This window comes from Pseudomonas sp. LAM2023 (assembly GCF_016620375.1).
Taxonomy (GTDB): Bacteria; Pseudomonadota; Gammaproteobacteria; order Pseudomonadales; family Pseudomonadaceae; genus Aquipseudomonas; species Aquipseudomonas anuradhapurensis.
The window spans coordinates 55,933-112,511 of the sequence record NZ_JAENHV010000014.1; the positions used below are offsets into that span (position 1 = coordinate 55,933).

Genomic DNA, 56,579 nt, shown 5'->3' on the forward strand with positions numbered 1-56,579 from the left:
CTCCTGGCTATTGTGCTTGTTAGGGAGTTGAAAAGCGTAGAGCAAAGGTTGGGCCAGCGTTGCCAGTGCCAGGCAAATCAATGGCTTGGCCTGCTTTCCAGGGCCTGGGCCAGCGCCGTTGTGCCAGCGCCGGTACGCGCCGGGGTGACACTTTGTGCCATTTGCGACACGTCACCCGGGGATGCATTGCAAAGGCCACCCGGGTGGAGGATGCTGGCGGGACGCTCCATCTGCGGAGAACTACAACAATGCAGAGCAATCATTTCAGTCGTCATGCCCAGCAAGTCCACACCGTCGCCCATGGCCGGGCCGGGGCGGGCGCTAGCGACCCGTCCATCGCCCGCTCCTGGCTACGCTGCCTGGAGGACTACCACCTCGACCCGGCGGTGATCGAGGCGCCAGTAGTGCTTGAGCACGGGCGCCTGCTGGAAAGCCGCGAGCGCCTGCGCCAGGTGCTGCAGATTGCCGACCATGAGATGAACAGCCTGCACCAGCAGCTATCCGGGGCCGGCCATGCAGTACTGCTGACCGATGCGCGCGGGGTCATCCTCAACTGTGTCAGCGCCCCGAGCGAGCGGCGCAGCTTCGAGCGCGCCGGCCTGTGGCTGGGTGCCGACTGGAGTGAAGCGCGCGAAGGCACCAACGGCATCGGCACGTGCCTGGTCGAGCGCCAGGCCCTGACCATTCACCAGAACGAGCACTTCCGCGGCCGCCACACCGGCCTGACCTGCTCGGCCAGCCCGGTGTTCGACCCGCATGGCGAGTTGCTGGCGGTGCTGGACGTGTCTTCGGCACGGCCTGATGTTTCCCGGCAGAGCCAGTTCCACACCATGGCCCTGGTCAACCTGTCGGCCAAGATGATCGAGAGCTGTTATTTCCTGCGTCATTTCGAGCAGCAATGGCTGCTGCGTTTTCACCTGCAGGCGGAATCGGTCGGCCTGTTCAGCGAAGGCCTGCTGGCCTTCGACGGTGACGGGCGCATCTGCGCGGCCAACCAGAGCGCACTGAACCTGCTGGGCACGGTGCGTGGCGGTGTGCTGGGCAAACCGCTGGAGCGCTTCTTTGCCTGCAGCCACGACGAACTGTTCAGCCGGGCCACGCCCTCCGGCAGCACAGCCTGGCCGCTGCATACCCTGGACGGGCGCCAGGTGTTCGCCAGCCTGCGTGGCCAGGCCCGCGCGCCGGTATGGTCGGTGCCAGCCGCCCAGCCGCGGCCCGCGCGGGAGGCGGAGCCGCTTATCTGCCTGCTCGACCCGGCTTTGCAAAACGACTTCCGGCGCAGCGTGCGGGTGTTCGAGCGCGATGTGCCGTTGCTGCTGCGCGGTGAGACCGGTTGCGGTAAGGAGGCTTTCGCCCAGGCCGTGCACCAGGCCAGTGAGCGGCGCGGCAAGCCGTTCGTCGCCATCAACTGCGCGTCGATCCCGGAGAGCCTGATCGAGAGCGAGCTGTTCGGCTATCGCGGCGGCAGTTTTACCGGGGCGCGCAAGGAAGGCATGCGTGGCAAGCTGCTGCAAGCCGACGGTGGCACCTTGCTGCTGGACGAGATCGGCGACATGCCGCTGGCCCTGCAAACCCGCTTGCTGCGGGTACTTGAAGAGCGCCAGGTGGTGCCGATCGGTGGCGAGCCGCAGGCGGTCGACGTGCGCATCGTCAGTGCTACCCACCGCGACCTGCTGGAGCGGGTGGAGCAGGGCAGTTTCCGTGAAGACCTGTATTACCGCCTGAATGGCCTGGAAGTGGCGTTGCCGGCGGTGCGCGAGCGCAGTGACAAGGCGCAGTTGCTGGACTTCCTGCTGCGCCAGGAAGCGCAGGGGCAGTTGATAGACATCGAGCCCAGGGCGCGACAAGCGCTACTCGACTTTGCCTGGCCGGGAAACGTGCGGCAGATGCGCAACGTGCTGCGTACCCTGGTGGCGCTGTGTGAAAACGGTTGCATCGGACTCCCGGACCTCCCCGCCATCCTCCGCAGCAGCACCGCCCCTGTAGGAGCGGCCTTGTGTCGCGAAAGGGCCGCAGAGCGGCCCCAGGGGCCCAGCCGCGCCGACCAATCTGCCGGGGCTGCTTCGCAGCCCGATCGCGACACAAGGCCGCTCCTACAGGATGCGGAGCGGCGAGCATTGTTGGTGACGCTAGAGGCAAAACACTGGCACCTCACCCGTGTCGCCGAGCACTTGGGCATCAGCCGCAATACCTTGTATCGAAAACTGCGCAAGCACGGCATCACCAGGGCCGGCTGAGCGAAACAGCGGGTGCGAATTGTCGCGCCCTAGGCTACCCTGCCTCGATGTTTTGCGAGGTCGACCATGCATATTCACATTCTCGGTATTTGCGGCACTTTCATGGGCTCGCTGGCGGTGCTGGCCAAGGAACTTGGCCACCGTGTCACCGGCTCTGACGCCAACGTCTATCCCCCGATGAGCACCCAGCTCGAAGCCCAGGGCATCGAGCTGACCCAAGGCTACGACCCGGCCCAACTGGAGCCGGCGCCGGACCTGGTGGTTGTCGGCAATGCCATGTCGCGTGGCAACCCGGCGGTGGAGTACGTGCTGAACAAAAGCCTGCCGTATGTTTCCGGCCCGCAGTGGCTGGCCGACCACGTGCTGCAGGGCCGCTGGGTACTGGCTGTTGCCGGGACCCATGGCAAGACCACCACCAGCAGCATGCTGGCCTGGGTGCTGGAGCACGCCGGCATGAGCCCGGGCTTCCTGATCGGCGGTGTCCCGCAGAATTTCTCGGTATCGGCGCGCCTGGGCAATACGCCATTCTTCGTGGTCGAGGCCGATGAGTACGACAGCGCCTTCTTCGACAAGCGTTCCAAGTTCGTCCATTACCACCCGCGCACCGCGATCCTCAACAACCTCGAATTCGACCACGCGGACATCTTCCCCGACCTGGCGTCGATCGAGCGACAGTTCCACCACCTGGTACGCACCATCCCCAGCGAAGGCCTGGTGATTCACCCAACCACCGAGCAGGCGCTGGAACGCGTGATCGGCATGGGCTGCTGGACCCCGGTGCAGACCACCGGTGAAGGTGGCCAATGGCAGGCCCGCCTGCTGAGCCCGGACGGTTCGCGCTTCGAAGTGCTGTTCGAAGGCGAAGTGCAGGGCGTGGTGGACTGGGCGCTGACCGGCCAGCACAACGTCGCCAATGCCCTGGCAACCCTGGCAGCGGCCCGCCACGTCGGTGTGGTGCCGGCCATGGGCATCGAAGGCCTGAGCGCGTTCAAGAGCGTCAAGCGGCGCATGGAGAAGGTCGCCGAGGTGCAGGGCGTGACCATCTACGACGATTTCGCCCACCACCCGACCGCCATTGCCACCACCCTCGACGGCCTGCGCAAGCGCGTTGGCGAGGCCCCGGTAATCGCCGTGATCGAGCCGCGTTCCAATTCGATGAAGCTCGGTGCCCACCGTGACGGCCTGCCGGAAAGCGTCAACGATGCCGACCAGGTGATCTGGTACGCCCCGGCCAACCTCGGCTGGGACCTGGCCGCCACGGCCGCGCAGTGCAAAGTGCCGAGCGTGGTGGCCGACAGCCTCGAGGCGATCATCGAGCGAGTCAAGGGCCAGGCGCGCCCCGGCACTCACGTGGTGATCATGAGCAACGGCGGCTTCGGCGGCCTGCACGGCAAGCTGGCCGAGGCATTGCAGTGAGCGGGCCGGAACGCATCACCCTGGCCATGACGGGCGCCTCGGGCGCCCAGTATGGCCTGCGCCTGCTCGATTGCCTGGTGCGTGAAGACCGCGAGGTGCACTTTCTGATCTCCAAGGCCGCGCAGCTGGTGATGGCCACCGAGACCGATGTGTTGCTGCCGGCCAAACCGCAGGCAATGCAGGCGTTTCTTACCGAATACACGGGTGCCGCCGATGGGCAGATCCGGGTGTATGGCAAGGAAGACTGGATGTCGCCGGTAGCCTCGGGCTCCGGCGCGCCGGCGGCGATGGTGGTGGTGCCCTGTTCCACTGGCACCTTGTCGGCGATTGCCACCGGTGCCTGCAACAATCTGATCGAGCGTGCCGCCGACGTTACCCTCAAGGAGCGCCGCCAGCTGATCCTGGTGCCGCGCGAAGCGCCGTTCTCCACCATCCACCTGGAGAACATGCTCAAGCTGTCGCAGATGGGTGCGATCATCCTGCCAGCAGCGCCGGGCTTCTATCACCAGCCGCAGACCATCGACGACCTGGTCGACTTTGTCGTGGCGCGCATTCTCAACCTGCTGAACATTCCCCAGGACATGTTGCCGCGTTGGGGTGAGCACCACTACGGGGTGGATGATTGAGGCGCGCATTGTGCGGCTTGCTGGCGCTGGGGTTGCTGAGTGGTTGCGCCACGGTGCGGACGCTGGATGCCAACAAGCCCGGGGCACCGGTGGTGTATGCCGGTACCCGGTTGGACTTGTATGTCATGAATGGCGGCTGCTGCCCACGGGATCATTACGGGGCTGATGCACCGGCGTATCCGGGGCTGGATTTGCCTGGGAGCATGCTGCTCGACACCCTGTTGCTGCCGTTGTCGTTGCTGACCGCAGCAGGTGTGGGCTTCCAGGCCACCGGCGGCCTCTAGGCGGTACACCGGCCCCTGTAAGAGCGGCCTTGTGTCGCGATGGGCTGCAAAGCAGCCCCGGGGTTTCAGCGCAGATGCACAAATTGCCGGGGCCGCTTCGCGCCCCATCGCGACACAAGGCCGCTCCTACAGCAGCTGCAGGCTATTACTTCTTGCCCAACCTGCGCAATTCATCCGACTCCACAATGCGCACCCCGTCCTCTTCCTCCAGCGCCAGGCGCCACAACGCCCGGGCCAACGTGCAAGCCTCGATGCCCCGGTACTTCCCGGGTATCAGCTTGGAGAACGGCGAAATCAGCTGCTCGCTCAGCCGCGGCTCGATCCGCTCGCCCAGCAGTAATGACGGCCGCACGATGGTCAACTGCGGCCAGTCCTGGGCCTTGAGCGCCTCCTCCATCTCGCCTTTGACCCGGTTGTAGAAGATCGACGATTTCGGGTCGGCCCCCAGCGCACTGACCACCAGCAAGTGCCGCGCCCCCATTTCCCGGGCCCGCTTGCTGAAGGCCACCACCATGTCCAGGTCCACCGCACGGAAGGCCGATTCGGAGCCGGCCTGCTTCAACGTGGTGCCCAGGCAGCAATAGGCGATATCGACCCGCCCGGCCAGCTGCGGAAGAAACACCGCCGGGTCACCCACCGGGTTTTCCAGGTGCGGGTGCTCGGCCAGCGGCCGGCGGGTAGGCGCCAGTACGCGGGTGATGGTGGGCTCGTTGAGCAGGCGGTCGAGCAGGTGTTCACCTGTAAGACCCGTGGCACCGGCAAGCAGGACATGCTGAGGCGTCAAATACATGATGTCTCTCCCTCGTTACTCACAAGCTTAGTGGCTGCCAGGCGTTTTCGCCTGTGTCCCCACGTTGGCCTGTGCGCTGTTACGTAATGCTTCTTCGGCCTGCTGCCGCCGCAGGTGCTGCCAATGCTCGAGCACCGACGGTGGTGCCCACAGCTGCGGTTCGGAGGCCTCGAAACCTTCCCTCTGTTCTCTTTCGGCAACACTGGCGCGCGCCAGTTCGAACGCCTGTTTCAAGTCATCGGTCTGGTTCAGCGCCTCGGCGAACAGGGCATCGCCGAAGTAGGTGAAATCCGCTTCTTCCGAGCAGCCGAAAGACACGCGATCGGCCCGTGCGGCAGTCATGATGACCGTACGTTCATCCTTGAGCGGGGCGATATAGCCCCCTGAATAGCAGGCGGATATGACGATCACCTTGTCGCGGTCTTTCAGCGGTGCCAGGGCGCTGGCCAGTTCGTCGGCGGACAGGTCGGCCAGCTGCAGGCGCGGCTGGTCGAGCACCAGCTGGTGGTCCTGGCTGCCGTGGCTGGTGAGGTAGATGAACACAAGGTCTTCGGGGCCGCTGCGCTCGGCCAGGGTACGGGCGGCGCGGGTGAGGTTCTCGCGGGTGGCCATGGGGCGGCTGGCCATGTGGTCGCGGTGGTTGACCAGGGTTACCTGGCCCCAGGCACCAAAGCGCACCCTGAGCATGTTGCTGACGTAGTCGGCTTCGCGCAGGAACACGCTCTGTTGGCCATCGCCGCCGACCACCAGGCTGTACAACTGGATGGGCGGCGCCGAGCGGGGTACCTCAGCCAGCGCCTGGTCCAGCAGCCGGCCCTGGTTGAGCAGGGCCAGGTCCAGCGGGTCGGGCAGCAGCTTGCCGTTCTGGTCGCGTACGCGCACGCCGTTGGCCCAGGTGCCGCTTTCCACCTTGCCGCTGGGCAGAATCAGCCGGCCCTGACCGTGGTAGGCATCGTCGAGGAAGCCGCCGATGTACTTGCTGCCATCGGCCAGTTGCAGACTCCCCTGGCCCGACATGCGCCAGTCGACGAAGGTGCCCTTGTAGTGGCTGCCGTCGCTGCCCAGCAGCTCGCCGTCACCGACCAGGGCGCCATCCTTGAACTGGCCGATCCACACATCGCCATCGGCGTTTTCATAGCGGCCACGGCCTTCCAGGCGGTTGTCCTTGAACTCGCCGATGTACTGTTCGCCGTCGACGCTGTCGTAGGTGCCGCTGCCTTGCAGCTGGCCATTGACGAAGCGGCCGCTGAACTGGTTGCCGCTGGCATCGCTGCGCACCCCGGCACCATTGGGCTTGCCTTTGGCGAACAGGCCCTGGTAGCGGCTGCCATCGGCCAGTTCCAGTTCGCCGGCGCCTTCGTACAGGTCGTCCTTGAACTGGCCACGGTAGGTCTGGTCGGCCTGCTTGAGGGTACCTTCACCGTCGCGCCGGCCATGGCGGAAGGTGCCGGCATAGTGGCTGCCTGGGGTGGTCAGCTCACCCAGCCCCTGGAACAGCCCGGCGGCAAACTGCCCGCGATACACCTCGCCATTCTGGCCGTGCCATTCGCCCTGGCCGTGCCACTGGCCGTCCTTGAAGCCGCCGGCGTACCAGCTGCCGTTGGGGTAGTCGATACGGCCCTCGCCTTGCAGCAGCCCATCGACCACCTGCCCCCGGTAGCGTCCGCCGTCAGGCAAGCGCGCGTCGGGCGGCAGCAGCGATTCACCATCGCCACAGGCGGCGAGTAGCAGGACCAGGGAGAAGGGGAGCAGTAGACGCATGGCGAGGACCGGGCAATAGGTCTGCCGAGTATGCCGCAGAATGGGATCCCGAAACAGCGAGCGTACGTGCTGGCGCAGCTCTCGAGCCTGCACTGGATTGAAAATGCTGGCACGGAACCTGTGGGAGCGGCTTTAGCCGCGAACACCGGCGAAGCCGGTGCCAGGCACCGCGTCGTCGGCTTCGCGGGCACGCCCGCTCCCACAGGTTCCGTGTTGTCTTTGAGGTGCAATCAGCGCAGGCCCGGCGACACGATGATCTTCACGTTCTCCTCCTTGTTGTTCACCAACTCCTCGAAGCCCAGCTCGACGATCTGCTCCAGCCCGATCCGCCCGGTCACCAGCGGGCGGATGTCCAGCCTGCCATCAGCGATGAAGGCAATCACATCAGCGAATTCGCCGTTGTAGGCCAGCGCCCCCAGCACCTGCTTCTCGGTGGACACCAGCTCGAAGAAGTTGAACTCGCTGGCTTCTTCGAAGATGCCCACCATCACGCATTTGCCGGCCTTGCGGATGGTGTCGATGGCCAGCTTGGCGGTGTGCTTGTTGCCGATGCACTCGAAACTCACATCCGCACCCAGCCCGGCAGTAAGCGCGCGGATCTCCGCCAGGGCGTCGCACTGGCTGGGGTCGAGCACCACGCTGGCGCCGACTTCCTTGGCCTTGGCCTTGCGCGCCGAGGACATTTCCAGGGCGATCACCTGCGCCGCTCCGGCAGCCCTGGCGCACATGATGGTGCACAGGCCGATGGTACCGGCGCCGACCACCACTACAGTCTGGCCCAGCAGGCTGCCGGCCTTTTTCACCGCATGCATGCCCACCGCCAGCGGCTCGATCAGCGCCCCGGCTTCGGCCGGGAAACCCTGCGGTAGCCGGTACAGCAAGTTGGCCGGCACGTTGACCAGCTCGGCAAACGCGCCGTTGTTCATCAGGCCGGTGAAGGCCAGGCGTTCGCAGATGTTGTACATGCCATGGGTGCAGTAGTAGCAGGTACCGCAATGCTGGCAGGCGTCCGCCGCCACCGGGTCACCGACGGCAAAGCCTTGCACGCCTTCGCCCAGCTTGGCGATCTGGCCGCAGAACTCGTGGCCGAGGATGCACTGGCCCTGGATGCCGGTCAGCGGGTGCGGTGCCTCGACCGGGATGAACACCGGGCCGGCGACGTATTCATGCAGGTCGGAGCCGCAGATGCCGCACCAGTCCACTTTGATCTGCACCCAACCGGGTGCGGGGTCGGCTGGCAGGGGTACCTGTTCGACGCGGATGTCGTTGCGGCCATGCCAGACGGCCGCGCGCATGTGGGTGTGGCTCAGGTCGTTCATTGTGTTTGTCTCCAGGCTCACGGAAAGGGCTCAGTGCTTGCGCAGGAAGGCGAGCAGCTGCTGGTTGACCTGTTCGGCCGCTTCCATCTGCACCATGTGGCCGGCCTCCGGCAGCACCAGCACTTCGGCTTCCAGCCCTTCGGCATGGCTGGCCGGGATGATCGCGTCCTTGCCGCCCCACACCACCAGTGCCGGGTGTTGCCCCAGCACCCCGCGCAGGTCGTGGCGCTGCCGGTCACCGTCAGCGAGTGCCGCCGCCAGCTGCTGCAGGGCCTGCTCGACCCCTTCCAGGCGCTTGAACTTGAGCATGTCTTCGAGCATCTGGCGGGTGACCAGCGCCGGGTCGGCAAACAGTTGCACCATCTGGGGCTTGAGCGCGTTGCGGTTGGCCGCCGCGACGAAGCCTTGCAGGTACTGGCCGTTGATCGCTTCGCCCAGGCCGGCACTGGCCACCAGGCTCAGGCTGGCCACCCGCTGCGGCGCCAGGCGCGCGACGTTCAGGCTGACCGCGCCGCCCATGGAATGGCCGGCCAGGTGGGCCTTGGCGATGTCCAGGTGGTCGAGCAGGGCCAGCACGGTTTCGCTCAGCTCATCCAGGTCGCCGCGCTGCAACGCCTTGGCCGACTCGCCATGCCCTGGCAGGTCGAGGGCGATCACCCGGCGCTCGGCCGCCAGTGCCGGGTGGTTGAACAGCCAGTTGTTGAGGTCGCCACCAAAGCCGTGCACCAGCACCAGCGGTGTGCCGCCTTCACCCAGCTCGAACCAGCGCAGCTGCCGGCCAGCCACTTCAGCCTTCTGCGGTGCCGGGCCCTGGGCCTGCTCGGCGCCACCGTCGGCGACGAACTCGGCCTGGAAGCGTTGCACCACCGCATCGATCTCGGCTTCCTCGGCTTCGCCTTCCACCACCACTGCCAGCAGGGCGCCGACCGGCAGGGTTTCATCGGGCTTGGCCACCTGGCGACGCAGCACGCCGCTGAACGGGGCTTCGACGCTGCTGCTGATCTTGTCGGTCTCGACGTCCAGCACCTCGTCACCCTTGTTGATCGCGTCGCCTTCCTGCTTGAGCCAGGTGTCGACCCTGCCTTCGGTCATCGACAGGCCCCACTTGGGCATGGTCAGGGTATGGATCTGGCTCATGCGGCACTCCTTGCAGCTTCGATAACCTTGCGCACGGCGGCCTCGATCTTCGCCGCGTCAGGGATGTACAGGTCTTCCAGGGCGTCGGAGAACGGCACTGGGGTGTGCGGTGCGGTGACCATTTCGATCGGCCCCTTGAGCGCGCCGAAGGCCTTCTGCGCGACCAGGGCGCTGATGTCGGTAGCCATGGAGCAGCGCGGGTTGGCTTCGTCGATCACTACCAGGCGGCCGGTCTTTTCCACGCTCTCCAGAATGCTGTCTTCGTCCAGCGGGCTGGTGGTGCGCAGGTCCAGCACCTCGCAGTCGATGCCCTGGCGGGCCAGGTTGTTGGCGGCTTCCAGCGCCACGTGCACCATGCGGCCATAGGTGACCAGGGTCACGTCGTCGCCATCGCGCAGGAAGTTGGCCTCGCCGAACGGCACGCTGTACACCTCTTCCGGCACCTCGCCCTGCATGCTGTAGAGCAGCTTGTGCTCACAGAAGATCACCGGGTCGTTGTCGCGGATCGCCTGGATCAGCAGGCCCTTGGCATCGTATGGCGAGGACGGGCACACCACTTTCAGGCCAGGGATGTGGGTCCACAGCGAGGTAAGCATCTGCGAATGCTGGGCCGCCGCGCGCAGGCCGGCACCGTACATGGTGCGCATCACCAATGGGGTGACCGCCTTGCCGCCGAACATGTAGCGGAACTTGGCAGCCTGGTTGAGGATCTGGTCCAGGCAGCAGCCGGCGAAGTCGACGAACATCAGTTCGCACACCGGGCGCAGGCCCTGGGTGGCCGCGCCGACGGCAGCACCGACGTAGCCGATTTCGGACAGCGGCGCGTCGAGCACGCGCCCCGGGAACTGGTGGTACAGGCCCTTGGTCACGCCCAGCACGCCACCCCAGGCGTCGTCCTCGCCCGGTGCACCGGCACCACCGGCGACGTCTTCGCCAATGATGAACACGCTGTTGTCGCGGCGCATTTCCTGGGCCAGGGCTTCGTTGATGGCCTGCTGGTAACTGATCTTTCTTGCCATGGTGGTTCTCCTGTTGTTCTTGTAATCCGCAGCTCAGGGGTAGGCGACGTAGACGTCGGTGAGCAGGTCGGCGGGCTGTGGCTTGGGATCGGACTTGGCGCGGCGCACGGCGTCTTCGATCAGGTCCTCGACGCGGGCGTCGATGGCATCCAGCTGGGCGGCCGTGAGCAGGCCGGCGCGGGTGGTCTTGTTGCGGAACTGCAGCAGGCAGTCGCGGGACTCGCGCAGGTTCTTCACCTCATCGGGGGCGCGGTAGGTTTGTGCATCGCCTTCGAAGTGGCCGTAGTAGCGGCTGAGCTTGACCTCGATCAGCGATGGGCCTTGCCCGGCACGGGCACGTTCGATGGCGGCACCGGCAGCCTCGTACACGGCAAAGAAATCGAAGCCGTCGATGGTGACGCCGGGCATGCCGAAGCCGGCAGCGCGGTCGGCGATGTGGTCGCACGCCACCGACCAGGTCGAGGCGGTAGCTTCGGCGTAGCCGTTGTTCTCGGCGACGAAGATGCACGGCAGGTTCATGATCGACGCCAGGTTCATGGCCTCGAACACTGCGCCTTCGTTGGAAGCGCCGTCGCCGAAGAAGGCCACCGACACATCGTCGCGGCCCTTGATCTTGGCTGCCAGCGCCGCCCCGGCCACCAGCGGTGCACCGGCACCGACGATGCCGTTGGCACCGAGCATGCCTTTTTCCAGGTCGGCGATGTGCATCGAGCCGCCCTTGCCGCCGCAGACGCCGGTCTTCTTGCCGTAGATCTCGGCCATCATGCCGTACACGTCCACGCCCTTGGCGATGCAGTGGCCGTGGCCGCGGTGGGTCGAGGCGATGCAATCGCTGTCGCGCAGGTGGGCCATGACCCCGGCGGCGGAAGCCTCTTCGCCGGCATACAGGTGCACGAAGCCAGGAATCTCGCCGGTGGCGAACTCGACGTGCAGGCGTTCTTCGAAGGCACGGATGGTACGCATCACTTCATAGGCATGCAGCAGTTGTTCGGTACTGAGTTGATTGGACATCTTGTTGTTCTCCGGGGTTGTCTCAACACGGGTTTGCAGGGTGCAGCCGGTGGCCACGGGGCACGGCCAGCAGGTGATGGCGGGCGGCATGCGCCAGTACGGCCTCGACGTCCACGCTCAAAGGGCCTTGGTGGTCGAGGGTGATGGTGGGGCTGTCGTGCTCGGCGAATTCGATCTCGCGCTCGCCGTCCAGGGCCAGGGTGCCGCTGGCCAGGCTCAGGCGATGGGCGACACCGGGGCTCAGGGTGCCGCTGGCGGTGATGCCACAGCCTTGCAGCAGGCCGGGCGCCAACGGTGCCAGCAGGGCCTGGTCGGCAGCGGGGTTGAGGCGAACCCAGGCGCCGTGCGGGTCCTGCCGGGAAACCGGGCACCACAGGCCACACAGCGCCGAGAGGCCGATGGCATGTGGCTCGGCGAAACAGGCGAACACTTCGCTCAGGTCTTCGCTGCGGCTGAGCGCGCGGGCACCGATGAAACGCTGGGGCGACACCGCCACCTCCACCAGGGCCCATTCGGCAAGCCGTTGTTCGGGCACTATCACCAGCAGGCGCTTGTTGCGGCGCAGGCCGATGCTGGCGGGCACCCGGCCGCTGGCGAGCAGGCCGCCGGCCAGGCCGGCACTGGTGGCTTCGCGCAATTCGGGGAAGGCATTGTTGGTGCCGGTGGACAAGGTCAGCAGCGGCACGTCGCCGGCTTCGGCGGCGACCGCCTTGTGCGTGCCATCGCCGCCGAGCACGGCGATCATCGCCACGCCGCGTTCGACCATGCGTCGGGTGGCCAGGCGGGTATCGGCAACGGTCTGGGTCAGTGGCAGGTCGAGGATCTCGATGGCCGGCCAGTGCTGGTCGCGGGCGACCGGGCCCTGGCTGGCCTTGAGCACGGCAGCGGCGATGCCGGTCATGTCGCTGGGCAGCAGCACCTGGCCGATACCGGTGGCACCGAAGGCGGCGAGCAGGCGCTGGATCGCCGAGGCCTTGTCGGTGCTCGAATAGAGCCCGGCATTGGCAGTCAGGCGGCGCAGGTCGCGGCCAGAGGCAGGGTTGGCAATGATCCCGACAGTCGGGGCGGGTAGCGGCATGGCGCACCTCGTTTCTTGTTTGCCAGTGCCGGAGCAAGCGCGGTGCCAGTTTTGTTGAAGTTGGCTGGAATGGCCGAGCCAGAGCGGTTTCGTTGCGCAAAGGCGGGCGTGCATGGCCAGGCCGGCGAGACGCCGGGTGCCAGCCGCGCGATGGCCCGGCCGAGACGCTGAGACGCTGCGTCTCAGGCCGGCCGGTAATCACTCAGTGCTTGTCGGGGCATGCCCGGAGGCGCTTAATGGCCGGACAACGATAAAAACAGCAACGAGAACCGGAGGGCCTGAATGCTTGCCGCGAACTCCCGAGCCCATGTCGATTGCGTCAGCCGGGTGCTGAAGAATGCCGATCGCCTGCCGCAGGCGCCGGTGCCACCGCTGATCCTCGATTCCTGGCGCCGTTCCATGGAGCTGTACCGTCTCGACCCCGCTTCCCAGCAGGGGCCGCGTATTCTCTCCCAGAGCCTACTCAACGAATGCCGCGAACGGGCCGAGCTGTTCCTGCGCATCGCCAGCGATGCCGTTGCGCGCCTGCATGAGCGGGTGCGCGGGGCCGATTATTGCGTACTGCTCACCGACGCCCAGGGGCGCACCATCGACTACCGGGTCGAGTCGGCCATCCGCAACGACTGCCGCAAGGCCGGGTTGTACCTGGGCACTTGCTGGTCCGAGGGTGAGGAGGGCACTTGCGGGGTGGCCGCGGTGCTCACCAGCAAGGCGCCGGTCACGGTGCACAAGCGTGACCATTTCCGCGCTGCGTTTATCGGCCTCACCTGCACCGCGGCGCCGGTGTTCGACCCGCTGGGCGAGCTGCTGGGCGTGGTCGACGTGTCGGCCTTGCAGTCACCGGACGACCGCCGCAGCCAGCACCTGATCCGCCAGCTGGTCGAGCAGACCGCGCGCGAGATCGAAAACGCCTTCTTCATGCACAGTGCCCAGGGCCATTGGGTGATGCGCGCCCATGGCACGCCGGGCTATGTGGAAAGCCAGCCCGACTACCTGCTGGCCTGGGATGCCGATGGCCGCCTGCAGGCCATCAACAGCCTGGCGCGGCAGCGCCTGGTGGAGCGCCTGGGGCGGTTGCCCGAGCACATTGGCGAGTTGTTCGACATCGACCAGTTGCGCCGGGTCAATGGCGCATCGGCCCAGCGTTTGCCAGGCCTGGGCGGGCTGTATGGCCGGGTCAGTGCACCACAGCAGCGCCAGCGCGCGCAGCCCTTGCGCCAGGCCCAGGACGCCCGCATCGAGCAGCACCTGCGGCTGGCCACGCGGGTCAAGGACTGTAACCTGGCGGTGCTGGTGCAGGGCGAGACCGGGGCCGGCAAAGAGGTGTTCGCCCGCCAGTTGCACCAGCAGAGCCTGCGCCGTGACGGTCCGTTCGTCACCCTCAACTGCGCAGCCATTCCGGAAAGCCTGATCGAGAGCGAACTGTTCGGTTATGTCGCCGGGGCGTTCACCGGGGCCTCCAGCAAAGGCATGCAGGGCCTGTTGCAGCAGGCTGACGGCGGCACGTTGTTCCTCGACGAGATTGGCGACATGCCAGTCAACCTGCAGACCCGCCTGTTGCGCGTGCTGGCCGAAGGCGAAGTGGCACCGCTGGGCGCTGCGCGGCGGGAGCGGGTGGACATCCAGGTGATCTGCGCGACCCATCGCGACCTGGCGGCGATGGTCAAGGAGGGGCGTTTCCGTGAGGACCTCTACTTCCGCCTGGCCAATGCCCGCTTCGAGTTGCCACCGTTGCGTGAGCGCGAGGACCGGCTGGGGCTGATTCACCAGTTGCTGGCCGAGGAAGCCGCGGCCTGTGGAGTCGAGGTGGTGCTGGCGGATGATGCGCTACAGGCGCTGTTGCTGTACCGCTGGCCGGGTAACCTGCGCCAGCTGCGGCAGGTGCTGCGTTATGCCTGTGCAGTGAGCGAAGGCGGGCAGGTGCAACTGCAGGATTTGCCACAGGAGGTGCGGGGCGATGCGGTCGCCTGCGCTGACAGCGTGGTGTCCTGTCCGGCCCGGCAGCTGTTGCTGGATGCGCTGATCCGCCATCGCTGGAAGCCGGCCGATGCGGCGCGGGCTTTGGGGATTTCGCGGGCGACCTTGTACCGGCGGGTGCATGAACATCACATCGAGATGCCGCGAATGAAAGGCTAAGCCTCGTCGCGGTCCCTGTAGGAGCGGCCTTGTGTCGCGATGGGCCGCGCAGCGGCCCCAGGATTTCAGCTTCGCCGCAGATATTGCCGGGGCCGCTTCGCGCCCCATCGCGACACAAGGCCGCTCCTACAGGGACCCAGACCAAGCCCTTGCAGACAATAAAAAACCCCGGCGCAAGTCCGGGGTTTCAGTACTTCACACTATCCGATCACTCCTGGTTGGCCAGTTTGTGCTCGAGGTAGTGAATGTTGACGCCGCCTTTGCAGAAACCTTCATCACGCACCAGGTCGCGGTGCAGCGGGATGTTGGTCTTGATGCCGTCGACGACGATCTCGTCCAGGGCATTGCGCATGCGCGCCATGGCTTCGTCGCGGTCCTTGCCGTAGGTGATCAGCTTGCCGATCAGCGAGTCGTAGTTCGGTGGAACCGAGTAACCGCTGTACAGGTGCGAGTCGACGCGCACGCCGTTGCCACCCGGGGCGTGGAAGTGCTTCACCTTGCCAGGGCTCGGGATGAACTTCTTCGGGTCTTCGGCGTTGATACGGCATTCCAGCGCGTGGCCACGAATAACCACGTCTTCCTGGCGGAACGACAGCTTGTTGCCAGCGGCGATGCTCAGCATCTCCTTGACGATGTCGATACCGGTCACCATCTCCGACACCGGGTGCTCAACCTGCACACGGGTGTTCATCTCGATGAAGTAGAAGCGGCCGTTCTCGTACAGGAACTCGAAGGTACCCGCACCACGGTAGCCGATCTCGATGCACGCATCGACACAGCGCTTGAACACTTCCTGACGGGCTTTCTCGTCGATGCCCGGGGCTGGCGCTTCTTCCAGTACCTTCTGGTGACGGCGCTGCAGCGAGCAGTCACGGTCGCCCAGGTGCACGGCGTTGCCCTGGCCGTCGGACAGTACCTGCACTTCCACGTGACGTGGGTTGGTCAGGAACTTCTCCAGGTAGACCATCGGGTTGCCGAAGGCAGCACCGGCTTCGGTACGGGTGAGCTTGGCCGAGGCGATCAGGTCCTCTTCCTTGTGCACCACGCGCATGCCGCGACCACCACCGCCACCGGCGGCCTTGATGATCACCGGGTAGCCGACGTCTCGGGCAATGGCCAGGGCGACTTCTTCGTCTTCCGGCAGCGGGCCATCGGAGCCCGGTACGGTCGGTACGCCCGACTTGATCATCGCGTCCTTGGCCGAAACCTTGTCGCCCATCAGGCGAATGGTGTCGGCTTTCGGGCCGATGAAGGCGAAACCGGATTTTTCCACCTGCTCGGCGAAGTCGGCGTTTTCCGCCAGGAAGCCGTAGCCCGGGTGGATCGCGGTGGCGCCGGTGACTTCGGCAGCAGCGATGATCGCCGGGATATGCAGGTAGGAATCCTTGGACGATGCAGGGCCGATGCAGACCGACTCGTCTGCCAGGCCCAGGTGCATCAGTTCACGGTCGGCAGTGGAGTGCACGGCGACGGTCTTGATACCCAGCTCTTTGCAGGCACGCAGGATCCGCAGGGCAATTTCCCCGCGGTTGGCGATCAGGACTTTTTCGAGCTTCCCAGACATCGTTGGCTCTCCGCGATTCAAACGATGGTGAACAGCGGCTGGTCGAACTCAACCGGCTGGCCGTCTTCTACCAGGATGGCGTCGATGACACCGCCAACATCGGCTTCGATGTGGTTCATCATCTTCATGGCTTCGACGATGCACAGGGTGTCGCCTTTCTTCACGCTCTGGCCCACTTCAGCGAAGTTCGGCGAGGTTGGCGAAGGCTTGCGGTAGAAGGTACCGACCATCGGCGAGCGGATCACGGTGCCTTTCAGGGCTGGTGCAGCGGCAGCGGCTTCGGCGGCCGGGGCAGCAGCGGCAACCGGGGCAGCGGCAGGCGCAGCGGCTACCGGGGCCGGTGCGAAGTACTGCTGGGCAGCAGGGGTCTTGCTGTGGCGGCTGATACGGACCGACTCTTCGCCTTCCTTGATCTCCAGCTCGTCGATGCCAGACTCTTCCAGCAGCTCGATCAGTTTCTTGACTTTACGGATATCCATTAATCATCAACTCCCAAAGGTTCGGTCAGGGGGCGAAATTACAAAAAACGTATCTGAAACGTTTCTCTCGAACCCTGGCCCACCGAGGCCAGGGTTTTCATCATTTGGGCTGTGCGTTGGCAGCCAGTTGTTCCAGCGCGGACTCCAGGGCCAGGCGGTAACCGCTGGCGCCCAGGCCGCAGATCACCCCTACGGCAACATCGGAAAAGTAGGAGTGATGGCGGAACGGTTCGCGTTTGTGCACGTTGGACAGGTGCACTTCGATGAATGGGATGCTCACCGCAAGCAACGCGTCACGTAATGCAACGCTTGTGTGCGTGAAAGCAGCCGGATTGATCAGGATGAAGTCCACACCCTCGTTGCGTGCGGCGTGAATACGGTCGATCAGTTCGTACTCGGCGTTGCTCTGCAGGTATTGCAGATGGTGGCCTGCGGCGCGGGCACGTTGCTCCAGGTCCTGGTTGATCTGGGCCAGGGTCACGGCGCCGTAATGGCCAGGCTCGCGGGTACCGAGCAGGTTGAGGTTGGGGCCGTGGAGCACCAGTAGCGTTGCCATCTGCGATTCCTTGGATTTGTAGGGCAATTCGACACAGCGCGGCGAGTGTGCCGCAAAGCGACAGCGAGTGTCCAGTTCCCGGCAATAGGCAGCACGATGTCCGAGATTCGCGCGAGATATGTGACCAGATAACTAGATCCAGTCACTGATTTTCGGTTTTTTCACCGCGCGCGAGAAGTTATAGACCGACTTTGCCGCGTACGCGTGTAAGAATTTGGGCAAATTCACTGGCGTTTAGCTCGCCAATGACCCGATCAGCGTTGATTTCGCTGCCGTTCGCGGCGAAGAACAACAGGGCAGGGGGGCCGAACAGTTGATAGCGGTCGAGCAGCGCGCGTTGTTCGGCATTGCTGGCGGTTATGTCAAAACGCAGCAACTTGAAGCCGGCCAGTTGGGCTTGTACCTGCGGCGCGGTCAGCACTTCGCGCTCGATCACCTTGCAACTGATGCACCAGTCGGCATACCAGTCCAGCAGTACCGGTTGGCCGGCGGTCTTGGCCTCGGCCAGGGCGGCGTCCAGTGCAGCCGGGGTGGTCACGGTGTGCCAGCTATCCGCGGCAGCCGCCGGTTTGCCGCCAGCACTGGCAAGGGCCGGCGGTGGCAGCGGGCGCAGCGGGTCGCCCTGGCCACTGAGCGCGCCGTACCAGCAGGCCACGGCATACACCAGCAAAGCCAGGCCGAGCAGTTGCGCCAGGCGCTGGCGCGGGGACTTGACCACGAACTCCAGGGCGCCCAGGAACAGCGCCACCCCGGCGGCCAGGAAACCGACCAGCAGCAAGGTCAGCGGGCCCGGCAGCACTCGGCTGAGCAGGCCGATGGCCAGGCCCAGCAGCAGCACGCCGATGGCATTTTTCACCGTGTTCAGCCAGGGGCCGCTTTTCGGCAGCCAGGCCGCGCCGCCGGTGGCCACCAGCAGCAGCGGTGCGCCCATGCCCAGGCCCAGGGCAAACAGCTTGAGGGCGCCGCCCAGGGCATCACCACTGGCGCTGATGTACAGCAACGCACCGGCCAGCGGCGCTGAAACACACGGCGAAACCAGCAGGCTGGAAAGCACGCCCAGTATCGCCGCGCCCAGCAGCGAGCCACCCCGGGTGTGATTGGCGACATTATTCAGGCGCTGATTGAGGGCCTGCGGCAGCTTCAGTTCGAACAGGCCGAACATGGCCAGGGCGAACACCACGAAGAACAGTGCGAAGGGCACCAGCACCCAGGCCGATTGCAGGCGTGCCTGCAGGTTCAGGCCGGCGCCGAACAGGCCCATCAGGGCGCCGAGGACGGCAAAGCTGGCCGCCATCGGCAGCACGTAGGCCAGTGACAGGGCCAGGCCGCGCAGGCCGCCGGCCTGGCCGCGCAGCACCACGCCGGAGAGGATCGGCAGCATTGGCAACACGCAGGGGGTGAAGGTGAGGCCGACCCCGGCAAGGAAGAACAGCAGCAGCGACTTCCAGCTCCAGCCGTGCTCGGTGCTGGCCGGTGTGTTCGCACCGGCTTCGCCATCGATGCTCAGGCGTGCGGTTTCCGGTGGGTAGCACAGGCCTTTGTCGGCACAACCCTGGTAGCCCACCAGCAAGGTGAAGGCGCGCGGGTCGTTGCGCGGTAGTTCGATGTCGAGCACGCCATGGTATACCTCGACATCGCCGAAGAATTCATCGTGCTTGGCCTCGCCCTTGGGGATATTCGGCGTACCCAGGGCAGCGTCGGCCGGTTCCGTACGGAACTGGAAGCGGTGGCGGTAGAGGTAATAGCCATCGGTGGCGACGAAGCGCAGCTTGATGGTTTGCGCATCGGCCTGGATCAGGTTGAGCCTGAACGCTTCGTGTACCGGCAGGAAGTCGGCGTTGTTGGACAACGAAGCGGCGCCGAGGGTGGCGCTGGGGCGGTTGTCGAGCAGGCCCGTGGCGAAGGCGGGGCTGGCCAGCAGCAGGAACAGCAGGAAAAACAGGCGGCGCATGGCGGACTCGCGAGGTCGAACGTGCCGGGCATGATAGCGGAGTTGGTGCAGGTTGGGGCCATGCTGATGGCGGGGGCGACACATGGCCGCTGGCTGATTTGCTACCTGTGTCGGCCTCTTCGCGGGTAAACCCGCTCCCACCTCGACCGCATAGACCTCAAGCCATACGCTATCCCTGTGGGAGCGGGTTTACCCGCGAAGAGGCCAGTACAGGCCAACCTAGACTCTGAAGGCCCGCACCGCCCGGTTCAGCTCACCGCCCAGGCTCAGCAATTGCTCGCCTTGCTCACGCCCCTCGCCAATGCGTTGCAGGTTGTCCTCGCCCAGCGCATGGATGCGTTGGCTGTGGTCGCGAATTTCACTTACCGCGCCACTCTGCTGCGCCGTGACGTCGGCAATCCGCACCGCAGTGTCCGCGATGGTGCGGATGGCACTGACGATCTGGTCCAGCGCCCCGTCTGCGGCCTGGGCCTGGCTGGCGGTGGCCTCGGCATGTTCGAGCTGCGCACGCATACCGGCCACCGAGCTTCTGGCGGCCTGCTGCAGGCGGTCGATCAGTGCCTGGATTTCGCCGGTTGCCCCGGTGGTGCGCTGCGCCAGCGAACGCACCTCATCAGCCACCACGGCAAAACCACGGCCCATCTCGCCAGCACGCGCGGCTTCGATCGCGGCATTCAATGCCAGCAGGTTGGTCTGTTCGGCAATCGAGCGGATCACTGTCAGTACGCCACCAATGGTGGCCGACTCTTCCGCCAGTTGCTCGATCATGCGGGCGTTGCCTTGCACTTCATCGACCAGTGCGCGCAAGCCCGACAGGCTCTGGCCAATCACCGTCTGGCCCTGTTCCACTGCGCGGCCGGCATCGCGGCTGGCGTCGGCGGCGGCGCTGGCGTCACCGGCCACCTGCTGGATGGTCGCTTCCAGTTCACCCAGGGCATCGCGAATCTGCCCGGTGTCACCCGCCTGGCGTTCGGCACCGTCATGCAACGCGGCACTCATGCCGGCAAGGGCATGGCTGCTGCCGGCCACCTGTTCGGCGTTGTGGCGGATGGTGCCGACCAGCTCCACCAGGTACTGGCGCAGGCGGTTGAGCGAATCCTGGATGTCGTGCAGTTCGCGGTTGGTCTTGCCCAGCGTGATGGGCTTGGCGAAGTCGCCTTCGGCCCAGCGCGACAGGGCCGGGGCCAGGCCGGTCAGGGTGCGTGCCAGGCGCCGTTGCAAGGTGTCGACCAGCAGGGCGATGAGCAGGATCAGGGCAATCATCAGGCCCTGGATGATGCGTACTTCGGCGGCGATCTTCGCGTGCTGGCTGCGTACTTCTGGCTCCAGCGCGGCGATGGCCTGCTGCACCGCTTGCAGACGCTGGCCGGTGCTGGCGGCCAGGGCTGCTCGGCGCTCGATCTGGTCGCGGGTGCGCTGCAGCTCGGCCGGGTAGCGGCTGAGCAGGCTTTGCAGCTCACGTTTCAGGCCAATTGCGATGTCTTCCTGCTGGGCGCTGGCCTGGGTCTCCAGGCCCATCATGGCCGCAAAGTCGTCGGCGCCGGATTCGGCAGCACGGGTTACCCCAAGCAGTGGCAGGCTGTCGATGATCTGGGCCTGGGCGCGAATCCGCTGCAGCTCGCGCTCGACTTCGTCGGCCAGTTCCGGGCGACTGCTGCTGACCAGCTTGTCCCGTGCCAGCGAAAGGCGACCGAGGTGCACGGTGGCCTCCAGCAGGGGCTGCAGGTAGCGGTTGGCGTCGGCGCTGGCGCTGTCACGCACGTAATCAGCCAGCTGTTCGAAGTTGGCCCCCAGTTCCCGCTCGGCCTGCAGCAACAGCGCCTGCGGGTCGCCGGCCAGCTTGCCGGCAGCCAGCAGTTCCTCGGCGGTGAAGGCCTGCAGGCTGTCCAGGCTGGGGCGTAGCTGGTCAGCCAGTTCGGCGGGCCATTCGGCCAACGCCGCTTGCAGTTGCTGGTTGGCCTCCATGGCCGCTGCGTGGCGCAGGGCATCGCCGCTGGCCAGGTAGGCCTGGATGTTGCCTGCAGCCTGGTGCTGGAACTGCTGGGACAGGCCCAGGTAGTGCTCCATCAATTGATAGGGGCGCTCCAGGGCCCGCTGCGACCACCACAGGGTGGCGCCCAGGGCGATACACACGGTTACCAGCAACAGGGTGTTGAAATTGGTCAGCCACTTCAGGCGCATAGCCGCGAGCTTCCTGCGGGAGGAGAGAGTCGGTGGCTGAAGTTATGGCGGTTGTGTGACGGAGTGATGACGAAAGGGGCTGGTGTCAGATAAAAAAGTGGCACTGTGCCTGTATCTGTATTGCCTGTACTGGCCTCTTCGCGGGCTCGCCCGCTCCCACAGGATATCTACCAGTCCTGAATGCAGCGTAATCCTTGTGGGAGCGGGCAAGCCCGCGAAGAGGCCGGTACAGGCGATGAGCAACTCAGGGCTCTACCCGCACCACGCAATTACGCCCGGCATGCTTGGCCCGGTACAGCGCCTCGTCTGCCGCACTGGCCATGGTCAGTGCATCCAGCCCGTCGTCCAGCTGCACCACCCCGGCACTGAAGGTGCAGCGTAGATCCTGCGGCTGGGCCGGGTAGAGAATTTCGGCAAAGCGCCGGCGGATTTCGTCCAGCACCTTGTGCGCCGCGTGCAGCGCGGTATTGGGCATGACGATGGCGAACTCTTCGCCACCATAGCGGCCAATGAAGTCGGTCTTGCGCAAGCGCTGCTTGAGAAACAGCGCCAGGCTCTTGATCACGCGGTCGCCCATCGGGTGGCCGTGGCGATCGTTGATCTTCTTGAAGTGGTCGATGTCGAGCATGGCGAAGCTCAACGGTTGCTGCTCGCGCCGGGCGCGGAAGCTGCAGTCTTCAAGCAGTTGCAGGATATGCGTGTGGTTGTACAGCCCGGTCAGGCTGTCGCGCACCATGCGCGCCTTCAGGTGCCTGGCACGGGCGGCCCGGTTGCGCACCGTGGTGATCAGCTGGCGTGAGCGAAACGGCTTGGTCAGGAAATCGTCACCGCCTTCACTCATGGCATCCAGCTGCTTGTCCAGGTCATCCTCGGCAGACAGGTAGATGATCGGCACGCTCACGTAGCGGTCGCTGTGGCGGATGACCTTGGCCAGCTCGGGGCCGGTGCAGGCGGGCATGTACAGGTCGAGGATGATCAGGTCGGGCTGGAAGTCGGCCAGTTCGGCCATGGTGCGGATGGGGTCGGTCAGGCTGCGGGTGAGCATGCCGGCACTGCTCAGCACCTTCTCGGTGTGCAATGCCTGGGTGCGCGAATCGTCGATGATCAGCACGCGCAACGGGTCGTGCGGGGTAGCGTTGGTCAGCCGCTCGACCTTTTCCAGCAGGCTGGAGGCTTCCAGGGTACCGGTGAGAAAGTCCTGGGCCCCGGCGCGCACCGCGGCCAGGCGCGTCGGGGTATCGGTTTCGTGGTGGCTGAAGAACAGCAGCGGAATGTGGCGGGCCAGCCCCTGCTGGACCTGGGCCGCCAGCAGCAGGCCTTGGCCGGCGCCGTTGAAATCGACATCCATGATGATGGCCGAGGGAGGGTATTCGGCGATCGAGGCGTGGAATGCCGACGTGCTGGCCAGCGCCTGCACCACCAGGCCAAAGAATTCCAGTTGCTGGGCCAGGCGCTGGGCACGTTCGTGGTCCTGCAGCAGGATGTACACCGGCTTGCGGATGGGCGATGGCAGCAACTGGCCGAGCGGGTCGTCCTTGCGCAGGCCGCTACGCGTCAGCTGTTGGGCGGGGCACTGCGGGCTCGGCTCGACTGCTTGGCTCATGTCCTGGCTACTTTGTAGGGGTGGGAGGTGCAGAGGCGATGATGGCTCTATGCTAGCAGTTCTTTGCCGGTGCGGGAGTGCTCTGTATCAACAAAGCGGGCAGAACGAATATTCAGTTGCCGACCGATTGGTCGCTTATGCGTAAGGCGGTGTCTGCTTTATAGTGCAGCCATGCGGGCTTGCCGTGGCACCCTGGCACAGGCCTGTGGTCCAAGCCCCTGAACCGTCGTGACTGATTAAGGACAAAGCCATGCTGGACTGGAAAAACCGCGAGGCCCAAGCCGAGCCCCGCGAGCGCGTCGACGGCCGTGGCGCCGCCGCCCGTAGCTACCTTGGCGGCCTCTGGAGCCGTGCATTGGGCACCCTCATCGGGTTGTACCTGCTGGTGTGTATCGGCCTGGGCTGGTACTGGAGCCAGGAGCCGGCCCTGTTCCCGGTGCAGCAGAACGCCCAGGCTGCAGCCGAGCGCGCTGGCCAGCAGATGGTGGTGGGCTACACCACCGTCGAAACCCTCAAGACCGTGGCTGGCACCTTGTTGAACAAGCCGGGTGGCTACATTTCCAACGACCGCTTCCCGCCAGGGTTGTGGATGGACAACATGTCCAGCTGGGAGTATGGCGTGCTGGTCCAGGTGCGCGATCTGTCCCGTGCCCTGCGCAAGGACTTCGCCCGCTCGCAATCGCAGTCCACCGAAGACGCCGACCTGGCCAAGGCCGAGCCGCGCTTCAACTTCGACAACAAGAGCTGGATCCTGCCCTCGAGCGAATCGGAGTTCGAAGAGGGCATCAAGTCGCTGAGCCGCTACCAGACCCGTCTGGCGGCTGGCGACAAGGGCGCGATCTTCTATACCCGTGCCGACAACCTGAACAACTGGCTGGGTGACGTGGCCACCCGCCTGGGCTCGCTGTCGCAGCGCCTGTCGGCCAGCGTTGGCCGGGTCAAGCTCAACACCACGCTGAAGACCGAGTCGGTGGTTGCCGGCCAGGCGCCGCAGGTGGATGAAGAACTGGTGGAAACCCCGTGGTTGCAGATCGACAACGTGTTCTACGAAGCCCGTGGCCAGGCCTGGGCGCTGTCGCACCTGCTGCGCGCGATCGAGGTGGACTTCGCCGACGTGCTGGCGAAGAAGAACGCCACGGTCAGCGTGCGGCAGATCATCCGTGAGCTGGAAGCCTCGCAGGAAGCCTTGTGGAGCCCGATGGTGCTCAATGGCAGTGGCTTTGGCATGTGGGCCAACCACTCGCTGGTCATGGCCAACTACATTTCCCGGGCCAACGCCGCAGTGATCGACCTGCGTCAGCTGCTGTCGCAGGGTTGAAGATGGCTATCAGCCCTGACGAGGCCGCCCACCGGGCGGCTTCCGACCGCGAGCTGGTCACCTGGGTGGACGAAGCCGACCAGGTCCTGGGGGCCTTGCCACGCGCCGAGCTGCGCCAGCGCGGCCTGATTGGGCGGTGCACGTTCATTCTGCTGTTCAACAGCGCCGGTGAGCTGTGCGTGCACCGGCGCACCCTGAGCAAGGCGCTGTACCCGGGTTACTGGGATGTGGCGGCAGGCGGCATGGTCACCGCCGGGGAGGCCTATGCCGATTCGGCGGCGCGCGAGCTGGCCGAGGAGTTGGGCATCGACGGTGTCGAGTTGCGCTTCCACGAGCGCTTCTACTTCGATCAGCCGGATAACCGCTTGTGGTGTGCGGTGTATTCGGCGGTGTCGGATGCGCCGTTGCGGCTGCAGCCGGAGGAAGTCATCGAGGCGCGCTTCATTGGCCTGGAGCAGGTCGAGCAGGAGCGCCTGGCAAAGCCGTATTGCCCGGACTCGTTGGCGGCATTGCAGCGCTATAAAGCCAGCCTCGAATAGGGCTGGAGCCATGCCGGCCCCTTCGTGGGTAACCTGCACCCACAGGTACCGCGAAGGCCTCCTGGCCTGTGAAATCCCGCTGGCAGCGGGTTTACCCGCGCGGGGTCGCAAAACTTTCGCAAAATGCCGCAATCCGGTACTTAGCAACAGCCGCATTTATCGTTAAACTGCGCGCCCTTTTCGGGCTGCCGCAGTTCTTGTGGCAGTAGCGCCGCCCCTGCCAGAGTGGGGCTTCGCGGTCGGCTCCCGCCGACCAGTTTTTGTCCTCAGCCCAGAGGAACAAAAGTGGCCAAGAAAGCTTCGTCCTTCGCCGCCCTTGGCGGTCTTGTTTACTCCACCGACGCTGGTCGGCACTGTCCCGACTGCAGCCAGCCGGTGGATGCCTGTACCTGCAAGCAGCAAACCATTCCCGAAGGTGATGGCATTGCCCGTGTGCGCCGCGAAAGCAAGGGCCGCGGCGGCAAGACCGTGACCACCGTCAGCGGTGTGCCGCTGCCGCTCGAACAGCTCAAGGAGCTGGCCTCCACCCTCAAGCGCCGCTGCGGTACCGGTGGCGCCCTGAAGGATGGGGTCATTGAAATCCAGGGCGACCATGTCGAGCTGTTGATCGGCGAGCTGATCAAGCAGGGTTTCAAGGCGAAAAAGTCCGGCGGCTGATGCGGCCACGCGCTTTTTTGCCCAGTGCTTTCTAAACTCGTTGCCGTGACCAGGGTCTACCTTGGGCACGGACGAATCGTCATTTTTGGCTTTTACACTGCGCCCGCCTCCTTGCGGGGCAGTGTCTTCGACTTATCTATAGGGGACTTGAATGTCCGTACGACGCACACGCAAAGACGATGGTAGCCAATGGACCGTGGCCGACAGCCGCAGTGTTTATGGCATCCGTCATTGGGGCGCTGGTTATTTCGCCATCAATGAAGCCGGGCGCGTCGAAGTGCGCCCCAACGGCCCGCAAAGCGCACCGATCGACCTGTTCGAACAGGTCGACGAACTGCGCCAGAGCGGCCTGTCGCTGCCATTGCTGGTGCGCTTCCCAGACATTCTGCAGGACCGCGTGCGCCAGCTGACCGGCGCCTTCGATGCCAACATCGCGCGCCTGGAATACCAGAGCCAGTACACCGCGCTGTACCCGATCAAGGTCAACCAGCAGGAAGCGGTGGTGGAAAACATCATCGCCACGCAAAACGTTTCCATCGGCCTGGAAGCCGGCTCCAAGCCCGAGCTGCTGGCGGTGCTGGCGCTGGCGCCGAAGGGCGGCACCATCGTCTGCAACGGCTACAAGGACCGCGAGTTCATCCGCCTGGCGCTGATGGGCCAGAAGCTCGGCCACAATGTGTTCATCGTCATCGAGAAAGAGTCGGAAGTGGCGCTGGTGATCGATGAAGCCGCCGAGCTCAAGGTCAAGCCGCAGGTAGGCCTGCGCGTGCGCCTGTCGTCGCTGGCCTCGAGCAAGTGGGCCGACACCGGTGGCGAGAAGTCCAAGTTCGGTTTGTCAGCTGCCCAGCTGATTTCGGTGGTGCAGCGCTTCCGCGATGCCGGCCTGGACCAGGGCATTCGCCTGCTGCATTTCCACATGGGTTCGCAGATCGCCAACCTGGCCGACTACCAGCATGGTTTCAAGGAAGCCATCCGGTACTACGGCGAGCTGCGCGCGCTGGGCCTGCCGGTGGACCATATCGACGTCGGTGGTGGCCTGGGCGTGGACTACGACGGTACCCACTCGCGCAATGCCAGCTCGATCAACTACGACATGGACGACTATGCCGGCGTGGTCGTCGGCATGCTCAAGGAGTTCTGCGATGCGCAGGGCCTGCCGCACCCGCACATCTTCTCGGAGAGTGGCCGCTCGCTGACCGCGCATCACGCCATGCTGGTCATCCAGGTAACGGATGTCGAGAAACACAACGACGACGTGCCGACCATCGAAAACAAGGAATCCCTGCCCGAGACCGTGCAGTGGCTGGTCGACCTGCTCGGCCCGACCGACATCGAGATGGTGACCGAGACTTACTGGCGCGCCACCCATTACATGGGTGACGTGGCCGCGCAGTACGCCGACGGCAAGATCAGCCTGGCCGAAAAGGCCCTGGCCGAGCAGTGCTATTTCGCCGTGTGCCGGCGCCTGCACAACTCGCTGAAAGCCCGCCAGCGCTCGCACCGCCAGGTGCTGGACGAGCTCAACGACAAGCTGGCCGACAAGTACATCTGCAACTTCTCGGTGTTCCAGAGCCTGCCGGACACCTGGGCCATCGGCCAGGTGCTGCCGATCATCCCGCTGCACCGCCTGGACGAGGAGCCAATGCGCCGGGCCGTGCTGCAGGACCTGACCTGCGACTCGGACGGCAAGATCAACCAGTACGTCGACGAGCAGAGCATCGAGACCAGCATGCCAGTGCATGCGGTGAAGGAAGGTGAGGACTACCTGCTGGGCGTGTTCCTGGTGGGTGCCTACCAGGAAATCCTCGGTGACATGCACAACCTGTTCGGTGACACCGACTCGGTGAACATCTACCAGAACGCCGACGGCAGCGTGTACCACGCCGGTATCGAGACCCACGACACCATCGAGGACATGCTGCGCTACGTGCACCTGTCGCCGGAGGAGTTGATGACTCATTACCGTGACAAGGTGGCCAGTGCCAGGATCAGCGCGCGTGAGCGGACCCAGTATCTGGATGCCTTGCGCCTGGGGTTGACCCGGTCTTCGTACCTGTCGTCCTGAGTCCAGGGGGCCGCTTTGCGGCCCATCGCGACACAAGGCCGCTCCATGAGATAGCGGTTACAAATGGAGACAGGGTGATGGGGCCTGTCGTAGGAGCGGCCTTGTGTCGCGATCTGAGGGCGTAGCCCTCACCGCGTCATACCCGGTAATGGTTCGCTGGCGATGGCCTTCATCGCCACGGCTACCTTTGAATGCAATGTTCAAGGGAGTTCGACATGGATCGTCACGGTAACCATCGATTACGCCAAGGGCGCTTCTCAGAGCCAGGCCGGCTCTATCTGCTGACCACGATTACTCGCCAGCGGCTACCTCTGTTCAGAAACCTCTGGTTCGCACGTGCGGCCATCCAGCAATTACGTCTGAGTCACCATGAAGGTAGTTGCCGCTCATTAGTATGGGTTCTGATGCCAGACCATCTGCACTGGCTGGTCGAGCTTGGGCCGAGCAGCCTGGGCAAACTCATGTGCGGCTTCAAGTCGCGTAGCAGTTGTGCGCTTTACCCCAGAGGCGCTGAGCGACGGCATATCTGGCAGCCTGGCTTTCATGACCGGGCTCTGCGCAGGGAGGAAGATGTGAAAGCCGCTGCTCGATACATCATTGCTAATCCCATTCGGGCTGGGTTGGTGCGGCGGGCTGGCGATTATCCACATTGGGATTGTGTGTGGCTGTGAGCCTGCAGGTGAAGGCTTCGCCCTCATTTCGCGACACAAGGCCGCTCCTACAGATGACCGCGATACCACGCCGCCCCGCGAACCTTTGTAGGAGCGGCCTTGTGTCGCGATGGGCCGCAAAGCGGCCCCGGCGTCACTGAACCCAAAGGCCCTTTTCCTGCAACTGCCACCCCACCCACCCCAGGGTGATCGCCCGCAACCCCATGAACCCGAGGAACGCCAACCACAATCCATGGTTGCCGAACCCTCCCATGAGAACACCCAGGGGCAAAGCAATCAGCACCGAAAGCAACATCGCATTGCGCATCTCCCGCGCCCGGGTTGCACCAATGAACAACCCGTCCAGCAGATAACTCCACACCGCAATCAACGGCAGCAATGCCAGGTATGGCAGGTACGGATAAGCCGCCGCCCGCACGCTATCAATATTGGTCTGCAGGTCGATGAACAGGTGCCCGCCCAGCAGGAACACACCGGCAAACCCCAGGCTGATGATCAACGACCAACCACAGGCCACGACCAGCGAGCGGCGCAAGGTATCCCGGTCCCGTGCACCGATGGCATGCCCGCACAGCGCCTCCACGGCGTGCGCCAGGCCATCGAGGGCGTAAGCGGTGAGCAGCAGCCCGTTGAGCAGCAGGGCATTGGCCGCCACCGTGGCTTCACCCAGGCGCGCACCCTGCACGGTGATCAGCAGAAACACCATCTGCAGCGCCAGGCTGCGCAGAAAGATGTCGCGGTTCACCGCCAGCAGCGGGCGCCAGGCCTGCCAGCGTTTGAGCGTTGACCACACGATCTGCCCCGGGTAGGCGCGCAGGGCCGGGCGGGTCAGGGCAAGGCCGAGCAACGCGGCGCTCCATTCGGCGATCACCGAGGCCCGTGCCGAGCCCAGCACGCCCCAGTTCAGGCCCAGCACGAACCACAGGTTGAGAGCGATGTTCAGCAGGTTGGTGGTCAGCAGAATCGCTAGCGGCGCCCGCGCGTTCTGGGTGCCGAGGAACCAGCCGACCAGCGCATAACTGGCCAGCGCTGCCGGCAGGCCGAGCAAGCGGGTGTGGAAGAAGTCTTCGGTGGATTGCTGCAACGCCTCGCTTGGCTGCATGGCGTGCAGCGCCAGCTGGCTGAAGGGCAGGGCGAGCAGGCCGATCAGCAGGGCAAAGGCCACCGCCAGTAGCAGGCCCTGCACCAGCACCTGGCGCAGCGCCGCGCCGTCGGCACGCCCGGCGGCCTGGGCGGCGAAGCCGGTGGAACCCATGCGCAGGAACCCCATCAGGCCGACCATGAAGGTGAACAGCGTGGCGCCCACGGCCACGGCGCCAAGCTGGTGGGCATGGGGCAGGTGGCCGATGACGGTGCTGTCGACCAGGGCGACCAGCGGCACGGAAATATTCGAGAGGATCATCGGCGCAGCCAGCGCCCAGACCTTGCTGTGGGTGGGACGATGCTGCCAGTCGGTGGCCAGTTGCGACATTGGAATCCTTGCCTGATCAGGGTCCGCTTCAACGATGGCCACAGTGTAACGGCCGGGCCACCTATTCGCGCGACTCTGGTCACACCTCGCACGCAACATCGGGTACTGCGCCTGCGTTTGCGCTATAGTTGCTGCCCTCACGTACACCCTGCCAAAGAGTTTCTACTCCATGTTCAACAAAGGATTGTTGCTGGCCTGTGCGCTGGCTTTGCTCAGTGCCTGTGACTCTTCGACACCGGACAAACCTGTACCGGCCGAAAAACCGGCGGCCAGCGCGCCTGCCGCTGCCCCGGCAGCCCAGCGCGAAGACCCGGCCAAGCTCGCCAAGCGCTACGAGGGCCGCGAGCTCACGGTGCTGGATGTTTCCGAAGTGCAGCTCGATGGCGCTGCCACATTGTCGATCAGTTTCTCCGCGCCGCTGGATGCCAAGCAGGACTTGGCCACCAAGGTGCATCTGGTCGATACCGTCAAAGGTAAGCTCGATGGCGCCTGGGAACTCTCCGACAACCAGATGGAGCTGCGCCTGCGTCACCTCGAGCCACAGCGCAAGCTGGTGCTGACCGTCGACAAAGGCCTGCTGGCCGTCAACGGCAAGCAACTGGAAGAAGAGTCGATCACCCGCCTGGAAACCCGCGACATGCAGCCGACCATCGGCTTCGCCAGCCGCGGTTCGCTGCTGCCGACCCGCCTGGCCGAAGGCCTGCCGGTGATCGCCCTGAATGTCGACAAGGTCGATGTCGAGTTCTTCCGGGTAAAACCGGAAATGCTCTCGACCTTCCTCGCCAACTGGGGACGCAACAGCAGCCTGTACTACTACCAGTCCAAGGAAACCCTGGACATGGCCGAACTGGTCTACAGCGGCCGCTTCGACCTCAACCCCGCGCGTAACACCCGCGAGACCGTGCTGCTGCCGATCGCCGGCATCAAGCCGCTGCAGGAGCCAGGCGTGTACCTGGCGGTGATGCGTGCCTCGGGGACCTACGACTACTCGCAACCGGCGACGTTGTTCACCCTCAGCGATATCGGCGTATCCGCGCACCGTTACCGCGACCGCCTCGATGTATTCGCCCAGGCCCTGGAAGGCGGCAAGGCGATGAGCGGGGTCAACCTGGAAATCCACGACGACAAGGGCAAGCTGCTGGCCCAGGCCAGCACCGATGGCGATGGCCATGCCCAACTGCCGATCACGCCCAAGGCTGACACCCTGATCGCCACCCAGGGCGTGCACACCACCCTGCTGCGCCTGAACAGCGCAGCGCTGGACCTGGCCGAGTTCGATATCACCGGGCCCCAGGCCAACCCGCTGCAGTTCTTCATCTTCGGCCCGCGCGACCTGTACCGCCCAGGCGAAACCGTGCTGCTCAACGGCCTGCTGCGCGACCAGGACGGCAAGCCGGTCAAAGCCCAGCCAGTCAGCGTGGAAGTGCGCCGACCCGATGAACAGGTCAGCCGCAAGTTCGTCTGGGAGGCCGACAGCAATGGCCTTTACCAGTACCAGCTGCAACTGGCTACCGAGGCCCCGACCGGCCGCTGGCAACTGCTGCTGGACCTCGGCGGCGGGCGCAAGCAGGTGTATGAATTCCTTGTCGAAGACTTCCTGCCCGAGCGCCTGGCGCTGGAGCTCAAGGGCAGCAGCACCCCGCTGTCGCCTGACGAGAATGCGCGCATCCGGGTCAATGGCCGTTACCTCTACGGCGCCCCGGCAGCCGGCAATCGCCTGAGCGGCCAGGCTTATGTGCGCCCGCTGCGCGAGGCGGTCCCCGCGCTGCCCGGCTACCAGTTCGGTTCGGTCACCGAAACCGAGCTGAACCAGGACCTGGAGCTGGACGAAGTGACCCTCGACCAGGCCGGCAAGGCCGTGGTCGAAATCGAGAGCCGTTGGGCTGAAGCCCGTTCGCCGCTGCAACTGACCGTGCAGGCCAGCCTGCAGGAGTCGGGTGGTCGGCCGATTACCCGGCGCCTGGAACAACCCATCTGGCCGGCTGAGCGTCTGCCAGGCCTGCGTGGCCTGTTTGACGGTGAGGAAACCGACAGCGACGCGCCGGTGGAATTCGAGTTCCTGGTAGCCGACCGCGACGGCAACAAGTTGGCCGCCGAAGACCTCAAGGTGCGCTTGATCCGCGAGCGCCGCGACTATTACTGGAACTACTCGCAGAGCGATGGCTGGAGCTACGCCTACAACGAGAAGTTCCTCACCCAGAGCGAGGAGACCATCAGCGTCAAGGCCGGCTCCACCGCCAAGCTGAGCTTCCCGGTTGAATGGGGCCCGTACCGCGTCGAGGTGGAAGACCCGCAGACCGGCCTGGTGTCCAGCGAGCGTTTCTGGGCTGGCTACCGTGCCCAGGACAACGCCGAAGGCGGCGCGGTGCGCCCGGACCAGGTCAAGCTGGCGCTGGACAAGCCATCCTATGCCGACGGCGCTACCGCCAAGGTCACCGTTACCCCACCGGCGGCCGGCAGCGGCTACCTGATGATCGAATCCAGCGACGGCCCGCTGTGGTGGCAGGAGATCGACGTGCCCGCCGAAGGCAAGACCTTCGATGTGGAGCTGGACGAGAAGTGGGCCCGCCATGACCTGTACATCAGCGCACTGGTGATCCGCCCCGGTGAGCGCAAGGCCAATGCCACGCCGAAACGCGCGGTGGGCGTGCTGCACCTGCCGCTGGACCGTGCCGAGCGCAAACTGGCGGTGAGCCTGCAGGCACCGGAAAAGATGCGCCCGAAACAGCCGCTGACGGTCAAGGTCAAGGCCGCCAATGCCGATGGCAGTATCCCCAAGCAGGTGCATGTGCTGTTGTCGGCGGTGGACGTGGGTATCCTCAACATCACCGACTTCAAAACCCCCGACCCGTTCGCCAGCCTGTTCGGGCGCAAGGCCTATGGTGCCGACCAGCTGGATATCTACGGCCAGCTGATCGAAGCCGGCCAGGGCCGCCTGGCCAGCCTGGCATTCGGCGGTGACGCGGCGATGGCCAAGGGTGGCAAGCGCCCCAACACCACCGTGACCATCGTTGCCCAGCAGAGCCTGCCGGTGACCCTGGACGCCAAGGGCGAGGGCCAGGCCACGGTCGATATCCCCGATTTCAACGGCGAACTGCGGCTGATGGCCCAGGCCTGGACCGATGAGCACTTCGGCATGGCCGAAGGCAAGACGGTAGTCGCCGCGCCACTGATTGCCGAGCTGTCGGCGCCGCGCTTCCTCGCCGGTGGCGACCGCACCAGCCTGGCGCTGGACCTGGCCAACCTGTCCGGCCGCGCCCAGCAGCTGAACGTTGAAATCAGCACCGAAGGCCAGCTGAGCCTGGCGGCCAGCGCCCAGCAGAACGTCAACCTGGCTGAGGGCCAGCGTTCGACGCTGATGATCCCGGTACAGGCCCAGGGTGGCCTGGGCCAGGGCAAGGTGCGTGTGCGGGTCACCGGCCTGCAGCTACCGAACGAGCCGAGCAGGGCGTTCGAACGTGACTGGACCCTGGGCGTGCGCCCGGCCTACCCGGCCATGCTCAAGCATTACCGCGTGGCCTTGAAGGATCAGCCGTGGACCCTGCCTGAAGCAGACCTGGCCGCCTTCGAGCCTGCCGGCCTGGAAGCCACCCTGGCCTTGTCGAGCCGGCCGCCGCTGAACCTGGGCGAGCAGATCCGCGCCCTCGAGGCCTACCCTTACGGGTGCCTGGAGCAGACCACCAGTGGCCTGTACCCGTCGCTGTACGCGGATGCCGACAGCCTCAAGCGCCTGGGCATCAAGGGCGAACCGGCGGATGTGCGCAAGCGCAAGATCGAAATGGGCATCGAGCACCTGCTGGGCATGCAGCGCTACAACGGCAGCTTCGGCCTGTGGAGCTCGGACAGCGAAGAAGAGTACTGGCTGACCGCCTATGTCACCGACTTCTTGCTGCGTGCCCGTGACCAGGGCTACGGCGTGCCGGCCGAAGCACTGAAGAAGGCCAGCGAGCGCTTGCTGCGTTATGTGCAGGAGCGCAACCTGATCGAAGTCGACTACAGCGACAACGCCGAGCACACCCGCTTTGCCGTACAGGCCTACGCCGCATTGGTGTTGGCGCGCAGCCAGCAGGCACCGTTGGGCGCCCTGCGTGGCCTGTTCGAACGCCGCGCCGACGCCCGTTCCGGCCTGCCGCTGGTGCAGCTGGCGGTAGCACTGGACAAGATGGGCGACAAGCCACGCGCCAACCAAGCCTTGCAGGCTGGCCTGGCCATCAGCCGCAGCAAAGGCTGGATGGCTGATTACGGCAGTTCGCTGCGAGACCAGGCGCTGATCCTGGCACTGCTGCAGGAGAACGACATGGCCAGCAGCAAGGTCGACCAGCGCCTGTTCGCCTTGTCGGACGAGCTGGCAGCCAACCGCTGGTTGTCGACCCAGGAACGCAATGCGCTGTTCCTGGCTGGCCGTGGCCTGCTGGGCAAGCCGGAAGGCCAGTGGCAGGCACGCCTGGACAGCGCCGGTGAGGTGCGTGAGTTCAACAATGCCGAGTCCGGCATGAAGCTGGAAGGCCCACTGCTGGCCTCGCCGCTGAGTGTGCAGAACCAGGGCAGCGAGACGCTGTACCAGCAGCTGACCTTGTCGGGTTACCCACGCCAGGCACAGCCAGCGGGTGGCAACGGCATGCAGATCCGCCGTGAGTACCTGGGCATGAATGGCCAGCCGCTGGACCTGCACAGCCTGCGCAGTGGCGACCTGGTGCTGGTGCACCTGGCGCTCAAGGCGGAAAACCCGGTGCCGGACGCGTTGGTAGTGGATCTGCTGCCGGCGGGCCTGGAGCTGGAAAACCAGAACCTGGCACAAAGTGCCGCCAGCCTGGACAACGCCAGCAGCGCGGTGAAGGAATGGCGCGATTCCATGCAGAACGCCAGCCTGGTGCACCAGGAGTACCGTGACGACCGTTACGTCGCCGCGCTCAAGCTCGACGGCTACGGCACCACCCACCTGCTGTACCTGGCGCGGGCGGTAACCCCGGGCACCTACCGTGTGCCAGCGCCGCAGGTCGAGTCGATGTACCGGCCCAACCTGCAGGCCGTGGGCGATGGGCAAGGGGAAATGACCGTCAGAGCCCGCTAGGGCGATGCGGTCTGGTGTAGGAGCGGCCTTGTGTCGCGAAAGGGCCGCAACGCGGCCCCATTGCCTGGGTACGCGGAACGGCGGGTAGACCGCGTCGCCAGGTTTTGCGGCCGCTGCGCGCCCGATCGCGACGCAAGGCCGCTCCTACACGATCGCCGCATCAGTCAGTGAATCACCCAGCTCATCACCCACAACCCCAGCATCAGCCAGATGATCCCGAGGATGATCGAGGCGCGCATGAACGCACGGATGGCCGAATACAGCAGCATCAGCCCGATGATCAGGGCCAGGATGCTGAGCAATGAGGTGTCCATGCCCAAGGTGCGTGCCAGGCCATCGATGAAATTGCCACCGGCGTTGGCCAGCAGATTGAACAACCCGCTGAATATGTCGACGATGAAGCGGATCAACGAGCCCAATGCCTGGCCCAGCCACTCGAAAAAACCTTCTACATGCATAGTTGCTTCCTGATGAACGAATCGGCGAGGTTACCGTTCCCCAGCCTTTGGCCATCACCTGGCCAGGTCGGTTCCCGATGCCAAGCTTAACGCGGCTGCGTAGCCGTGCGCGCCGGCTGTTGCGCATTGCCGTGCCTGGCATGCTGGTGGTGCTCGGTCTGTTGTGGCTGGCCGACCGCCTGTGGCCGCTGCCCATGCCTGGCGATGACCTGGCGCGGGTGGTGCTGGCCGAGGACGGCACGCCGTTGTGGCGCTTTGCCGATGCCGATGGCGTGTGGCGGTACCCGGTCAGCCCCGACGAGGTGTCGCCGTTGTACCTGCAGGCGCTGCTGACCTACGAGGACCGCTGGTTCTACCGCCACCCTGGGGTCAACCCACTGGCCCTGGCCCGCGCCGCCTGGCTCAACCTGCGCGGCGGGCGGGTGGTGTCGGGCGGCAGTACGCTGTCGATGCAGGTGGCACGCCTGCTCGACCCGCATGACCGCACCCTGGCCGGCAAGCTGCGGCAGTTGTGGCGTACCGCGCAGCTGGAGTGGCATCTGTCGAAACGCGAGATCCTGCAGATCTACCTGGACCGTGCGCCTTTCGGTGGCACCCTGCAGGGTGTTGCCGCTGCCAGCTGGGCCTACCTGGGCAAGTCGCCCATGCACCTGACCCCGGCCGAAGCGGCGCTGCTGGCGGTGCTGCCGCAGGCACCCAGCCGGCTGCGCCCGGATCGCCACCCCGAACGCGCCCAGCGCGCCCGTGACAAGGTGCTGCAACGCCTGGCCGAATACCAGGTATGGCCGGAGCGGCAAATCCGCGAGGCAACTGAAGAGCCGCTGGTGCTGGCGCCACGCCAGGAACCTGCCCTGGCGCCGCTGCTGGCGCGGCGCCTGAACAGCGCCGACAGCCCGCCGCTGATCCGCACCACGCTCGACGCCGCCTTGCAGCGGCGCCTCGAAGACCTGCTGCTGGGCTGGCGAGCACGGCTGCCGGAGCGGACCTCCGCCGCCATCCTGGTGGTCGAGGCGCAGACCATGGCGGTGCGCGCCTACCTGGGGTCGATCGACCTCGCCGACGAGCGCCGCTTCGGGCATGTCGACATGGTGCGCTCGCTGCGCTCGCCAGGTTCCACGCTCAAGCCGTTTCTCTACGGCATGGCCTTGGACGACGGCCTGATCCATTCCGAGTCGTTGCTGCAGGACGTACCGCGGCGCTATGGCGACTACCGCCCCGGCAACTTCTCCATGGGCTTCAGCGGGCCGGTGTCGGCCAGTTCGGCTTTGGCGCTTTCGCTCAACCTGCCGGCAGTGCAGTTGCTGGAAGCCTACGGCCCGAAACGCTTTGCCGCGCAGTTGCGCATGGCTGGCATGCCGCTGACCTTGCCGCCCCTGGCCGAGCCCAACCTGTCGTTGATCCTGGGCGGCGCGGGCAGCCGCCTGGAAGACCTGGTGGGTGGCTATGCGGCGCTGGCGCGGGGTGGCAACAGTGCACGGGTGCGCCTGCAACCGCAGGACCCGTTGCTGGAACGCCGCCTGCTGTCTCCCGGGGCAGCCTGGATCATCCGGCGTATCCTCAGCGGGCAGGCGCGCCCCGACCGCGACCCGCATGCCGAGTTGGTGCAACGCCCGCAACTGGCCTGGAAGACTGGCACCAGTTACGGCTTTCGTGACGCCTGGTCGATTGGCGTGGGGCCACGCTACCTGATCGGTGTGTGGATCGGCCGCCCCGACGGTACGCCGGTGCCCGGGCAGTTCGGCCTGGCTTCGGCGGCGCCGCTGATGCTGCAGGTGCACGACCTGTTGAGCAACCGCGACAGCCAACGTGGCATCAGTGTGCCGGTCGAACGGGTACCGGCGAATGTTGGCGTGGCAGCGATCTGTTGGCCGCTGGGCCAGCCATTGCACAAGCAGGACCCGAATTGCCGGCGTCAGCGTTTCGCCTGGACGTTGGACGGCACTACACCGCCCACCCTGCAGGCGGCCGACCAGCCGCTCGGCCTGGGCCTGCGTGAAAGCGTGTGGGTCAACGACCAAGGGCTCCGCGTCGATGGCAGCTGCCCCGGCGCCAAAGCCCGCGACATCGCGTTGTGGCCGGCCCCGCTGGAGCCTTGGCTACCTCGTGTCGAGCGGCGGGCGGCGCGCCTGCCGGCCATCGACCCGGCGTGCCCGCCGCAGGTGCCGGCCAGTGCGCCGCCGCTATCGATCGTGGGCGTGCGCCCGGGCGACAACCTGCGTCGTCCGGCGACCAGCAGCGAGCCGTTGCAGCTGCATGTGTCAGCGCTGGGTGGCGGCGGCCGGCGTTGGTGGTTCCTCAACGGCCAGCCGTTGGGCGAGACCCAGGGGCAGGACAGCTTGCTGGTCCGCTTCCAGCAGGTCGGTCAGGCCGAAATCAGCGCGCTGGATGAAAGCGGCGAGACGGCGCGGGTGACGTTCCAGGTCAGCGAGTAGCGGTTGCTTCAATGGCGGGTGAAGCGCTGCTGTATCGGCGATGAACTGGGCGTCAGCGCCAAGGCCAGTTGGGTGCGGTTGTGCATGTGGGTCAGGCGCAATACCTGTGACACATACAGCTTCACGGTATTTTCGGTAATGCCCAGCTCGCAGGCGATCTGGTAATTGGTCTTGCCGGTGCTCACCAGCCGCGCCACTTCCAGCTGGCGCGGTGATAGCTTCTCGAACGCCGCAGGCAGCTCGCTTTCAGCGTCTTCGGCATCGTTGGCACGCCGATGCACACCTTGGCCGCGGGCTTTTTCCAGGTCCCGATACAGCTCGTCCACGGATTCGGCCAACTCCTGCAAACGTTGGTTCAGCCCGCCCAGGTCGCGGATATTGCGTTGGCGCTCCAGTACCACCTGTTCCTGCCGACGCACCCCTTCCAGCAGTTCATCGAGGTCCATGGGCTTCTGGTAGTAATCGGCAAAGCCTTCACGCAGTGCGCGAATAACGTCCTGCTTCTCGGCACGCCCGGTCAGCAGGATGGCCTCGAAAATACGCTGGTCACCCAGTGCCTTCAACGCGCGGACCAGCTCGATACCATCTCGCCCGGGCATGCTCAGGTCACAGATGACCAGGCCGATGGCCTCGTCGGCCTGGTAACGGTCGATGGCTTCGTCAGTGCAATGGGCTGGCAGGCATTGATAACCCTGGGCCCCGAGGAACTCACAGAGTTGCTCGACGATTACGGCTTGGTCATCCACCACCAGGATTTTCACTTGGCTGAATGCTTTGGACACGATCGACTCCCTGTTCTTATGCAGTCCTGCTCCCGAGCCAGATGCTGTGGCAAGTAAAAATAGTCGCGGGGAGCGGCTTTGTACAAGTTATGTACAGGTATCGGACCAAGGGATCGTTCATTGGATCCATACAGCGGTCAAAAGAAAACCGCTGAGCACATAGGGGACGAATGCCTGCTTGTCGCCCATTTCCTCGGTAAGGGCCTGCAAACGCTTTTTCACCTTGGGGTTGAGCAAGGTCCACAGGCGTCGGCGGGTGAGTAGCCACACCAGCACGCTGACGCCGGCGCCGATGAAGGTGCCGAGCACATAGTGCGGGCTGGTGGCCAGGGCCAGGGCGCCCATCAGCTTGACATCATCGGCGCCGAAACGGCCGAGCATGTAGCCGGGCAGGGTCAGCAACATGACGATGGCCAGTGCCCAGCCGGCATCGCTGGCATCGGCGCCGATCCAGCTGCGCCCGGTGGCGAACAGCCAGACCAGGGCGCAGGTCGCCACGCCCAGTGTCAGCAGGTTGGAGATCTGGCGTTGACGCACGTCCTGTTCGGAGCACAAGGCAAGCCACAGCAGGAGAACAATGCTTTGCATGGGCGGGGCGCCTTCCAAAGGTTGAACACATCTACCCGGTCAGTCAGGTTTCCTTAAGTGAAGATAGACCTGCAGGAACAGGCTTGCCCGCTCCTGCAGGACATCACTTCCGGCTGCCAGGCGGATAATTGCCCAGCACCTTGGCCACGGTGTTCTGGATTGCGCTGTTGCGTTCTTCCGGGCTTGGCGGGTAGTTGTTCATGATCTGCTCGGCACTGCCGCGCCATACCAGCTTGCCATCACGCCCGTCGAACAGGTCGATCTGAATGGTGGCGACCTTGTAGTCGACACTGCGGGTTTCGTTGTACATCGGGCCGCCCCAGTAGCCACCCCAGTATCCGCCCCAGCCACCGCCGTAGTTGGTGGTGATCTGTTGCTGGCGCTGCTCGACGATCAGGTAGGTGCGCACGGTCAGGTCCGGCCGTGCGCCGCCCTGGGCCGGGCGCAGGCCGCGTTGGTCGAGCTGGTCGGCGACCGCCTGGCGAATGCGTTGTTCGGTCAGGTCGCTCTTGATCCGTGGGTCGTCCGGGCGGTATTGCAGGCCCGGTTCCTGCCAGGCCCAGCTGCGGTAGGCGGCAAAATCGCGGCTGGCGTCGAAATCCTGCTGGACGTTATTGCTGGCGCAGGCGGCCAGCAACAACGCGAATGACAGTAGAACGAGGCGGCGCAACATGATGGTTCTCCGTTAGGCACTAACTGGGAGGATAGCCGCTGAGCGCCTTGTATACCGAGTCGCGCACGGCACTTTCGCGTTCTCGCGGCGAGTCCCTGTCACTGCCGCTTTCGGCGCTGGCGCTCCACACCGGCTGGCCGCTGCGGGCGTCGTACAGGTCGATGCGGACCACCATCACCTGCACTTCGTAGGTACGTACGACAGGCACATTGGCATAGCCCCCATAACCATTGCGGTAGCCGCCATAGCCGATACCGCCGTAGGGGTAGGGGCCGTAATAGGGGTCGTAGGTGTCGTAGTCACGCACTTGGCGCAAGCGCTTTTCCAGGCGTATGTCGGCGCTCACCAGCAGGTCGCCGGGGCCACTGTGGGCCGGGCGCAGACCATGCTGGTCGAGGGCACCGCTGACGGCATCGGCCAGTTGCGCCGGGTCGGTATTTGCCGAGCCGCTGGGCAACTGGCCGTTGCGCCAGCTCCAGCTGCGGTAATGCCCGTAGTCTCGCGTGGGCGCCGGGTAGGCACTCGCATCGAAGGTGGTCGCCGCCTGGGCAGGGGCGGGGGGCAACGGGCGGCTGCTGGCCACGTACGGGTTGCTGCCCTGGCAGCCAGCCAGGGCAAGCGGCAGCAGCGCCAGGCACAACAGACGGTACGGCATGTAGTCCTCCGACGGATGAGTCAGCGGGGGCGGCAGACCCAGTGCAGGTAGCGGCCGAGCCCGGCGAAACTGGGGTGGCGACGGTAGGCCAGTTCCATTTCCAGCAGGTCGAGCAGCTCGGCCTTGCCTTGGAATTCCTTGGGCATGTAGTCATGGAACACGCGCACGCCACTTTCGCTTTCAACCTGCCACATAGGCTCAAGTTGCGCCCTGAGTTGGCGCGGATCAAGTGGTTTTTGTGGCGTGAGGCTCTGCTTTTCGCCTTCCAGCCGGTTGCTGCGCAACTTGCGGAAATGGCCCTTGAGCAGGTTGCGATAGACCAGTGCGTCACGGTTGTAGAAAGCCAGCGACAGCCACCCGGAAGGGGCGGTGAGCTGATGCAGCACAGGCAGGATGCTTTCCGGTTCGGCCAGCCATTCGAGCACAGCGTGGCACAGCACCAGGTCATAGCGTTCGGTGAGCTGGCCAAGCAGGTCTTGCCACGGGGCCTGGATGAAGGTGGCCGGCTGGCCTGCTTCGGCGAAGCGTGCCCGGGCGCCATCGAGCATCGGCGCGGCGGGCTCGGCCAGGGTCAGCTGGTGGCCACGTTGTGCCAGCCACAAGGCCATGTGGCCCAACCCGGCACCAATATCGAGGATGCGCAGGGGGCGGTCGGGCAAGGCTTCGGCCAGGTCGGCCTGGAGCACGGCCAGGCGGATCGCGCCCTTGGCGCCGCCATAGATCTTCTCGGCAAAGCGGGTGGCCAGCTCATCGAAATGACGGTCGTTCATCGGGCGAAGCGCCTCTCGCTGTCGGCCAGCTTGGCCCGCACCACCTGGTCCATGTCCAGGCCAAGTTCGCTGCACAACAGCAGCAGGTAGAGCACTACGTCACCGATTTCCTGGCCGGCATGGGCCAGCTTGTCGGCGGGCAGCTGGCGCGATTGGTCTTCGCTCAGCCACTGAAAGATTTCCACCAGCTCGGCCATTTCGACGCTGGCGGCCATGGCCAGGTTCTTCGGGCTATGGAAGCCGCGCCAGTCGTTGTTGTCGCGGATTTGGTGCAGGCGTTGGGTGAGTTCTTGCAGGTTCATCGGGGTCTCCTAATGCTGCATAGCTTCAGCGCAGGCCCGATGCAAAGCAAGCGTGTTCCGCCACGGCAGGCGGGGTTCATGTAGGCGCGACACAAGGCCGCGCCTACAAGGGCTCCCAACGCCCGACCATATGCAGCACGCCGCCATGCCCGTCCAGCCGCAGCGTTCCCTGCGGCCCTGCCTCACTGGCACTGAGCAGCACCTCCGACGGCAACCGCACCGGCTTGCGGAAACCCACCTCGAAGGCATAACCACTGTGCGGCAGGCGGCCACGCAACGCTGCCAGGGCCATGGCCTTGCTCCACATGCCATGGGCGATGGCGGTGGGGAAGCCGAACAGCCGGGCACTGGCGGCGCTGAGGTGGATCGGGTTGTAATCCCCGCAGACCTTGGCATAACGCCGGCCAATATCGCTGTCGGCGTACCAGCGGGTCGCCTCCGGCAATGCCGCCGGTTGCTCTTCGGCCGGCTCGTCCGCCGCGCCATCCAGCTTCAGCCCGCGCACCAGCATGCGGCTGGTCTCGCGCCAGAGCAGGCCGATGCCGTCTTCGGCTTCGCTGACCAGGTCGAAGGTGCCGCCCTTGGCGTGCGCTTGCAGGTTGTCCGTATACACCGCAAAGCGCAGCCCTTCGACAGCGCCGAGCGGGCGTAGCACTTCGATGCGGTTGTGCAGGTGCACCAGGCCCAGCAGGGGGAAGGGGAAATCGTCGGCGGTCATCAATTGCAACTGCAAGGTGAACGCCATCACGTGCGGGTAAGTAGCCGGCAGGCGGCCATCGTCGGTGAAATGGCACAGCCGCCGATAGGCTGCCAGGTTGCCCGGCTGGACGCCGATGAGGCAACGCAGGCCATCGCCCGGCAGGCGGTCACCGCTGATCTTGCGCTTGCTGGCTGCGCGCAGGTACAGGCTGGCGCGCGAAGCCGGGCTGTGCAGGTCGTGCCAGTGTCGGCTCATGTTCACGCTCCCATCAAGGCCTGGCCGCAAACGCGCAGCACCTGGCCGTTGATCGCCCCGGAGCCGGGCTGGCTGAGCCAGGCGATGGCTTCGGCGACGTCCTGCGGGCGCCCGCCCTGGCCCAGCGAACTCAAGCGTCGCCCGGCCTCGCGCAGGCCCATGGGCATGACGGCGGTCATGTGGGTTTCGATGAACCCGGGGGCCACGGCATTGATGCTGCCGCCACGCTCGGCAAGGCGTGGCGCCCAGGCCTGGGCCAGGCCGATCAAACCAGCCTTGCTGGCGGCATAGTTGGCCTGCCCGCGGTTGCCGGCGATGCCGCTGACCGAGGCCAGCAAGGTGATCCGCGCATTGTCACCGAGGGCGCCGTGGTCAAGCAGCGCCTGGGTCAGTACCTGCGGCGCCTTGAGGTTTACCGCCAGCACCGCATCCCAGTATTCCGGGGTCATGTTGGCCAGGGTCTTGTCGCGGGTGATACCGGCATTGTGCACCACGATGTCGATGCCCTCCGGCAGCGCTGCGAGCAAGCGGCTGGCCGCGTCGCCCGCGCAGATATCCAGCGCCAGCGCCTTGCCACCCAGGCGCGCGGCCAGGGCGTCGAGGTCCTGGCTGGCCTGCGGCACGTCCAGCAACAACACGTCGGCGCCATCCCGCGCCAGGGTTTCGGCAATCGCAGCGCCGATGCCGCGTGCGGCGCCGGTCACCAGGGCGCGGCGGCCCGCCAGTGGCCGGGTCCAGTCCTCGACCTGGCTGGCGCAGGCTTCCAGGCGCAGCACCTGGCCGGAAACGAAGGCGCTTTTCGGCGACAGGAAGAAACGCAATGCGCCCTCCAGCTGGCTGTCTGCGCCGGGGGCGACATACAGCAGCTGCGCGGTCGCGCCATTGCGCAGTTCCTTGGCCAGCGAGCGGCTGAAGCCCTCCAGGGCCCGTTGCGCAATGCTCGCCAGCGGGTCAGCGAGGCTTTCCGGGGCGCGCCCCAGCAGCACCACGTGGGCGCACGGTGCCAGGCTGCGCAGCAACGGCTGGAAGAATTCGCGCAACTGCTTCAACGCGTCGCTGTCGGACAAATGCGTGGCATCGAACACCACGGCCTTGATTTTCGGCCCCAGGCCGGCCACCCACGGCTCGGCCTGGAGGTTGTCGGTATTGAAGCGGTAAAGCGTGTCGGTAAGGCGCGGGGCGAGGGCTTCGACCTGGCTTGCCAGCGGCCCGCCACCCAGCACCAGGGCGCCCTCCACCGGGCGCAGGCGGCCGGCCTGCCAGCGCTCCAGCGGAGCCGGGTGTGGCAGGCCAAGGGCATCCACAAGCCGGCGGCCGAGGGTGGAGTTGGCAAAGCCGAGGTAGCGATCGCTCATGAGTGGTCTCCCGGAAGGCAAGCTTGAAAGTGTGGACCAAGTTTGTAGCAAGGTCGTTCGAATGCGCTAAAAACACCTAGGCTGTACGGATCAAATTGTTTCAGGAGGAACCAACGCATGCGTTCACCTCGCCGGGTCGCGATCCTGGGCGGCAACCGAATTCCCTTCGCCCGCTCCAATGGTGCCTATGCCACCGCCAGCAACCAGGCGATGCTCACTGCCACGCTCGAGGGGCTGATCGAACGTTATCGCCTGCATGGCTTGCGCATGGGCGAAGTGGTCGCCGGTACGGTGCTCAAGCACTCGCGTGACATGAACCTGACCCGTGAATGCGTGCTGGGTTCGCGCCTGTCGCCGCAAACCCCGGCCTATGACATTCAGCAAGCCTGTGGCACCGGGCTGGAGGCGGCGCTGCTGGTGGCCAACAAGATTGCCCTGGGGCAGATCGACTGCGGCATTGCCGGTGGCGTGGACACCACCTCCGATGCACCGATTGCGGTAAATGAAGGCTTGCGCCACATCCTGCTGCAGGCCAACCGTGGCAAAAGCCTGGTCGAACGGCTCAAGCCGCTGCTGAAGCTGCGCCCCCACCACCTGAAACCCGAGTTGCCGCGCAATGGCGAGCCGCGTACCGGCTTGTCGATGGGCGAGCACTGCGAACGCATGGCCCAGGCCTGGCACATCGAGCGTGCCGAGCAGGACCAGCTGGCACTGCTAAGCCACCAGCGGCTGGCCGCTGCCTACGCCGAAGGCTGGCAGGATGACCTGCTGACGCCGTTCCTGGCGCTGACCCGCGACAACAACCTGCGCCCTGACCTGACCCTGGAGCAACTGGCCCGGCTCAAGCCAGCCTTCGACCGCAGCGGCCAGGGCACGCTGACGGCCGGTAACTCCACACCGCTCACCGACGGTGCTTCGCTGGTGCTGTTGGGCACTGAGGAGTGGGCGGCGCAGCAAGGGCTGTCGGTGCTGGCGTATCTGGTCGATGGTGAAACGGCGGCGGTGGATTTCGTCACTGGCCGCGAAGGGCTGTTGATGGCGCCGGTGTATGCGGTACCGCGGCTGCTGGCGCGTAATGGGTTGAGCTTGCAGGATTTTGACTACTACGAGATTCACGAAGCCTTTGCCGCCCAGGTGCTGTGTACGCTCAAGGCCTGGGAGGATGCCGACTACTGCCGCCAGCGGCTGGGGCTGGAGGCGCCGCTTGGGGCAATCGACCGCAGCAAGCTCAACGTCAAGGGCAGTTCGCTGGCGGCCGGACACCCGTTCGCGGCGACCGGCGGGCGGATCCTGGCCAACCTGGCGAAGCTGTTGGCTCAGGCCGGGCAGGGGCGTGGGTTGATTTCGATCTGCGCGGCGGGTGGGCAGGGGGTGACTGTCATCGTCGAGCGCTGAAACCAAGCCCTGTAGGAGCGGCCTTGTGTCGCGATAGGGCTGCAAAGCAGCCCCAGCAATTTGTGCGTCTGCGCTGAAACCCTGGGGCTGCCTTGCAGCCCTATCGCGACACAAGGCCGCTCCTACACGTTGACCGATCAGCTGTCCCGGCTGTTAGGCTTGTCTGCTCAGAACTACAAGAAACCGCCATGCCGACCATCGGACAACCCCGCGCCATCCCGGCGCTGGCCCGCCTGCCCAGGCCTTTGTATGCCCGCGCCGAAAGCCTTGGCGCCGGCTCCTGGACCACTCGCCACCAGCACGACTGGGTGCAATTTTCCTACGCCATCAGCGGTGTACTGGGCGTCTATACCCAAGAAGGCAGCTACTTCGCCCCGCCGCAGTGGGGGGTGTGGATACCTGCCGATGCCGAACACGAAGTGGTTACCTCGATGCAGGCCGAAATGCGCAGCCTGTACGTGCGCCGTGACGCCTGCGCGTGGGCGCCGGCGCGATGCCGGGTGCTGGAGGTGACACCGTTGGCGCGCGAACTGATCAAGCAGTTCTGCCTGTTCCCGGCAGATTACCCGGAAGGCGACAGCGCCGAAGCGCGGCTGGTGGCGGTGCTGCTCGACCAGTTGCGCACGCTACCCGAGGTCGGCTTCTCGCTGCCGTTACCGCGCCATCCGGGGTTGCTGGCGTTGTGCAACGGCCTGATCGCTGCCCCGGAACAGCCGCAGACCTTGCAGCAATGGGCGCGCCAGCTGGGCTGTTCGGAAAAGACCTTGATGCGGCTGTTCCAGCGGGAAACCGGCTTGAGCTTTCGTAACTGGCGCCAGCGCATGCGGCTGCTGTCGTCGCTGGCCTTGCTGGAGGCGGGGGAGAATGTGACCGCAGCGGCGTTGGGCTGTGGCTATGACTCTACGTCGGCCTATATTGCGGCGTTCAAGCAGCTGTTCGGGGCGACGCCGGGTGAGTTGAAACTCTGATCGTAGGTCCCCGGTACTGGCTGCTTCGCCGCTGATCCCGCGAAGCAGCCAGTACCGATATTGCATCAGGTACGGAACCTGCGTACCAGCGCATCCAGTTCGTTGGACAGCCCGGCCAGGCTCTCCGAATCCACCCGGGCTGCCTGGGCCAGTTCGGCAACCAGCTGCGCATCCCCGTGAATCTGGCTGATGTGCCGGTTGATGTCCTCGGCCACCTGATGCTGTTCCTCGGCCGCCGTGGCGATCTGGGTGTTCATGTCGCGGATCACGTCCACCGACTCGCGAATCTGCCCGAAGCTGTCACGGGCCATGCCGATGCGGCTTACCGATTGCTGGGAAACTTCCAGGCTGGCATGCATCTGAGCGGCCACTTCGGCGGTGCGGCTGGCCAGGTTGCCGAGCAGGCCATCGATCTCGGCGGTGGAGTCGGCGGTGCGCTTGGCCAGCGCCCGCACTTCGTCGGCGACCACGGCAAAGCCGCGGCCCTGCTCACCGGCGCGGGCCGCCTCGATGGCGGCGTTGAGGGCCAGCAGGTTGGTCTGTTCGGCAATCGAGCGGATGGTGCCCAGGATCGACTGGATAGCGTTGCTGTCGCGCTCCAGCTGCTGGATCGACTGCGCCGATTGCTCGATCTCCTGGCTCAGGCGGTCGACACTGTGCACCGCTGCGTCGATCTGCTGCTGGCCTTCCCGGGCCTGCTGCTGGCCGCTGTCGGCCGATTGCGCCGCCTGGCTGCAGGAACGCGCTACTTCGTTGGCAGTGGCGACCATCTCGTGGAAAGCGGTCGAGACCATGTCCACGGCTTCGCGCTGGCGGCCCGCCGCTTCGGCCATGTCGCTGGACACGCGGGTGGAGCTGGTCGAGGTGCTGAGAATCTTGCCGGCTGCAGCCCCGATGTGCTGGATGAGGCTGCGAATGGCACCGAGGAACTGGTTGAACCAGTTGGCCAGTTGTGCGGTTTCGTCGCGGCCGCGAATTTCCAGGTTGCGGGTCAGGTCGCCTTCGCCCTGGGCGATGTCTTCCAGGCCGCTGGTGACGCTGTTGATCGGCCGCACGATCAGCTTGGCGAAGGTTGCACCGACCACGGCGAACAGTGCCGCCAGCACCACGGCCACGATACCGATCAGCCAGGTCAGGCGGGTGGTGGTCTGCATCACTTCGCTTTGCTCGATCAGGCCGATCAAGGTCCAGCCCAGCTGTTCATCCGGGTAGATGTTGGCCATGTAGCGCACGCCACCAAGCTCCACTTCAGCCAACCCTTTGCCATGCTTGGCCAGTTCGGCGTAGCCGTCGCCAAAACTCGCCAGTGGCTTGAAGTTGTGCTTGGCGTCACGCGGGTCGACCAGCACGTTGCCGTTGTTTTCCACCAGCAGCACGTAGCCGCTCTCGCCCAGCTTGATCTGCTGCACGATCTCGGTCAGGCCTTTGAGCGAGACGTCGACGTTGACCACGCCGCCGGGGTTGCCCAGCTGGTTGGCGACGGTACGCACGGTGCTGACCAGCACGGCATCGTCGGGCGCCCAGTAGTAGGCTTCGGTGCGCAGGGTCTTGCCAGGGTTGGCCATGGCCAACTGGTACCAGGGGCGGGTGCGGGGGTCGTAGTTGACGAACTTCTGCCCGGCCGGCCAGCCGACGTAACCACCGTCACTCACCCCGTAGGACAGGTAGGCATAGGCGGGGTGCGAGGTGGCCAGGCGGGTCATGAACTCCAGCACTTTGCTGGCCTGCTCGCCCAGTTCGTAGGACGGCGTCGCGCTCATGTACTTGTTCAGTTCGCTGCCGGTGGCGGCGACCAGGGGCTGCGCCGCCATGTACTCGACGTTCTGGTTGATGCCCTGGAAGAAGATGTTCATCGCGTTGCTGACCTGGCGGATTTCCCGGCTGCTGCCGTCCAGGAAGCCGTCGCGTGCTTCGCCACGCAGATTGAGGACCACCAAGGTGGCCACCAGGACGATGGGCAAGCCGGCAATGACCGCGAATGCCCAGGTCAGTTTTTGTTTGATGCTCATCGATGCCCCCGGATTGTTATTGTCGCTACTCGAAGCAGGTAACAATTACATCGGCAGCATCTGGGTTTAATGTAGGAAAAGTCCCCGTATTTATTGGATCAAGTCGCGGGCGAGTGACTAGCGGTCGTGTTTGAACCGATGGGGCCTGCTGCAAGCACGGGGCGCCTCAGTGACAGCAGCCGCCCGCAGCGCCATTTGCCAGGTCCTTGAGGATCGGGCAATCCGGGCGGTCGTCCCCCTGGCAGTGGGAAACCAGCTCCCCGAGGGTGTCGCGCAGGCTCACCAGTTCCTCGATGCGGCGGTTCAGCTCATCGATGTGCTGCAGGGCCAGCGCCTTGACATCGGCGCTGGCACGCTGGCGGTCTTGCCACAAGGTCAGCAGCTTGCCAACTTCCTCAAGGGAGAAGCCCAGGTCGCGGGAGCGCTTGATGAATGCCAGGCTGTGCAGGTCTTCGGCCTGGTACAGGCGGTAGCCGCTGTCGCTGCGTGTGGCGGGCTTGAGCAGGCCGATGGACTCGTAGTACCGGATCATCTTGGTGCTGAGCCCGCTGCGGCGGGCGGCCTGGCCGATGTTCATGGAGCCTCCTGGGTATCGCTGGTGGGTTTCCAGGCCTTGAGCCACAACGCGTTGCTCACCACGCTGACGCTGGACAGGGCCATGGCGGCGCCCGCCAGTACCGGGTTGAGGTAACCCAGCGCGGCCAGCGGGATGCCGATGAGGTTATAGATGAACGCCCAGAACAGGTTCTGGCGGATCTTCGCGTAGGTCTTGCGGCTGATCTCCAACGCAGCCGGCACCAGGCGCGGGTCACCGCGCATCAAGGTGATGCCGGCGGCCTGCATGGCCACGTCGGTGCCGCCGCCCATGGCAATGCCGATATCGGCGGCGGCCAGCGCCGGCGCATCGTTGATGCCGTCGCCGACCATGGCGACCACGCCATCGCGCTTCAATGCGGCCACGGTTGCCGCCTTGTCGGCCGGCAGCACTTCGGCATGCACATCGTCGATGCCCAGCGCGTCAGCCACCACCTTGGCGCTGCCGCGGTTGTCGCCGGTCAGCAGGTGGCTGCTGATGGCTTGTGCATGCAGGGCCTCGATCGCCTGCGCGGCGCCGGGCTTGAGGCTGTCACCAAAGGCGAACAGGCCCAGCACACGGGGCTGCGTGCCGCGTTCGACCAACCACGACAGGGTGCGCCCTTCGGCTTCCCAGGCTTGGGCCAGGGCAGCCAGGTCTCCGGCTGGCAGGGCGCTTTCGTCGAGCAGGCGGCGGTTGCCAAGGGCCAGCTCGCGGCCTTCCACCCAGCCGGCGATGCCGCGCCCGGCCAGCGCCTGGCTGCCGGTGACGGCGGGGACATCCAGCCCTTGTTCGGCACAGGCAGCCAGCACCGCCTTGGCCAGCGGGTGTTCGCTGCCGCGCTGCAGGGCGCCAGCCAGGCGGTGCAGGTCGGCGCTGCTGCCTACCTGCGCCTGGCTGTGCACTACCCGCGGGCTGCCGGAGGTGAGGGTGCCGGTCTTGTCGAACACCACGCGGTTGACCGCATGCGCACGTTCCAGGGCTTCAGCGTCCTTGATCAGGATGCCGTGGCGGGCGGCGACCCCGGTGCCGGCCATGATCGCGGCGGGGGTGGCCAGGCCGAGTGCACAGGGGCAGGCGATGACCAGCACGGCAACGGCGTTGATCAACGCGATTTCCAGCGGCGCGCCGGCCAGCCACCAGCCGCCCAGGGTAACCAGCGCCAGCACCAGCACGGCCGGGACGAACACCTGGCTGACCCGGTCGACCAGCTTCTGGATCGGGGCCTTGGCGGCCTGGGCGTCTTCGACCAGGCGGATGATGCGTGCCAGCACGGTTTCGGTGCCCAGCGCCTGGGTGCGTATCAGCAGCCGGCCTTCGCCATTGATGGCGCCGCCGGTGACGTTGTCGCCAGGTTGCTTGGGCACCGGCAGGCTTTCGCCACTGATGAGCGCTTCATCGGCATGGCTGTTGCCGTCCTCGACCTTGCCATCGACCGGAAAGCGCTCGCCAGGCTTGACCAGCACCAGGTCGCCGAGGCGCAGCTGGGCGATGGCAACGTCTTCTTCGCGGCCATCGACGACGCGCACGGCCCGTTCCGGGCGCAGGGCTTCGAGGGCGCGGATGGCGCTGGCGGTCTGGCGTTTGGCGCGGCTTTCCAGGTACTTGCCCAGCAGCACCAGGGCAATCACCACGGCCGAGGCTTCGAAATACAAGTGTGGCGCCATGCCCGCCGAAGCCTGCGCCCATTGGTACAGGCTCAGGCCGTAACCGGCGCTGGTACCCAGGGCCACCAGCAGGTCCATGTTGCCGGCGCCGGCGCGCACGGCCTTCCAGGCCGCCACGTAGAAGCGGGCCCCGAGCACGAACTGCACTGGCGTGGCGAGCACGAACTGCACCCAGGCGGGCAACATCCAGTGCACACCAAACGGTTGTAGCAGCATGGGCAACACCAGCGGCAAGGCCAGCACCAGGGCCGCGCCGACGGCCAGGCGTTCGTGGCGCAGGCGCCGCTGGGCGGCAGCTTGGTCGTCCCGGGCCGTTTGCGGCAGGCTGGCGCTGTAGCCGGCCTTTTGCACCGCGTCGATCAGCAGGTTGTCGTCGACGGTCGGCAGCACTGCGAGGTGTGCCCGTTCGCTTGCCAGGTTGACACTCACCTGCTCCACACCGGGCAGCTTGGCAAGGGCACGCTCCACGCGCCCGACGCAGCTGGCGCAGGTCATGCCGCCGATCTGCAGCTCGACGGTGCGGGTGGGCACGCTGTAGCCGGCTTCGCGTACGGCATCGACCAGCGCAGGCAGGCTGTTGGCCGGGGCCTGGATCCGGGCCTGTTCGGTGGCGAGGTTGACACTGACCTGCTCGGCGCCGGTGACCTTGCGCAGGGCGCGTTCGACCCGGCCGGCACAGCTGGCGCAGGTCATGCCGGCGATCGGCAGGTCATAAGTGGTAGATGCGGGCATGGGCTCTCCTCCTTGGGCATGCCGCCAGCATCAACCTTGCCACGCGGGTAAGGTCAATAGCCCAGGCCGGCTCGTTGCAACTCCAGCCCATGTTGCCCCATGGCGATGCGGTATTTGTTGATCTGGCCCGCCTGCAGGTTCAATCGTGTGCTGCGTTGGTCCTCGATGCCTGGCGCGCAGCCCGGCATTTGCCCGGGCAACATGCGCAGGCGCACATCCACGGGGCCTGCTGGCAGGTTGAACGAGGTGGACTGCTCCTGGAATACGCGCCCGGAGAGCTGGTCGTTGAGGTAGATGCCGATTTCACAACTGGTGGCCACTTCCAGGCGCTCGCGGGAAATGATCAGTACGCTGTAGTCCGAGTTGCCCTCGGCGCTGGCCGGTGGCACCGCAGCCAGCGTGCTCAATAGCCCGACGGCGCCCAATACTGCCCTGAACATGAAGAATCTCCTGCTTGCCTGATCGTCAAAGGCGCAGCTTGGCCGACGCGCGCGCGGATTTCCACCCCGGCAGTTGTTGGCAAGACTTGACCTTGACCCGGTGGCAAGCTTGAGACTGGCCAAAACTGAAGGAGGTAAACCCCATGCAAGTGTTCAATGTACAAGGCATGACCTGTGGCCACTGTGTGAAGGCCGTGACCCAGGCGGTGCAGGCGCAGGATGCTGCGGCCAAGGTGGAATTCGACCTGGCGGCCAGGCAGGTACGGGTGCACAGCGAGCTGGCGCAGGAGCAGATCCTCAACGCCATCCGGGAAGAAGGCTATCAAGCCGAAGTGGCATGACCGGCCAAGGCCGCTCCTCCACGGGCCGCGGCGAACAGGCAAGATTGTTGCAAATGTTTTCGTACTGATGGGGTGCATAGCAGGTAGAATCAAATACTTGCTTAGCCTGCTATGGATTCCTGATGAACCTGCGAATGGTGCTCATCCTGGGCGCACTCAGTGCGTTCGGGCCCTTGGCGATCGACTTCTACCTGCCAGCCTTCCCGGCCATGGCGCAGGCGTTCGCCACCGATGAAAAACACGTCCAGATCACCTTGGCGGCCTATTTCCTCGGTTTGTCCATCGGCCAACTGGCCTATGGCCCGGTGGCTGACCGCTTTGGTCGACGCAAACCGCTGATGTTCGGCGTGACCCTGTTCACCCTGGCGTCGCTGGCCTGTGCCTATGCTCCCAACCTCGACACCCTGGTGCTGGCGCGGTTTGTCCAGGCATTGGGCGGTTGCGCCGGTATGGTGCTGTCGCGCGCCATCGTCAGCGACAAGTGCGACCCGGTGGCCTCGGCCAAGGTGTTTTCGCAATTGATGCTGGTCATGGGCCTGGCGCCGATCCTGGCGCCGATGCTCGGTGGGGTACTGGTGAACCTGGCCGGCTGGCAATCGATCTTCCTCGCCCTGAGCCTGTTCAGTGCCGGTTGCCTGCTGGCAATCAGCCTCGGCCTGCCGGAAAGCCTGCCTGCGCACATGCCGCGCCAGCCGTTGTCTGGCGCCTTGCGCCAATACCTGCGGCTGTTCGCTGACCGGGTGTTCCTCGGCCATGCCTTGACCGGCAGCATCGCGATTGCCGGGATGTTCGCCTACATTGCCGGCTCACCGTTCGTCTTCATCAAGCTCTACGGTGTGCCGGCCGAGCATTACGGCTGGTTGTTCGGCACCAATGCTGCCGGTTTCATCCTCGTGGCGCAGGTGAATGCCCGTTTGCTGGCCAAGCGTGGCCCGGCATTCCTGCTGGCCCGGGCGGTTTGGCTATACCTGGCTGCCGGGCTGGTGCTGCTGGGCGTGGCGGCGCTGCGGCCGGCGCAGTTGTGGCCATTGTTGGTGCCATTGTTCGTGTGCATCGCCAGCCTCGGCTGCATCATCCCCAATGCTTCGGCTTGTGCCATGAGCGGGCAGGGTGCCCGGGCTGGCAGTGCCTCGGCGCTGATGGGCTGCCTGCAGTTCAGTGTCGCTGCCGGCGCGGCGGCGCTGGTCGGGCTGCTGCATGACGGCAGTGCGATACCGATGGCGCTGGTAATCAGTTTGTGCGGCGCGCTGGTCGTCAGTGTCGCGCTGCTGACCCGGCGCTTGCAGGCCAGGGCTCGCGCATAAGCGGGTGAGGTGCCTGCAGGCGGGTTTCCAGCGTGGCGACGAAGGCACGCGCTTCGGCCTCGCTGCGGAAACTGACCACGTGTTGATCGAGTTGCACCTGCCACGGGCAGGCAGGGTTTCGGCTAGACGTGCTGACGACAATCTTCATCGCGGCATACCTCCACAGGGAAACAGCCGCTGTAGTGTAGCGCCGCCCCTCCTGCCTGCCATGGCCTGCAACAGCGTCCTGACTGACGGTCGAGCAGGCTGGTTCGCCAGTCCTTCTGCACCCCAGGGCGCAACGCCCATGAGCGCGTGGAACCTTCGCTTTGGTCTGCGTTATTTGTGGAAGGCAACTGTCGGGCACATCCGAAGTTGTGCCTGGTGTTTCTACCGTGCTACGTCGCGGCCCAGCAGGCTGTGCGCCCCGGCTGCTTCAGCGCGCGGCTTGGGGTGGGTTTGCAGGTTTGTTCCCGGTTCACCATGGGTACACCTACCCAGTTGTTTCCGCGCGGAGGTGCCGCCGCGCTAGGGCTGCCTGAGTGGCGTTTTTTGCGGCTTATACTGGCGAGCCAGGCCAGTGCCAGCGAGAGGTGCTTCCCTGCCAGGGTTGGCCATCGCATCCACACAGTGAACTTGCAGGGAGTTACAGGGACATGAACGCAGCCAGCAGTATCAGCCAGATCGCCAGCCTGATGGCCGACCCCAAGCGCAGTGCCATGTTGTGGGCATTGATCGATGGCACACCACGCTTGGCCAAAGAGCTTGCGGTGATGACCGGCCTGACCTCGTCATCGGCCTGCGCTCACCTTTCCTTGTTGTCGTCTGCCGGCTTGCTCCGGCATGAAGCGCGCGGGCGCAAGCGCTATTTCTGCCTGGCGACTCCGCAGGTCGGGGCCGCAGTGGAGGCGCTGGCCAGTGTCCAGCTGGAAAGCGCCAAGGGGACGCAGGCCAAGGCATCGGTGGCACCCTTGCCCATGTCGGTACGCCGGGCGCGCCGCTGTGGTGATCATCTGGGCGGGGAGCTGGCCAGTGAGCTGTATCACCGCCTGGTGGTCGCCGGCTGGCTGGAGGGCAGTGGTCGGCAGCTGATGGTCAGTGATGAAGGGCGGGCGCAGTTGGCGCTGGTCGGGGTCTACATAGATGCGCTGGCGCCTCACCAGCAACGTGGCTGTGTGATCTGCCACTGCACCGAGCGCAACGACCAGGGGCCGCATCTGGGCGGCGTGCTGGGGCAGGCCTTGTTCAGGCTGTTCCTTCAATCTGGCTGGATGCGCGAGGCCGAAGATACGCGGGCCTTGCATATCTCGGCGTTGGGCATCCAGCAGATCAATCGCATTGCCCGCGTGGCGACGTTGCAGGTCGGCTGACCGCAACGCCGTCATTCATTCAGACCAACCGCGCATCCAGGCTGTTCTGGGCCAGGCGACGGGCCTGGGCTTCGGTCATGCCCAGGTGGGTGTACAGGGCGTGGAAGTTTTCGGTGACGTAGCCACCGAAGTAGGCCGGGTCGTCCGAGTTGACCGTCACCTTCACGCCGCGCTCGAGCATGTCGAGGATGTTGTGCTGGCTCATGTGGTCGAACACACAGAGCTTGGTGTTCGACAGCGGGCACACCGTGAGCGGGATCTGCTCGTCGATGATGCGCTGCATCAGGCGCTCGTCCTCGATAGCGCGCACACCGTGGTCGATGCGCTTGACCTTCAGCAGGTCCAGGGCCTCCCAGATGTACTCGGGTGGGCCTTCTTCACCGGCATGGGCAACGGCGGCGAAGCCTTCGCTACGAGCGCGATCGAACACACGCTGGAACTTGCTGGGCGGGTGGCCCATTTCCGAGCTGTCCAGGCCAACGGCAATGAACGCATCGCGGAACGGCAGCGCCTGGTCGAGGGTTTTCTGCGCTTCTTCTTCGCTGAGGTGGCGCAGGAAGCTGAGGATCAGGCCACTGCTGATGCCCAGTTGTTTGCGGCCATCCTTGAGCGCGTGGTCGATGCCATTGAGCACCACTTCGAAGGGGATGCCACGGTCGGTGTGGGTTTGCGGGTCGAAAAACGGTTCGGTGTGGATGACATTCTGTGCCTTGCAGCGTTGCAGGTAGGCCCAGGTCAGGTCGTAGAAGTCCTGCTCGGTGCACAGCACGTCGGCGCCCTGGTAATACAAGTCGAGGAATTCCTGCAGGTTGTTGAAGGCATAGGCACCACGCAAGGTTTCCACGTCGGCCCACGGCAAGGCGATCTTGTTGCGCTCGGCAAGGGCGAACAGCAACTCGGGCTCCAGCGAGCCTTCCAGGTGCAGGTGCAGTTCGGCCTTGGGCAGGGCGTTCAACCAGTCATACATAGTGGGTCATCTCGATCAGGTACGGTTGCTGCCATTCTACAGGGCCTGGCTGGGCAATGCGCCCGGCCAGGCTGCAACCCGCTGAATCACCAGACCAGGGGTTCGCCCTTGTAGTTGATGAAACGCAGGCCGCCGTGGCCGCTTTGCGCCTTGATCTGTTCGAGCATGCCGCGGGTACTGGTCAGCACGTCAATCTCGGCGTTCTCGCCGCCCATGTCGGTCTTTACCCAGCCTGGGTGCATGGCCAGCACACACAGGTCGGGACGTTGCTGCTCGACGACGAAGCTGTTGATCATCGAGTTGAGTGCTGCCTTGCTGGCCTTGTACAGGCAGATCTCGCCACCGTCGGGGATGGTCACGCTGCCCAGGATCGAGCTCATGAAGGCCAGCACACCGCTACCTTCACGGACCTGGCCGACCAGGCGGCGGGCCACGCGGATCGGTGCCACGGCGTTGGTCATGAACAGCTCACCGATGTCCCTGTTCTGCACGGCTTCCAGGTCTTGGGGCAGGGGCCCCATGATGCCGGCGTTGACGAAGACCAGGTCGAACACCTGGCCTTGCAGGCGCTGCTTGAGGCCATCCAGCTGGGCCGTGTCGTTCATTTCCAGCTGCTCGATACGCACGCCGGGCACATCGGCCAGCGCCCCGGGCTGCTGCGGGTTGCGCACGGTGGCGGTAATGTTCCAGCCGTCCTCATGCAGGCGTTGCACCAGGCCAAGGCCCAATCCGCGCGAGGCGCCGATGATGAGGGCCGATCTTGAAGAAGCCATAGGATCATTCCTTTATCGGTGTATGAAAAGGTAATGAGCATACGTCACTGTGGGCACCGGTGCCCGTCCTCTGAGTGCATAAAAATTGATCAGTGACCCACGGTCCTGCGTGGCCGGGCGCCTGGCCTGTTGGCGCACGGGTTATCCACA

The 56,579-nt window shown here is 65.3% G+C and carries 47 protein-coding genes and 1 pseudogene; 17 read left to right on the forward strand and 31 right to left on the reverse strand.

Features of this window, described 5'->3' with window-relative positions; genetic code table 11:
- Window positions 1-248: 248 nt before the first annotated feature.
- The 4 genes from JKP78_RS05415 (at window position 249) to JKP78_RS05430 (ending at window position 4,563) form a co-directional block, all read left to right on the forward strand.
- The gene (locus tag JKP78_RS05415) at window positions 249-2,237 is read left to right on the forward strand and encodes a sigma-54-dependent Fis family transcriptional regulator (protein WP_200626195.1); all 1,989 of its coding nucleotides are present in this window, start codon (window positions 249-251) and stop codon (window positions 2,235-2,237) included.
- 66 nt (window positions 2,238-2,303) lie between these two features.
- A complete protein-coding gene (gene mpl, locus JKP78_RS05420; RefSeq protein WP_200626196.1) occupies window positions 2,304-3,653 on the forward strand; it encodes a UDP-N-acetylmuramate:L-alanyl-gamma-D-glutamyl-meso-diaminopimelate ligase in 1,350 nt (449 codons plus the stop codon).
- Complete coding sequence (gene ubiX / locus JKP78_RS05425; RefSeq protein WP_186689689.1) at window positions 3,650-4,279, forward strand: flavin prenyltransferase UbiX; 630 nt, start codon at window positions 3,650-3,652, stop codon at window positions 4,277-4,279. The genes mpl and ubiX overlap by 4 nt, the downstream gene beginning before the upstream one ends.
- Entirely contained in the window at window positions 4,276-4,563 is a 288-nt protein-coding gene (locus JKP78_RS05430; RefSeq protein WP_170028086.1) for a YceK/YidQ family lipoprotein, read from the forward strand. The genes ubiX and JKP78_RS05430 overlap by 4 nt, the downstream gene beginning before the upstream one ends.
- 145 nt (window positions 4,564-4,708) lie before the next feature.
- Here the strand turns inward: JKP78_RS05430 and JKP78_RS05435 are convergent, their stop codons facing one another.
- The 7 genes from JKP78_RS05435 to JKP78_RS05465 form a co-directional block, all read right to left on the reverse strand.
- Complete coding sequence (locus tag JKP78_RS05435) at window positions 4,709-5,353, reverse strand: oxidoreductase (RefSeq protein WP_186689687.1); 645 nt, start codon at window positions 5,351-5,353, stop codon at window positions 4,709-4,711.
- A gap of 27 nt (window positions 5,354-5,380) precedes the next feature.
- Entirely contained in the window at window positions 5,381-7,114 is a 1,734-nt protein-coding gene (locus tag JKP78_RS05440; protein ID WP_200626197.1) for a C13 family peptidase, read from the reverse strand.
- A 230-nt stretch (window positions 7,115-7,344) separates the two neighbouring features.
- Window positions 7,345-8,409, reverse strand: coding sequence for a 2,3-butanediol dehydrogenase (locus JKP78_RS05445; protein ID WP_234454554.1), 1,065 nt, complete (start codon window positions 8,407-8,409; stop codon window positions 7,345-7,347).
- 54 nt (window positions 8,410-8,463) lie between these two features.
- The gene (locus JKP78_RS05450; RefSeq protein WP_186689683.1) at window positions 8,464-9,570 is read right to left on the reverse strand and encodes an acetoin dehydrogenase dihydrolipoyllysine-residue acetyltransferase subunit; all 1,107 of its coding nucleotides are present in this window, start codon (window positions 9,568-9,570) and stop codon (window positions 8,464-8,466) included.
- Complete coding sequence (locus JKP78_RS05455; protein ID WP_186689681.1) at window positions 9,567-10,589, reverse strand: alpha-ketoacid dehydrogenase subunit beta; 1,023 nt, start codon at window positions 10,587-10,589, stop codon at window positions 9,567-9,569. The genes JKP78_RS05450 and JKP78_RS05455 overlap by 4 nt, the downstream gene beginning before the upstream one ends.
- Window positions 10,590-10,622: 33 nt before the next feature.
- Window positions 10,623-11,600 (reverse strand): thiamine pyrophosphate-dependent dehydrogenase E1 component subunit alpha, encoded by a 978-nt coding sequence (locus JKP78_RS05460; RefSeq protein WP_170028092.1) that lies wholly within the window; start codon window positions 11,598-11,600, stop codon window positions 10,623-10,625.
- A 22-nt stretch (window positions 11,601-11,622) separates the two neighbouring features.
- Window positions 11,623-12,678, reverse strand: coding sequence for an ATP-NAD kinase family protein (locus JKP78_RS05465; RefSeq protein ID WP_186689679.1), 1,056 nt, complete (start codon window positions 12,676-12,678; stop codon window positions 11,623-11,625).
- Window positions 12,679-12,960: 282 nt separating this feature from the next.
- On the opposite strand from JKP78_RS05465, the gene JKP78_RS05470 reads away from it, so the two are divergent.
- Window positions 12,961-14,814 carry a sigma-54-dependent Fis family transcriptional regulator gene (locus JKP78_RS05470; RefSeq protein ID WP_186689677.1) on the forward strand — a complete coding sequence of 618 codons (1,854 nt, stop codon included), beginning with the start codon at window positions 12,961-12,963 and terminating at the stop codon, window positions 14,812-14,814.
- A 208-nt stretch (window positions 14,815-15,022) separates the two neighbouring features.
- On the opposite strand, the gene accC is transcribed toward JKP78_RS05470, so the two are convergent.
- The 6 genes from accC to JKP78_RS05500 form a co-directional block, all read right to left on the reverse strand.
- A complete protein-coding gene (gene accC, locus JKP78_RS05475) occupies window positions 15,023-16,378 on the reverse strand; it encodes an acetyl-CoA carboxylase biotin carboxylase subunit (RefSeq protein ID WP_170028095.1) in 1,356 nt (451 codons plus the stop codon).
- Between the two features lie 17 nt (window positions 16,379-16,395).
- A complete protein-coding gene (accB, locus tag JKP78_RS05480) occupies window positions 16,396-16,857 on the reverse strand; it encodes an acetyl-CoA carboxylase biotin carboxyl carrier protein (RefSeq protein WP_200626199.1) in 462 nt (153 codons plus the stop codon).
- Between the two features lie 100 nt (window positions 16,858-16,957).
- A complete protein-coding gene (gene aroQ / locus JKP78_RS05485; protein ID WP_003255330.1) occupies window positions 16,958-17,413 on the reverse strand; it encodes a type II 3-dehydroquinate dehydratase in 456 nt (151 codons plus the stop codon).
- Between the two features lie 178 nt (window positions 17,414-17,591).
- Window positions 17,592-19,364 carry a protein-disulfide reductase DsbD gene (locus JKP78_RS05490; protein ID WP_200626200.1) on the reverse strand — a complete coding sequence of 591 codons (1,773 nt, stop codon included), beginning with the start codon at window positions 19,362-19,364 and terminating at the stop codon, window positions 17,592-17,594.
- A gap of 219 nt (window positions 19,365-19,583) precedes the next feature.
- Window positions 19,584-21,545, reverse strand: coding sequence for a methyl-accepting chemotaxis protein (locus tag JKP78_RS05495; protein ID WP_200626201.1), 1,962 nt, complete (start codon window positions 21,543-21,545; stop codon window positions 19,584-19,586).
- A gap of 244 nt (window positions 21,546-21,789) precedes the next feature.
- Window positions 21,790-23,148 (reverse strand): diguanylate cyclase, encoded by a 1,359-nt coding sequence (locus JKP78_RS05500; protein ID WP_186689669.1) that lies wholly within the window; start codon window positions 23,146-23,148, stop codon window positions 21,790-21,792.
- Between the two features lie 250 nt (window positions 23,149-23,398).
- Here JKP78_RS05500 and JKP78_RS05505 point away from each other — a divergent pair, with 250 nt between their 5' ends.
- From JKP78_RS05505 to JKP78_RS05525, 5 genes are all read left to right on the forward strand, one after another.
- Window positions 23,399-24,466, forward strand: coding sequence for a DUF2333 family protein (locus tag JKP78_RS05505; RefSeq protein ID WP_200626202.1), 1,068 nt, complete (start codon window positions 23,399-23,401; stop codon window positions 24,464-24,466).
- Between the two features lie 2 nt (window positions 24,467-24,468).
- Window positions 24,469-25,005, forward strand: a complete 537-nt coding sequence (locus tag JKP78_RS05510; RefSeq protein WP_170028101.1) for an NUDIX hydrolase — start codon at window positions 24,469-24,471, stop codon at window positions 25,003-25,005.
- A 285-nt stretch (window positions 25,006-25,290) separates the two neighbouring features.
- Window positions 25,291-25,662, forward strand: a complete 372-nt coding sequence (locus JKP78_RS05515; RefSeq protein WP_170028102.1) for a translation initiation factor Sui1 — start codon at window positions 25,291-25,293, stop codon at window positions 25,660-25,662.
- A gap of 151 nt (window positions 25,663-25,813) precedes the next feature.
- Entirely contained in the window at window positions 25,814-27,727 is a 1,914-nt protein-coding gene (gene speA, locus JKP78_RS05520) for an arginine decarboxylase (protein ID WP_170028103.1), read from the forward strand.
- Window positions 27,728-27,942: 215 nt separating this feature from the next.
- Entirely contained in the window at window positions 27,943-28,398 is a 456-nt protein-coding gene (locus JKP78_RS05525) for an REP-associated tyrosine transposase (RefSeq protein ID WP_200626203.1), read from the forward strand.
- Between the two features lie 133 nt (window positions 28,399-28,531).
- Here the strand turns inward: JKP78_RS05525 and JKP78_RS05530 are convergent, their stop codons facing one another.
- Window positions 28,532-29,869, reverse strand: a complete 1,338-nt coding sequence (locus JKP78_RS05530; protein ID WP_186689661.1) for an MATE family efflux transporter — start codon at window positions 29,867-29,869, stop codon at window positions 28,532-28,534.
- A 169-nt stretch (window positions 29,870-30,038) separates the two neighbouring features.
- Between JKP78_RS05530 and JKP78_RS05535 the strand changes: the two genes are divergently transcribed.
- On the forward strand, window positions 30,039-34,940 hold the full coding sequence (locus JKP78_RS05535) for an alpha-2-macroglobulin family protein (protein WP_186689659.1): 4,902 nt from the start codon (window positions 30,039-30,041) through the stop codon (window positions 34,938-34,940).
- A 164-nt stretch (window positions 34,941-35,104) separates the two neighbouring features.
- On the opposite strand, the gene JKP78_RS05540 is transcribed toward JKP78_RS05535, so the two are convergent.
- Window positions 35,105-35,398: a hypothetical protein gene (locus JKP78_RS05540; protein WP_170028107.1), complete on the reverse strand. Its 294-nt coding sequence runs from the start codon at window positions 35,396-35,398 to the stop codon at window positions 35,105-35,107.
- A gap of 77 nt (window positions 35,399-35,475) precedes the next feature.
- On the opposite strand from JKP78_RS05540, the gene pbpC reads away from it, so the two are divergent.
- Window positions 35,476-37,830, forward strand: a complete 2,355-nt coding sequence (gene pbpC, locus JKP78_RS05545; protein ID WP_200626204.1) for a peptidoglycan glycosyltransferase PbpC — start codon at window positions 35,476-35,478, stop codon at window positions 37,828-37,830.
- A gap of 8 nt (window positions 37,831-37,838) precedes the next feature.
- Here pbpC and JKP78_RS05550 read toward each other — a convergent pair whose 3' ends face one another.
- The 8 genes from JKP78_RS05550 to JKP78_RS05585 form a co-directional block, all read right to left on the reverse strand.
- Complete coding sequence (locus JKP78_RS05550; RefSeq protein WP_186689656.1) at window positions 37,839-38,612, reverse strand: response regulator transcription factor; 774 nt, start codon at window positions 38,610-38,612, stop codon at window positions 37,839-37,841.
- A gap of 117 nt (window positions 38,613-38,729) precedes the next feature.
- Window positions 38,730-39,200, reverse strand: a complete 471-nt coding sequence (locus JKP78_RS05555; RefSeq protein WP_186689654.1) for an A24 family peptidase — start codon at window positions 39,198-39,200, stop codon at window positions 38,730-38,732.
- 103 nt (window positions 39,201-39,303) lie between these two features.
- Window positions 39,304-39,873: a DUF4136 domain-containing protein gene (locus tag JKP78_RS05560; RefSeq protein WP_200626205.1), complete on the reverse strand. Its 570-nt coding sequence runs from the start codon at window positions 39,871-39,873 to the stop codon at window positions 39,304-39,306.
- A gap of 19 nt (window positions 39,874-39,892) precedes the next feature.
- Window positions 39,893-40,528: a DUF4136 domain-containing protein gene (locus JKP78_RS05565; RefSeq protein ID WP_186689653.1), complete on the reverse strand. Its 636-nt coding sequence runs from the start codon at window positions 40,526-40,528 to the stop codon at window positions 39,893-39,895.
- 20 nt (window positions 40,529-40,548) lie between these two features.
- Entirely contained in the window at window positions 40,549-41,298 is a 750-nt protein-coding gene (locus JKP78_RS05570; RefSeq protein ID WP_170028113.1) for a methyltransferase domain-containing protein, read from the reverse strand.
- A complete protein-coding gene (locus JKP78_RS05575) occupies window positions 41,295-41,600 on the reverse strand; it encodes a MazG-like family protein (protein WP_013970728.1) in 306 nt (101 codons plus the stop codon). Before JKP78_RS05575 ends, JKP78_RS05570 begins: the two co-directional genes overlap by 4 nt.
- Before the next feature lie 103 nt (window positions 41,601-41,703).
- The gene (locus tag JKP78_RS05580; RefSeq protein WP_200626206.1) at window positions 41,704-42,555 is read right to left on the reverse strand and encodes a MaoC family dehydratase; all 852 of its coding nucleotides are present in this window, start codon (window positions 42,553-42,555) and stop codon (window positions 41,704-41,706) included.
- A gap of 2 nt (window positions 42,556-42,557) precedes the next feature.
- A complete protein-coding gene (locus JKP78_RS05585) occupies window positions 42,558-43,910 on the reverse strand; it encodes a 3-oxoacyl-ACP reductase (RefSeq protein WP_186689651.1) in 1,353 nt (450 codons plus the stop codon).
- A 117-nt stretch (window positions 43,911-44,027) separates the two neighbouring features.
- Here JKP78_RS05585 and JKP78_RS05590 point away from each other — a divergent pair, with 117 nt between their 5' ends.
- Both JKP78_RS05590 and JKP78_RS05595 read left to right on the forward strand, forming a co-directional pair.
- The gene (locus tag JKP78_RS05590; RefSeq protein ID WP_200626207.1) at window positions 44,028-45,305 is read left to right on the forward strand and encodes an acetyl-CoA C-acetyltransferase; all 1,278 of its coding nucleotides are present in this window, start codon (window positions 44,028-44,030) and stop codon (window positions 45,303-45,305) included.
- Between the two features lie 188 nt (window positions 45,306-45,493).
- The gene (locus JKP78_RS05595; RefSeq protein WP_186689649.1) at window positions 45,494-46,273 is read left to right on the forward strand and encodes an AraC family transcriptional regulator; all 780 of its coding nucleotides are present in this window, start codon (window positions 45,494-45,496) and stop codon (window positions 46,271-46,273) included.
- A gap of 65 nt (window positions 46,274-46,338) precedes the next feature.
- Here JKP78_RS05595 and JKP78_RS25375 read toward each other — a convergent pair whose 3' ends face one another.
- From JKP78_RS25375 to JKP78_RS05615, 5 genes and pseudogenes are all read right to left on the reverse strand, one after another.
- The gene (locus JKP78_RS25375) at window positions 46,339-47,106 is read right to left on the reverse strand and encodes a methyl-accepting chemotaxis protein (protein WP_372241560.1); all 768 of its coding nucleotides are present in this window, start codon (window positions 47,104-47,106) and stop codon (window positions 46,339-46,341) included.
- A gap of 90 nt (window positions 47,107-47,196) precedes the next feature.
- Window positions 47,197-48,282 (reverse strand): annotated as a pseudogene (locus tag JKP78_RS25380) (HAMP domain-containing protein); the annotation flags it as partial.
- 166 nt (window positions 48,283-48,448) lie between these two features.
- Window positions 48,449-48,859, reverse strand: a complete 411-nt coding sequence (gene cueR, locus JKP78_RS05605; protein ID WP_170028119.1) for a Cu(I)-responsive transcriptional regulator — start codon at window positions 48,857-48,859, stop codon at window positions 48,449-48,451.
- Entirely contained in the window at window positions 48,856-51,255 is a 2,400-nt protein-coding gene (locus tag JKP78_RS05610; protein ID WP_200626208.1) for a heavy metal translocating P-type ATPase, read from the reverse strand. The genes cueR and JKP78_RS05610 overlap by 4 nt, the downstream gene beginning before the upstream one ends.
- Window positions 51,256-51,308: 53 nt before the next feature.
- Window positions 51,309-51,695: a hypothetical protein gene (locus JKP78_RS05615; RefSeq protein WP_186689643.1), complete on the reverse strand. Its 387-nt coding sequence runs from the start codon at window positions 51,693-51,695 to the stop codon at window positions 51,309-51,311.
- Between the two features lie 143 nt (window positions 51,696-51,838).
- Here JKP78_RS05615 and JKP78_RS05620 point away from each other — a divergent pair, with 143 nt between their 5' ends.
- Window positions 51,839-52,036, forward strand: a complete 198-nt coding sequence (locus tag JKP78_RS05620; protein ID WP_200626209.1) for a heavy-metal-associated domain-containing protein — start codon at window positions 51,839-51,841, stop codon at window positions 52,034-52,036.
- A gap of 122 nt (window positions 52,037-52,158) precedes the next feature.
- Window positions 52,159-53,340, forward strand: coding sequence for a multidrug effflux MFS transporter (locus tag JKP78_RS05625; protein ID WP_200626210.1), 1,182 nt, complete (start codon window positions 52,159-52,161; stop codon window positions 53,338-53,340).
- Here JKP78_RS05625 and JKP78_RS25035 read toward each other — a convergent pair.
- On the reverse strand, window positions 53,291-53,488 hold the full coding sequence (locus tag JKP78_RS25035) for a hypothetical protein (protein WP_225931920.1): 198 nt from the start codon (window positions 53,486-53,488) through the stop codon (window positions 53,291-53,293). The genes JKP78_RS05625 and JKP78_RS25035 overlap by 50 nt on opposite strands.
- Window positions 53,489-53,975: 487 nt before the next feature.
- Between JKP78_RS25035 and JKP78_RS05630 the strand changes: the two genes are divergently transcribed.
- A complete protein-coding gene (locus tag JKP78_RS05630) occupies window positions 53,976-54,689 on the forward strand; it encodes an ArsR/SmtB family transcription factor (protein WP_186689637.1) in 714 nt (237 codons plus the stop codon).
- A 19-nt stretch (window positions 54,690-54,708) separates the two neighbouring features.
- Here JKP78_RS05630 and JKP78_RS05635 read toward each other — a convergent pair whose 3' ends face one another.
- Both JKP78_RS05635 and JKP78_RS05640 read right to left on the reverse strand, forming a co-directional pair.
- Window positions 54,709-55,656 carry an adenosine deaminase gene (locus JKP78_RS05635; RefSeq protein WP_200626211.1) on the reverse strand — a complete coding sequence of 316 codons (948 nt, stop codon included), beginning with the start codon at window positions 55,654-55,656 and terminating at the stop codon, window positions 54,709-54,711.
- A gap of 86 nt (window positions 55,657-55,742) precedes the next feature.
- On the reverse strand, window positions 55,743-56,429 hold the full coding sequence (locus JKP78_RS05640) for an SDR family oxidoreductase (protein WP_186689633.1): 687 nt from the start codon (window positions 56,427-56,429) through the stop codon (window positions 55,743-55,745).
- Between the last annotated feature and the right edge of the window lie 150 nt (window positions 56,430-56,579).

Excerpts from the sequence above, each read along its gene's own strand:
- JKP78_RS05535 (WP_186689659.1), top strand. The coding sequence starts at position 30,039 with ATGTTCAACAAAGGATTGTTGCTGGCCTGTGCGCTGGCTTTGCTCAGT.
- accB (WP_200626199.1), bottom strand. The coding sequence starts at position 16,857 with ATGGATATCCGTAAAGTCAAGAAACTGATCGAGCTGCTGGAAGAGTCT.
- JKP78_RS05625 (WP_200626210.1), top strand. The coding sequence starts at position 52,159 with ATGAACCTGCGAATGGTGCTCATCCTGGGCGCACTCAGTGCGTTCGGG.
- JKP78_RS05570 (WP_170028113.1), bottom strand. The coding sequence starts at position 41,298 with ATGAACGACCGTCATTTCGATGAGCTGGCCACCCGCTTTGCCGAGAAG.
- JKP78_RS05560 (WP_200626205.1), bottom strand. The coding sequence starts at position 39,873 with ATGTTGCGCCGCCTCGTTCTACTGTCATTCGCGTTGTTGCTGGCCGCC.
- JKP78_RS25375 (WP_372241560.1), bottom strand. The coding sequence starts at position 47,106 with ATGGCCGAAGCGGCGGGCCGCCAGCGCGAAGCCGTGGACATGGTCTCG.
- JKP78_RS05445 (WP_234454554.1), bottom strand. The coding sequence starts at position 8,409 with ATGCGCGCGGCCGTCTGGCATGGCCGCAACGACATCCGCGTCGAACAG.
- JKP78_RS05505 (WP_200626202.1), top strand. The coding sequence starts at position 23,399 with ATGCTGGACTGGAAAAACCGCGAGGCCCAAGCCGAGCCCCGCGAGCGC.
- JKP78_RS05585 (WP_186689651.1), bottom strand. The coding sequence starts at position 43,910 with ATGAGCGATCGCTACCTCGGCTTTGCCAACTCCACCCTCGGCCGCCGG.
- JKP78_RS05490 (WP_200626200.1), bottom strand. The coding sequence starts at position 19,364 with ATGCGCCGCCTGTTTTTCCTGCTGTTCCTGCTGCTGGCCAGCCCCGCC.
- JKP78_RS05640 (WP_186689633.1), bottom strand. The coding sequence starts at position 56,429 with ATGGCTTCTTCAAGATCGGCCCTCATCATCGGCGCCTCGCGCGGATTG.
- accC (WP_170028095.1), bottom strand. The coding sequence starts at position 16,378 with ATGTCTGGGAAGCTCGAAAAAGTCCTGATCGCCAACCGCGGGGAAATT.
- JKP78_RS05635 (WP_200626211.1), bottom strand. The coding sequence starts at position 55,656 with ATGTATGACTGGTTGAACGCCCTGCCCAAGGCCGAACTGCACCTGCAC.
- JKP78_RS05565 (WP_186689653.1), bottom strand. The coding sequence starts at position 40,528 with ATGCCGTACCGTCTGTTGTGCCTGGCGCTGCTGCCGCTTGCCCTGGCT.
- JKP78_RS05465 (WP_186689679.1), bottom strand. The coding sequence starts at position 12,678 with ATGCCGCTACCCGCCCCGACTGTCGGGATCATTGCCAACCCTGCCTCT.
- speA (WP_170028103.1), top strand. The coding sequence starts at position 25,814 with ATGTCCGTACGACGCACACGCAAAGACGATGGTAGCCAATGGACCGTG.
- JKP78_RS05440 (WP_200626197.1), bottom strand. The coding sequence starts at position 7,114 with ATGCGTCTACTGCTCCCCTTCTCCCTGGTCCTGCTACTCGCCGCCTGT.
- JKP78_RS05415 (WP_200626195.1), top strand. The coding sequence starts at position 249 with ATGCAGAGCAATCATTTCAGTCGTCATGCCCAGCAAGTCCACACCGTC.
- JKP78_RS05620 (WP_200626209.1), top strand. The coding sequence starts at position 51,839 with ATGCAAGTGTTCAATGTACAAGGCATGACCTGTGGCCACTGTGTGAAG.
- JKP78_RS05590 (WP_200626207.1), top strand. The coding sequence starts at position 44,028 with ATGCGTTCACCTCGCCGGGTCGCGATCCTGGGCGGCAACCGAATTCCC.
- pbpC (WP_200626204.1), top strand. The coding sequence starts at position 35,476 with ATGCCAAGCTTAACGCGGCTGCGTAGCCGTGCGCGCCGGCTGTTGCGC.
- JKP78_RS05555 (WP_186689654.1), bottom strand. The coding sequence starts at position 39,200 with ATGCAAAGCATTGTTCTCCTGCTGTGGCTTGCCTTGTGCTCCGAACAG.
- JKP78_RS05460 (WP_170028092.1), bottom strand. The coding sequence starts at position 11,600 with ATGTCCAATCAACTCAGTACCGAACAACTGCTGCATGCCTATGAAGTG.
- JKP78_RS05595 (WP_186689649.1), top strand. The coding sequence starts at position 45,494 with ATGCCGACCATCGGACAACCCCGCGCCATCCCGGCGCTGGCCCGCCTG.
- JKP78_RS05630 (WP_186689637.1), top strand. The coding sequence starts at position 53,976 with ATGAACGCAGCCAGCAGTATCAGCCAGATCGCCAGCCTGATGGCCGAC.
- JKP78_RS05610 (WP_200626208.1), bottom strand. The coding sequence starts at position 51,255 with ATGCCCGCATCTACCACTTATGACCTGCCGATCGCCGGCATGACCTGC.
- mpl (WP_200626196.1), top strand. The coding sequence starts at position 2,304 with ATGCATATTCACATTCTCGGTATTTGCGGCACTTTCATGGGCTCGCTG.
- JKP78_RS05470 (WP_186689677.1), top strand. The coding sequence starts at position 12,961 with ATGCTTGCCGCGAACTCCCGAGCCCATGTCGATTGCGTCAGCCGGGTG.
- JKP78_RS05615 (WP_186689643.1), bottom strand. The coding sequence starts at position 51,695 with ATGTTCAGGGCAGTATTGGGCGCCGTCGGGCTATTGAGCACGCTGGCT.
- aroQ (WP_003255330.1), bottom strand. The coding sequence starts at position 17,413 with ATGGCAACGCTACTGGTGCTCCACGGCCCCAACCTCAACCTGCTCGGT.
- cueR (WP_170028119.1), bottom strand. The coding sequence starts at position 48,859 with ATGAACATCGGCCAGGCCGCCCGCCGCAGCGGGCTCAGCACCAAGATG.
- JKP78_RS05500 (WP_186689669.1), bottom strand. The coding sequence starts at position 23,148 with ATGAGCCAAGCAGTCGAGCCGAGCCCGCAGTGCCCCGCCCAACAGCTG.
- JKP78_RS05525 (WP_200626203.1), top strand. The coding sequence starts at position 27,943 with ATGGATCGTCACGGTAACCATCGATTACGCCAAGGGCGCTTCTCAGAG.
- JKP78_RS05540 (WP_170028107.1), bottom strand. The coding sequence starts at position 35,398 with ATGCATGTAGAAGGTTTTTTCGAGTGGCTGGGCCAGGCATTGGGCTCG.
- JKP78_RS05580 (WP_200626206.1), bottom strand. The coding sequence starts at position 42,555 with ATGAGCCGACACTGGCACGACCTGCACAGCCCGGCTTCGCGCGCCAGC.
- JKP78_RS05495 (WP_200626201.1), bottom strand. The coding sequence starts at position 21,545 with ATGCGCCTGAAGTGGCTGACCAATTTCAACACCCTGTTGCTGGTAACC.
- JKP78_RS05510 (WP_170028101.1), top strand. The coding sequence starts at position 24,469 with ATGGCTATCAGCCCTGACGAGGCCGCCCACCGGGCGGCTTCCGACCGC.
- JKP78_RS05435 (WP_186689687.1), bottom strand. The coding sequence starts at position 5,353 with ATGTATTTGACGCCTCAGCATGTCCTGCTTGCCGGTGCCACGGGTCTT.
- JKP78_RS05575 (WP_013970728.1), bottom strand. The coding sequence starts at position 41,600 with ATGAACCTGCAAGAACTCACCCAACGCCTGCACCAAATCCGCGACAAC.
- JKP78_RS05450 (WP_186689683.1), bottom strand. The coding sequence starts at position 9,570 with ATGAGCCAGATCCATACCCTGACCATGCCCAAGTGGGGCCTGTCGATG.
- JKP78_RS25035 (WP_225931920.1), bottom strand. The coding sequence starts at position 53,488 with ATGAAGATTGTCGTCAGCACGTCTAGCCGAAACCCTGCCTGCCCGTGG.
- JKP78_RS05455 (WP_186689681.1), bottom strand. The coding sequence starts at position 10,589 with ATGGCAAGAAAGATCAGTTACCAGCAGGCCATCAACGAAGCCCTGGCC.
- JKP78_RS05530 (WP_186689661.1), bottom strand. The coding sequence starts at position 29,869 with ATGTCGCAACTGGCCACCGACTGGCAGCATCGTCCCACCCACAGCAAG.